Below are 57,671 nucleotides of genomic sequence, written 5' to 3'. Positions count from 1 at the left end.
AGCCGTGCGGTGAATGAGCTGGGTATTGCCAAGCCGCTGCATGTACACTGTAACAACCTGGGCGTGGCAGGTAACTTCCAGACCACGTTAGATACCATGGGCGCCAGTGATGGCTTGCCCATGCATTTGACGCATATCCAGTTTCATAGTTATGGGACGGAAGGCGACAAGAAGTTTTCTTCTGCCGCCGCCAATATTGCTGAAGCGATCAATAAAAATAAACACATCACTGCCGATGTTGGCCAGATCCTGTTCGGTCAGACCGTAACGGCTTCCGGCGACAACATGATGCAGCACCTGAATGCCAAAGTTGCCAACCCGAAAAAATCGGTGATTATGGATATCGAGTGCGATGCCGGTTGTGGCGTGGTGCCGTTTAAATACCGCGACGAAAACTATGTCAATGCCTTGCAATGGGCGATTGGCCTGGAAGTGTTCCTGAGTGTTGATGATCCATGGCGCGTATTCCTGACCACTGACCATCCTAACGGTGCGCCATTCACCACTTATCCGCACCTGATCCGCTTGCTGATGGATAAATCTTTCCGCAACGATGCCTTCGACAAGCTGAACCTGGATGCGCAGGCGATGAGTAACCTGAAGTCACTGGACCGCGAATACAGCTTGTATGAAATCGCCACCATGACGCGCTCGGCGCCCGCCAAGCTGATAGGCCTGCAAGACCGTGGCCATTTGGGGGTAGGCGCTGCTGCAGATATTACGGTGTACACCGAGCAGCCGGATAAGGAAGCCATGTTTGCCAAACCGGACCTGGTATTCAAAGACGGTGAACTGGTGGTCAAGGAAGGGAAAGTAGTCAAAGTGGTGTGGGGCGCAACCCATACTGCCAAGCCTGCATTTGATATAGGCGTGGAAAAAGACATCAAGCAGTATTTTGACCGCTACCACACCATGCAGATGCAACACTTCAAAATCAGTAATGACCATATTGCGGAAGATGGCCGCAATCATGTCATCAACCATGTGCAGGGGGCATGATGGTTATCAATGGCGTAGAAATAGACGACACCTTTGCCGAAGCATTCAACATGCGTGGCACCCGGGTGCTGATTACCGCGCAGAATTTGCGCTGGGCATATAACGCAGCCAATGCCATGACCGGCTTTGCCACCAGCGTGATTGGCTGTGGCGTGGAAGCCGGCATTGAACGCGAACTCACTGAAGACGAAACACCGGATGGCCGTCCTGGCGTCAGCGTCTTGCTGTTTGCCATGGGTAGTAAGGTACTGATGCAGCAACTGGAAACGCGTATGGGGCAATGTATCCTGACCTGCCCGACAGCAGCAGCGTTTGCCGGGATTGAGTCAGAAGACATGATCAGCCTGGGCAAGCATTTGCGTTTCTTTGGCGACGGTTACCAGGTTTCCAAACAAATTCCGGATGCACAAGGCCGGCTCAAACGCTACTGGCGTATCCCGGTCATGGATGGTGAATTCCTGACCGAAGAAACGACCGGCATGGTGCGCGCCATTGGTGGCGGTAACTTCCTGGTGCTGGGTACCAGCCAGGCGCAAGTGTTGACTGCCTGTGAGGCGGCGATTGATGCCATGCGTCAGTTTCCCAATGTAGTGATGCCGTTCCCTGGGGGCGTCGTGCGTTCAGGTTCCAAGGTGGGTAGCAAATATCCAAAAATGTTCGCCAGTACCAATGATGCGTTCTGCCCGACACTCAAAGGTGTGGTCAAGAGTGAGCTGGATCCGCGCGTGGAAAGCGTGATGGAAATTGTTGTTAACGGCTTGACCTTTAGTGACATTGCCGTGTCCATGAAAGCCGGTATTGAAGCAGCCTGTGGCCTGGGTAAAGATAATGGCATTTTGCGTATTTCTGCCGGTAACTATGGTGGCAAGCTGGGACAGCATCACTTCAAGCTACGTCCGATTTTAAGTGGGGAGGTCGCATGAGCCATATCACACTAACTGCCAAGCCGGTTTCGCGTCAGATTGATTGCCGTGCCTTGTCCCCACAGGCTTTACAGGGTAAAACTGCTGCTGAAATTTCTGCGATTAAACTGACCAAAACCCTGGCAGTGGCTGAGGTATTTGAAGTTGCTGTGGATGGCAGCGACGCAGCCACTAAGGTGACCTTTAAAAATACCAATGCACAGCATGCTTATATGGGTTTCGGCATGACGGCCGGCCAAGTCATCGTTGAAGGTGATGCCGGGGATTTCTTAGGCGCACAGATGCAAAACGGTGTGCTGATCTGCAAGGGAAATGCTGGCGCGCGTGCAGGTGACCGTATGCGGCGAGGTATGTTGCTGATTGAAGGCAATGCCGGTGATTATTGTGCTTCCGATATGATGGCAGGCACACTGGGCGTGCTGGGTAATACAGGCGCACAGTTAGGCTATGGCATGAAACGAGGTACCCTGTTACTGGCAAAAGCGCCTGCGTTGCAAGCGACATGGATTGATTGCGGGATGCATAAATTACCTTTCCTGAATATCCTGTATAAGTCATTCAAATTGCTGGATAGCAGGTTTGCCGGGATCTCCAGTTTGCGTGTACGGCGCTGGATGGGTGATATGGGCGGCCTGGGTAAAGCGGAAATTTTGCTTATTCAATAATCTTTTGATTTGGATCAACATTTATGAAACGGGCTTTGTGCCCGTTTTGTTTTTGCATATTTCTCTTTTTCATTCAGCGGCTTAGGATGGTAAAATGCGCATCTTTGAATTGAAGCTATTTTCTAAATGAGTCAATACCTCACCGCCGCACTTTATAAATTCGTTACGCTGGATAATTACAAAGAATTGCAACAGTCGATACTGGAACAATGCCTGATGCTGCGCATCAAGGGCACATTATTGCTGGCCAATGAAGGTATTAACGGCACGATTGCCGGTGCGCCGGAAGATATCCGCGCTATCCTGGCTTATCTGCGCCAGGATCCGCGCTTGGCAGACCTTGAGCATAAAGAATCCTGGGCTGATAGCCATCCGTTTTACCGCATGAAGGTCAAACTGAAAAAGGAAATCGTGACTATGGGGGTGCAAGGTGTAGACCCGAATGATGTGGTCGGCACTTATGTGAAGCCAGAAGACTGGAATGCACTGATTTCAGACCCGGATGTGATCTTGCTGGATACGCGTAACGATTACGAAGTCCATATTGGCACTTTCAAAAATGCGATTGACCCGAAAACCACGACTTTCCGTGAGTTTCCCCAATATGTCGCCGATAACCTGGACAAAAACAGGCACAAGAAAGTGGCGATGTTTTGTACCGGTGGCATCCGTTGCGAAAAAGCTTCTTCCTTTATGAAGCAGCAGGGCTTCGAAGAGGTCTATCATTTGCAGGGTGGCATTCTCAAATACCTGGAAACGGTGCCGAAAGAACAAAGCTTATGGGAAGGGGACTGCTTTGTGTTTGATCAGCGCGTCGCCGTTAAACATGGCTTGGAAGTTGGCGATCATGACCAGTGTTATGCCTGCCGCATGCCATTGACCCGGGAAGAAATGCAAAGCGAACAATACGAGGCGGGTATCTCTTGCCCCTATTGTTTCGAGAAATTATCCGCAGAGAAGAAAGACTCGCTGCGTGAACGTCAAAAACAGGTCCAACTCGCCAGAATGCGCGGTCAAAGTCATATCGGCGATAAGCAAAAGTAGGCTCAGCTTCCCATTGATCACCAGACGGGTGCCAGTAACAGGAAAATGTGTAAAAATATGTCATAAAGCCTGATGACTTGTTATTGATAACAGCTCATTAATCCAAGCTCTGAATCAGGAGACTGCGATGAAGTGCCCTGCAATTTTGGCGAGTGAACAAGAGCGGCTAGCCGCTTTATACGAGCATGGTCTGGATGATGAGGCGCTGATTCCCAGCCTGGACCCCATTGTGCAGATGGCTGCGCGCATGTTTGATATGCCAGTGGCGGCGGTGAACATGATAGGCAGTGATCATGTATTTTTCGCGGCAAGTGTCGGGATTGGCGAGACCGATATGCGGCGGGATGTGTCATTTTGTGGCCATGCCATTAATCAAACGCATATCATGGTTGTGCCCGATGCCACGCAGGACGAGCGGTTTCATGATAATCCGCTGGTGACCGGGGCTGCCAATGTGCGATTTTATGCCGGTGTGCCGTTACGCTCACCAGGCGGGCTTGCACTGGGTGCCTTGTGTGTACTGGATAGCAAACCGCATTTAAACTTTTCCGAAGAAGATCAAAGAAGGTTAATGGAACTGGCGCGTATTGTGTCAGATCGCCTGGAGCTCAGGCGTATAGAAACTTCCAGCAACCGTCATCGCCCAACCTTTGATCAATATGCCGGCAACTCAGCGACACCTGTCGTGTGGTTTGGCGCGGATATGCAAATCATTGCCTGGAATGCGGCGGCGGCACTTTCCCACGGTTATAGCATCGCAGAAGGTGTGGGGCGTTCAATGGACATGCTGCTACCTGAACGTGATCGTCCCATCCTGCATCAAATCATTGCCAGGGCCATTGCCGCAGAGACCGTGGGGCATCTGGATAGCTTTTCCGAGATTTCCGGCTTGCGTAAGGATGGCAGCTGTTTTCTGCTTGGCTTCTCCCTGTTTGCCTGGAAGGAGTCCGGCAAGATGCGGTTCGAGGCCATTCTTAAAGATATTACCGCACAACGCAGGGAAGAGGCTGAACTGCGTCAACGCGCGAATATTGATTTGCTGACCGGCCTGACTAACCGGGCACACTTTTACCGTGTGGTTGAAGATACCCTGGCCATTCCCACCCCTGCAGCAGTCTTTATGATTGACTTGGACGGCTTCAAGGATGTAAACGATACACTTGGACATGCGTTGGGAGATGCCGTACTCAAGCATGTGGCTGCACGAATAGCCGATCTGGTACAGTCCCCTGATATGGTTGCCCGTATCGGTGGGGATGAGTTTGCTATCGTGGCACTTGATCTCACCAGTGTTGAGAGTGCCATGCAACTGGCTGAAGAAGTTATTCAACAGATAGCATTGCCCATTCAGGTTGAAGGCCATGACGTGCATGTGACTGCCAGCTGCGGGGTGGCACTGGCTCCCTTGCATGCACAGGAAGCGCTGGAGTTGGTCAGTGATGCTGACCTTGCCCTGTTCAAGGCAAAATTATCCAGGCATGGCAGGGCATTTCTGTTTACACCATCGTTACGCATGCAGGCGGTCGCACGGCGCCTGTATGCCATGGAGTTGCACCGGGCGGTCGACCAAGGCGAATTTCTGTTGTATTACCAGCCGCAGGTGAATTTGAATACCGGTGCGCTTGTCGGCGCCGAGGCATTGTTGCGCTGGCATCATCCTGCGCGTGGTGTCTTGACGCCCATTTCCTTTATAGCAGCTCTGGAAAGTGGCCCCCTGGCGGCCGTTGTCGGCTCCTGGGTCCTGGATGAAGCCTGTGCCCAGGCAGCCTATTGGCGACGGCATGGTGCAACTGGGTTTCGCATAGGGGTTAACTTGTTTGAAGCGCAATTCAGTGTCGGGGACCTGGTGCAGGAAGTCATGGAGGTGCTTGCCCGACATGGGTTGCCCGCAGAGGCGTTGGAACTGGAGATTACAGAGAACATTGCCCTGGACAATGATGAAATCGTGCTGGAAACCCTGCGCAAACTGAAAGACAATGGCGTAGGTATTGCATTTGATGATTTTGGTACCGGCTATGCCTCGTTAAGCCTGCTTAAAACCTACCCAATTACACGCATCAAGGTTGACCGTTCATTTGTACAGGGCATGCTGGACCACAAACAGGATGATTCTGTCGTCAGTGCTACACTGGATATTGCGCATGGTTTTGACCTGCATACCATTGCAGAAGGTATCGAAAATAAAGGTCAGTGTCGTTACCTGAAACAAAAATGCTGTGAAGAGGGGCAGGGGTACTTATTTGGTAAGCCTATGCCAGCCAGCCAGTTTGCCAGCTTAATCGGGATGAAGATGGCTTCGGCAGCATAATTCCAGTGCTACCCTTCAACTGGTTGGCTGGTATCAGCTTTTGCCCTGGTGACCATGCATTTAAAAGATTGCCAGTATCAATCTTTTTTTATTATATTAAGGCCATTGGCACCCGGTCCTGCTGCTTGTCTGCCAGCGCTTTCCTGGCATGAAGTGTTCGGGCAATCATGTGGGCGGCCCATATTTAACAACAAAGCTTAACGATAAAAATAGGGAGGTTGTATGAATAAATACATCGCCGAATTCTTCGGCACATTCTGGCTGGTGCTGGGCGGTTGCGGCAGCGCGGTACTGGCAGCCGCATTTCCGGATGTTGGTATTGGCCTGCTGGGGGTTGCGCTCGCGTTCGGGCTGACCGTGGTGACAATGGCCTATGCCATTGGCCCGATTTCCGGCTGCCACCTGAACCCCGCCATATCTATCGGATTATATGTTGGCGGCAGGTTTCCGGGCAAAGAGCTGTTGCCGTACATTATTGCCCAGGTCATCGGTGCAATCGTTGCCGCGGCAGTCCTTTATGTCATTGCCAGTGGTGCGCCTGGTTTTGATGTCAGCAAAGGATTTGCTGCCAATGGATACGGTATCCATTCACCAGGAGGATATTCCCTGCTGTCGGCATTAGTCGCCGAAATCGTGATGACCATGTTTTTCCTGCTGATTATTCTCGGTGCAACAGACAAGCGTGCGCCAGCAGGTTTTGCGCCATTGGCTATCGGTTTTACCTTAACCCTGATTCACCTGATTACCATCCCGGTGACCAATACGTCTGTTAATCCTGCCAGAAGCACGGGGGTTGCCCTGTTTGTTGGTGATTGGGCGGTTGCACAGCTTTGGCTGTTCTGGGTTGCCCCGGTCATCGGTGCCATCATCGGTGCTTTTGCCTACAAAACAATTGCGGCAAAAGATTGAGCCTGCCCGGTGAATGATGATGGGTGACTGGTTTTTCTGGGCTGTACTTTCGGCTTGCTTTGCTGCATTGACGGCCATTTTTGCAAAAATCGGAGTAAATGGTATTGATTCTGATTTTGCCACATTGATTCGTACCATACTGATTGCGTGCATACTGGCCCCTTTTATCTGGCTGACTGGCAAATGGAGCAATCCACTGGTCTTGCCTGTTCGCTCATTATCATTCCTTGGGTTGTCTGCCATGGCTACCGGGGCTTCATGGGTGTGCTATTTTCGTGCATTGCAACTGGGAGAAGCATCAAAAGTCGCACCGATAGATAAATTCAGCCTGGTACTGGTAGCGCTGTTTGCCTGCTTTTTTCTGGGTGAGCGGCTTTCCCTGCGCGAATGGGCGGGGATTGCGCTCGTGGCCACAGGCGTGCTGGTACTGGCCATCAAGCGTTAAAAAAAGCATTGAACCTGGAAAAGTGATCTTAGCCGCCATTGAAAATAAATATTAGTTTCTCCTTCAGCCAGATCATCTTTCATCAATACGGCTTGATTAGCAACCATGCTGGTCAAGCATGCTTTCTGGATATACAAAGTATGTTGCGTGCGTTAATTTATGGGCTTGCCATTTTGCATTTGGGTCCCGGTTTTGCTTTTGTAGTCGTTGCGTTTGGTTGTGATAGCATGAATCCCATGTTTGATCCAATTTGCCAGCAAGACACATTTGCAGCCTTTATTAAACTGACCCTTATGGCATGGGGCATAATGATTGTCGGGCTTCTGCTCAAAATTTATATTACAAAATGGATTAATAAAGGGTAATAACTTATTTATTTTAAATATAAAGTTATTATTTTACTGAGCGCGCCTGTAAACTTTTCCGGTTAGAGGCGACTCGAATGAAAATATAAGAACGGAGAAACCTGTTTTGCTTTATTTGAATTTCCTATCCCCCCTTAAACTGTTTTCCAAATATGCCTTTCTGGCCCTGTTCTGGTTGTTATTGTGCTGGCATATGCTGGTGCCTGAAGTACATGCGGGTGATGAGGAAACGACGCCCAGGCTGCTACTTTCAGGAGAGGAAGCCGAACAGGGCAAGAAAGCCCCTGAGCCACCAAGAATCAGCTCGGTTTTCGGTACACAAACTCTCAAGGTTTATCCTTTACCATTTGAAGACCAGTATCCCAGCGGGCCATTTGAACGGCTGGATAAACACTTGTTCCTGTTTATCAGCAAATGTGGCGATGTCTATTTTGTGCGCCAGAATGAGGCAATGGAGCTGGTTAAGCCCGGCAAACCATTGACCAAGTTTATTCCTGGCGGAGAGACTTCTGATGACGAGAGCAGCAGCAAGCAACTGGTATATTGCAAGGAACTGTCTGGCGTTAAAGACTCTTTGCTGATCGGGAAAACACTTTATGTTGCTTATACCGCATGGGATGACGTGTCCAACGGCGTACGCCTGGCGGTCAGTGAATTTGAGGTGGACATTGAAAATAGTGAGGTCAGTTTTGACCGGGAAATTTACATCAGCCGCCCGGCGATCAAAGAGCCCATCCTTGGCCACCAGGTCGGCGGCAAATTGGCGTTAGGGGAGAACGATCGCACTTTATACTTGAGCATAGGGGATTTTTCCAAGCCTGAACGTGTACAGGATAAGACGACCTCCTTGGGCAAAGTGATTCGCATCAGCCTGCAGCAATTAAGTGCCGAAGTCTATGCAAGTGGTTTCCGCTCGCCTTCCGGCGGCCTGTTTTACGATAAGGAAAGCAACGAATTATGGTTGACCGACCATGGGCCGCGCGGCGGCGATGAGATCAACCTGGTCAAGCGCGGGAAGAATTATGGTTGGCCGATTGTCAGTTATGGCACGATTTATGAACGTGATGGGATGAGTGGCTATTACGGCAATAAGTTTAATAGCCATGAAGGTTATGAAAAACCCGCCATGACGTTTGTGCCGTCCATTGGCGTTGGTCCACTGGCCAAGTACCCGGCCACTGGGCGCAATGATTTCTGGGATAACGATTTGTTTGTGGCCGGCATGGGCAACACAACCTTGTACCGTGTGCGCAAAGAGGGCGTTAACCTGGTATATGCTGAGCCGGTGTTGAGCGATTACCGTATCCGTGCCATCCAGATCGACCAGAATGGTACGTTCTACCTGAAAACAGACCACAACCAGTTGCTGATTTCAGAGCAGGAATAAAGCTGTTTTGACATTTTCTGGAACAAGTGTCGTTCAACCGTCGCTGATCTATCATCACCAGGAGTGACCTTTGTTTAAAACGCTGTTTATATTCGGGCTGACCGCAGTGGCTGAAATCGTGGGCTGTTACCTGCCTTACCTGTGGTTGAAGGAAGGCAAAAGTGCTTGGTTGCTGCTTCCGGCCGTAATAAGCCTGGCGCTATTTGCCTGGCTACTGACATTGCACCCAACGGCCGCAGGACGCACCTATGCTGCCTATGGCGGTGTATATATTGGCGTGGCCATTTTCTGGCTATGGCTGGTGGAAGGTATCCGCCCAACAGGCTGGGATTTGCTCGGCGCGGCAGTCGCCATGCTGGGAATGGCGATTATTATGTTTGCTCCCAGGCATGCATGACTATTTTTTCAGTTAGTTAAGGCGCTGGTAATTGAAGCATTGATATTATGCGCCTCCTGATTTTTCTATGGGCATTGCCAACGACTTTAATCGGCGTGGCCGTTGGGCTCATTTGGCTGTTGTCCGGTGCAAAACTCCGTATTGCCAATGGTGTGCTTGAGATACATGGCGGATGGGTTGGGTACTGGCTGATGCGACAGAGCGGATTTGCAGCGATGGCGTTGGGGCATGTGGTTCTAGGCTGCTCATCGGGTGTGCTCGAGCAATTACGCCCGCATGAGTATATTCATGTCAGGCAGGCTGAACGCTGGGGTATCCTGTTTGTGCCGGCTTATCTGCTGGCAGGGCTATGGCAAGCAATGAAAGGCCGGCATATATACTATGACAATCCTTTCGAGCGGGAAGCATTCGCTGCGGAGGGCATCGCGAAAGAAATGGCAAGAGGTGTCGATTCATGAGGCAACTTTCTTACAAATAAAAAAGCGCCAGTCCAGCGGCGCTTTTTTATTTGTAAGAGGATATGGCGCTTATTGATACAGGCTTTCCCAGAACTTCCACCAGCTTTTTTCTTCCTCATTGATTTTGCCGGTAACCATGGGATTTTCAGGGTAGTTGGTTTTGAGGATGCGCAGGGTATCTGCCTTGAGGTCGTCCAGATTCATTTCATCGTATGCGCTGATCATGGTCACCAAGGCATCTTCCACCGCGTTGGAGTTCGGATAGGTTTCCAGTACATATCTGGCGCGATTCAACGCTGCCACATAGGCTTTGCGTTGCATGTAATAGCGTGCCACGTGCATTTCATGCATGGCCAGCGTATTGACCAAGTACACCATGCGCTGCGTTGAATCTTTGACATAGCGGCTAGTCGGGAAGCGCTCTACCAGTTCTTTAAAGGCATTGAATGACACGCGCAGGGTTTTCGGGTCACGGTCATTGATTTCCTGTTTGGTATATTTTTCAAGGATGCCGCGCTCGTTAAAGGTCGCCAGGCCTTTCAGGTAATAAGCATAGTCCAGGTTAGGATGGTTGGGGTGCAGCTTGATAAAGCGGTCAACCGCGGACATGCACAATACAGGCTCGGATTTTTTATAGTAGGCATAAGCTACTTCCAGCTGGGATTGGGTCGAGTATATGCCATTGGGGTAACGTGCTTCCAATTTCTGGAAATATTCGATCGCCTTGTCGAAATTCTTGTCCATCATTTTTTCCTGGCCGGCGGCATATAGGCGTTGTTCAGGCCAGCCTTTGGTTTCATCAGGCGGATTCGGGTCGCCAAAAATGGCACAGGCACTGATGGAGAGCGCGGCAACGAAAATAAAAGCACGCGTGAACAGGGCGTTAAGCGGTAAAATGCGAAGCATGTTGTTTTATGTCGTTATATATAAGGAAACTCGGGGCATTATAACTGATGCCGTTTGAAAATATGAAAGAAAGCACTTCCTTAACGCTGATTGTGCCAGCCAGCCTTGGCGGGCAGCGATTGGACCTGGTGTTGCAGCAAATGTTGCCAGATCATTCCCGCAGCCGCCTGCAAGGCTGGATCAAAGAAGGCCTGGTTTTGCTGGATGGCAAGGCACCTACCGCCAAAACCAAGGTGTGGGGCGGGGAACAGGTCGTGGTCACGCCGCCTAGAAATGCGCAGGAACATGCATTTGAGCCTGAGGATATTCCGCTGGATGTGGTGTATGAAGATGATGCACTTATCATTATTAACAAGCCTGCCGGCCTGGTGGTGCACCCGGCTGCCGGCAACTGGAGCGGGACCTTGCTCAATGCATTACTGTTCCAGTGGCCACAACTCAAAGAGGTGCCACGCGCAGGCATTGTGCACAGACTGGATAAAGATACCAGCGGCTTGCTGGTGGTGGCGAAAACGCTGGAAGCGCAAACCAGTCTGGTGCGGCAGTTGCAGGCACGCACCGTCAAGCGTGAATACCGCGCCATTGTCTGGGGGCAGCTGTGGCGTAACGGTAAAGTGGACCAGCCGATTGGCCGCCATCCGCATCAACGCGTCAAAATGGCGGTGGTGCGTAAGGGGAAATCCGCCGTTACCCATTATGAGATTCTGGAGCGTTTTGGTACCAATACCTACTTGCGCTGCAACCTGGAAACCGGGCGCACGCACCAGATCCGTGTGCATTTGCAGCATCTGAAAGCACCTATGGTGGGTGATCCGTTGTATGGCATCGGCAATATTATTCCGCACAAGATGATGACACCAGTGTTGCGCGAGGTGATCGGTAGCTTTAAACGCCAGGCCTTGCATGCAATCAAACTGGGTTTGATCCATCCGGCGACCAATGAACCGATGGAATGGCAGATTGAACTGGCGGACGATATGCGTGAACTGCTGGAAGCCATGCGTGTGACCGAAATGGTTGAGGAACTGCCACCGATTGAGTTCAATGTGGATGAAAACGGTCTTTTCATGGGCGACGATGATGAAGACTGGGGTGACGATGATTTTGATGATGAAGCGCTGGATGACGCAGATTGGGAAGATGAGGAATAGGGCATGCCCCAGTTGCCATTGATGATTCCAGACTGGCCGGCACCGGCAAATGTCAAAGCTTTACAGACGACACGCCAGGGCGGGATTAGCCAGGGCGTGTATGCCAGCCTGAACCTGGGTGATCACGTCAGGGATCACCCGCAGCATGTTGCGCATAATCGACAATTGTTAAGTGATTATCTTCCGAGTGAGCCGGTATGGTTGAACCAGGTACATGGCGTACGTGTGATTGACGCCGCTGTGGCCAGTTGTGTTGAGAGTGCTGATGCCAGCTTTACCACGAGAAAACAGGTGGTATGTGTAACGATGACGGCAGATTGCTTGCCTGTGCTTCTTTGCGATCAGGCCGGAACAGCAGTCGCGGCCATTCATGCCGGCTGGCGCAGTTTGTGTGATGGCGTGATCGAAGCCACCATCAACGCCATGCCGGCCGCTGGCAATCAACTGATGGCCTGGCTGGGTCCCGCCATTGGGCCTGAAGCATTTGAAGTGGGGATAGAGGTGAAGGCGCAATTTATTGCACAAGATGCGCATGCGGAATCCGCCTTTAAACCGCATGGTGAGAAATGGCTGGGGGATTTATACACGATAGCTAGGGAGCGCCTGCAAGCGTCAGGCATTACGCAGATATATGGTGGGAACCATTGTACGTTTAGTGAGCCGGAAACCTTTTTCAGCTTCCGTCGCGATGGCGATACCGGTCGCATGGCAAGCATGATCTGGCTGGAGTAACCTGGTTTAAGCCTATGAAGAAGCACCTGATTTTTGACCTGGATGGGACACTGATTGACTCTGCACCCAGTATTTTGAGTTGTTTTGACCTGGCATTTACTTCGACTGGGACGCCACTCAAGTCACCATTGGATAGCAATGTGATTGGTCCACCCCTGATGGAAACCTTGCGCAAACTCTCCGGGAGTGAAAATGCATCGCTATTGAATACTTTGGCGACTGCATTCAAGGAACATTACGATACGTCCGGCTATCTGCAGTCGGTAGTTTTCGATGGCATACCAGCCATGCTGCAACAGCTGAAAGCAGCGGGATATCACCTTTACATTGCGACCAACAAACGCTTTTACCCAAGCGGGAAGATCATTGCACATCTGCAATGGGACGCTTATTTCGATGGCGTCTATGCGCTGGATTACTTTAATCCTCCCCTCGGAAAGAAAGCGGAGATGATTGGCGCTATTGTTGATGCGCAGAATTTAAAACGAGAGGATTGCCTGTATATCGGCGACCGCCTGGAAGATGGATTATCTGCAGAGGCCAACCGGATGGATTTTGTGCTGGTGACATGGGGTTATGCGGAAGAGGCCAGCCAGGTAAAACCGGACTGGCAACGATGCGAGCGGGTTGAGCAGCTTGCGGCGATAGTGGCAGCATACTGACAGGTGAATGGTCCGCAAGAATTCTTGCCGGTTAACTATTTGTTTATACTTTGTTTTTGCCAGAAGTCACGTATAATGCCCGCCTCATTTCCACAAAGTATGCATGATTAATCTCACCACATCCCTGGCCATGATTTCACCGCTGACTGGTATGGTCATTGCCTGCCTGGCGGGCGGCGTACTCAGTGTGTCAGTGGCTGCCATATTTGCCCTCAATGCCAGAAAACACTGGGTTCCGTTGCTGGTGAGCTATGCGATTGGCGCTTTGTTGGCAGCGGTATTCCTTGAGATTCTGCCGCATGCGATTGAAACCAGCCCCAATGTGGAAGCCATGACCGCCACCATGTTATTTGGTATTTTGCTGTTTTTCGCATTGGAAAAGCTGGTACTTTGGCGGCATTGCCATGGTGAACACTGTGAAATGCATGCCATGCATGACGAGGCACATTGCCCAGAATTGCATCCAGGACAGCCTGCTGAACAGAAAGCAGTCAAGGCACCACAGGGCGCGATTAAATTCCGCCTGGCGCCTGCTGAAGCAACACAAGTATTCAGTCATCACCATCATCATGACCACGATGGTGGCCGTAGCGGCATGATGATCATGATAGGTGATACTTTCCATAATTTTGTCGATGGGGTGCTGATTTGCGCCGCTTTTATGGTGGATATGCAGGTTGGCCTGGTAACAGCGCTGGCCATTATCGCCCATGAAATTCCACAGGAAGTCGGCGACTTCCTGATTCTGCTGCATTCCGGTTACAGCAAGCGCAAGGCATTCCTGTTCAATATTGCTTCCAGCCTGGCGACACTGGCTGGTGGTTTGCTGGCTTACCTGGGGCTGAACCTGGTACAGCACTGGGTGCCTTATATCCTGAGCCTGGCTGCGGCCAGCATGCTGTATGTGGCGGTTGCGGATCTGATTCCCGGTTTACACAAGCGGACTGCCTTGCGCGATACGCTATTGCAATTGTTATTAATCACCCTGGGGGTTGCTTCTGTAGCAATAACCAAGCTTCTGGTAGAGGGTTAGAAGATTTTTTATGCAAAATACGCCTAAAGTCGGTTTTGTTTCACTGGGTTGCCCCAAGGCCGGGTCTGATTCCGAGCGTATCCTGACGCAGTTGCGCGCAGAAGGATATGAAATCAGCAACAGTTATGAGCGCTCCGACCTGGTGGTGGTGAATACCTGCGGCTTTATTGATTCTGCCGTGCAGGAATCTTTGGATGCTATTGGTGAAGCGCTGAATAAAAACGGCAAAGTGATCGTGACCGGCTGTTTGGGTGCGAAACGGGATGTGGTAACAGAAGCGCATCCAAGCGTATTGGCCGTGACCGGCCCGCATGCGCTGGAAGAAGTGATGGGACATGTGCATACGCATTTACCCAAACCGCATGATCCATACACAGATCTGGTGCCTCCACAAGGCATCCGTTTAACGCCTAAACATTACGCCTACCTCAAAATTTCAGAAGGCTGTAATCATCGTTGCAGCTTTTGTATTATCCCCAGCATGCGGGGTGACCTGGTCAGCCGCCCGATTGGTGATGTACTGAATGAGGCGGAAAGCCTGGTCAATGCCGGCGTGTCTGAGATCCTGGTGATTTCGCAAGATACGTCAGCTTATGGCGTGGATATGAAATTCCGCAAAGGCTTCTGGAATGGCCGCCCGGTTAAAACGCATATGACTGAACTCAGCAAGGCGCTGGGTGAGTTGGGCGTGTGGGTGCGGTTGCATTATGTTTACCCTTATCCGCATGTCGATGACGTGATTCCATTGATGGCAGAAGGTGCGATCCTGCCTTACCTGGATGTGCCTTTGCAGCACGCCAGCCCGCGCATCCTCAAATCCATGAAGCGCCCGGCCAGCAGTGAAAACAACCTGGCACGTATTAAAGCCTGGCGTGAAACCTGTCCTGAAATTGCTATCCGTAGTACTTTTATTGTCGGTTTCCCTGGCGAAACTGAAGATGACTTCAAGATGCTGCTCGACTTTATGGAAGAGGCACAATTGGACCGCGTCGGCTGTTTCGCTTATTCTGCTGTTGATGGTGCAACTGCCAATGCCTTGCCAGACCAGGTGCCGGAGGAGATCAAAAAAGAACGCTTGAGCCGTTTTATGGAAGTCCAGGAGCGCATAAGCGCCGCCAAGGTTGCTGCTAAAGTGGGTAGCCTGCAAACGGTGCTGGTGGATGAACTGACCGAAGATGACGATGGCAATGTGCTGGCAATTGCGCGTACCAAAGCCGATGCGCCAGAAATTGATGGTATTGTCTATTTGCAGGATGCCGAAGGCTTGAATCCTGGTGATTTCGTTGATGTGCAGATTGTTGATTCACAAGGTCATGACTTGATCGGCGCACCTCCTGAGTTTTAATGGGCTAGGGATGATAAAAAATGCCGCAATTGCGGCATTTTTTATTGCTTGTTTATCTTTCGTTACACCACAATGGTAACGCTGGCGCCGCCAATCCGTGCGAACTGTTCCAACTGCGAAGAGGTGTAATTGCCGGCATGTACCCTGATATGGCCTTCGCGGCTTTTGACAATCCTGATAATCTGCTCTACTTGGGAAGATAAATAATTGCTTTCGGGGCTGAGTTCAAGATTCGCCCCGATTCTGGCTATTTGCTGTACCTGTGATGATAAAAATGTCATTGTCTAATCCTTCTTTCCGCACAATTGCTTGAATAAACACAACTTGTTTTTTGACGCTGCGTAAGGTTAGAGCGTCAAATGGAAAAATTATTCAATGTTGTCATTAGATTTCTCGGCTACTGGCTGATTTGTGGTCGCTCACAATCAGCCCGCTCGGCAAAGCAATCCAGTGTATAAGGGCAGCGTTTGAGTTTGGAAACGCTGTTTTTGCGTTTACTGTTGTGTGACAGATTGACATAAGGCGTTTGGCTGAGCCGGATATAACCAGATTGCAGCAGCTTGCTGGCGGTGGTTTCAAACTGGCTTAACGGGTTATCCATATTCTGCAAGGTGATGCCTTGTTTGTGCAGGGCAACCACATGATAAATGGTCTGGGTTTGCCCGGCGGCATCCGGTTTACCGTAAAGCTCGCCGACATGGACGTCAGTGCTGGAAAGGGAAGGCTGCATCATGCGCGCATCATAGCGCGTTTATATCCGCGCTTCAATCTGGCGCTGTAATACCAGGCGGTACGGCATGACCACGTGGGCCATGTTAAAATAATGCGCTTAAGAATTCAGAGAGTCATCATGCAATCAGCTGTTAAAACCCGTTTTGCACCCAGCCCCACCGGTTACCTACACATTGGCGGCGCGCGCACCGCATTATTTTCCTGGGCCTATGCCAAACGTCATGGTGGCCAGTTTATCCTGCGGATTGAAGATACTGATGTGGCGCGCTCTACGCCGGAAGCGGTGCAGGCGATTTTGGACGGCATGGCTTGGTTGCAACTGGATCATGACGAAGGCCCGTTTTACCAGATGCAGCGTATGGATATTTACAAAGCCACGATCCGGAAAATGCTGGAGGCGGGGCAGGCTTATTACTGCTATTGCAGTAAGGAAGAGCTGGATGCGCTACGGGAAAGCCAGATGCAGCAAGGGTTGAAACCACGCTATGACGGTCGCTGGCGCCCGGAAGAGGGCAAGGTCTTGCCTGAACCGCCAAAAGACGTGCCGCCAGTCGTGCGTTTTAAAAACCCGCAAGATGGCGTTGTAGCGTGGGACGATATGGTCAAAGGTCGTATCGAGATTGCCAATGCTGAACTGGATGACCTGATTATTGCGCGTGCAGATGGTACGCCAACCTATAATTTCTGTGTTGTCGTCGATGACTGGGAAATGGGCGTGACGCAGGTGATTCGTGGCGATGACCACGTCAACAATACGCCACGCCAGATCAATATGTTAAAAGCGCTGGGCGCACAAGTTCCACAGTATGCGCATTTATCCATGATTCTGGGCGATGACGGGCAGAAGCTGTCCAAGCGCCACGGTGCTGTCAGCGTGATGCAGTATCACGAGGATGGATACCTGCGTGAAGCCGTGCTAAATTACCTGGCACGCCTGGGCTGGTCACATGGCGACGATGAAGTATTCAGCATGGAACAGTTCTGTAAATGGTTTGATCTTGACCATATCACGCCGTCTGCCGCGCAGTTCAATACTGAAAAACTCAACTGGTTGAATGCGCACTATATCAAAACCTTGCCGCTGGAACGGATTGCAGCAGAAGTGAAGCCACGCCTGGCAAAACTGGGCATCAATGAAATCCAAACGCCAGACTTGCTGGCGGTACTGAATTTATACCGCGAGCGGGCCAACAATTTGAATCAGCTGGCGCAGGAGATTGCATTCTTCTACCAGATGCCAGCCATCAATGAGGCAGATGCCACCAAACATATCCAGCCGGAAACCGCTGCGTATATCGAAAGTTTTCTGGAAAAGACTCAAGATTCTGACTGGACTGCCGATAAATTGCACGATGTCCTGAATCAGGTCGTGACTGAGCAACAGATCAAATTCCCCAAACTGGCTATGCCGTTACGGGTGGCTTTGATCGGCATTGCGCAGTCGCCAAGCATCGATCAAGTGATGTCGATTTTAGGTAAAGAACACTGTTTACAGCGCATTCGTGCTTTATTTCCAAAAAAATAATGCACAGGCATTGAAATTGGAACAAATTAGTACAATCATAGTCACTGTAAGGGATTGGTGTTCAAGATAATAAAACTCCAATATATGATTAAAACAAACAAGGAGCAATTTTAGATGAATAATAAAGGCCAAATGCTGCAAGATCCTTTTCTTAACGCCCTGAGAAAAGAGCATGTACAAGTGTCTATTTATCTCGTAAACGGTATTAAATTGCAAGGCCAGGTAGATTCCTTCGATCAGTATGTCATTCTGTTGAAAAACACTGTGACCCAAATGGTTTACAAACACGCTATTTCCACCATTGTTCCAGCCCGTCCAGTCAGCCTGGGATCACACGAACCCGCACAAGAATCTTAATGCATGTTTGATAGACCTAGCGGCGGAGATGCTGTCGTCCTGGTCAGTGTCAATTTTGGTGATGCTGATTACGAAGAAAGTTTGCAAGAACTCCGCCATCTTGCCGGTACTGCCGGACTAAATATTTCAGCCACGCTTGAAGGTAAACGCCATTCACCTGATCCCAAATATTTTATTGGCTCCGGTAAGGCAGATGAACTGAAAGCACTCATGGCCGCACATGAAAGCAAAGTGGCGGCGTTTAATCACGACTTGAGCCCTTCGCAGCAGCGTAACCTCGAAAAGTTGCTTGAGGCGCGCGTGGTGGACCGTACCGGCCTTATCCTGGATATTTTTGCCCAGCGCGCGCAATCCCATGAAGGTAAATTGCAAGTGGAGCTGGCGCAACTGGAGCACTTGTCTACGCGGCTGGACCCACCTTGAACGCCAAAAAGGCGGTATCGGTGTGCGCGGTGGCCCGGGTGAAACACAGCTGGAACTCGACCGGCGTATGTTGCGTATACGCGTGAAGCAATTGCGTGAAAAACTGGACAAGCTGAAACAGCAACGTGGCATGCAGCGTCGTGCACGTAAACGTTCCAATTTGATGACGGTATCGTTGGTAGGGTATACCAACGCCGGTAAATCCACTTTGTTTAACCGGTTAACGCATTCTGGCGTGTACGCAGCGGATCAGCTATTTGCAACGCTGGATACGACTTCACGCAAAATGCATTTACCGGAAGGTTACCCGGTAGTCTTGTCCGATACGGTAGGCTTTATCAAGCATTTGCCGACTACCCTGATTGAAGCCTTTGGCGCTACCCTGGAAGAAGCTGCGCAGGCCGACTTACTGTTGCATGTGGTCGACGTGGCCAGTCCCAACCGCGACAACCAGATTGAGCAGGTGAATATTGTGCTTAATGAAATTGGTGCCGCGAACGTTCCGCAGATCCTGGTATTGAACCAGATTGACCGCCTGGACATGGCGCCGGGGGTGGACAGGAATGAATATGGTAATATCCGGACTGTTCGTGTCTCAGCCAGAGAGGGTACAGGCATCGAAGATTTGCGTCAGGCGCTGTTAGAGCATCAACAATATCTGAAAAAACTGAGTACGGAAGAGCGTGCCTACGTTTAACAGGAAATATCAAGCGGAGTATATGAATGAGAAAGTTTCCAGGCTTTTGGAATAAAAATAATGAAGGCCCGCCCGATCTGGACGAGGTGTTCAAGGACTTGAATCAAAAGCTCAATCGTATGTTTGGTGGCAAAGGCGGGCAGGGTGGCCCTCGTGGTGGTGCACCGGCACCACAATCTTTGCCGGTTGCGCCTATCCTGGGCCTGGTTGCCCTGATCTGGCTGGGCTCCGGTTTTTATATCGTGGACCAGGGATCTCGCGGTGTCGTGTTGCGTTTTGGCAAGCATGTTGAAACCACCATGCCAGGCCCGCGCTGGCATTTGCCTTTCCCGATTGAGACGGTTGAAAACGTTAACCTTGAACAGGTGCGGACTATTGAGTTGGGCTATCGTTCTTTTGAGGGCGAGTCTGGTCGCAACAAGGAGTTGCGCGAATCGCTCATGCTGACCGATGATGAAAATATCATTGACTTGCAAGTGGCCGTACAGTACAACCTCAAATCGGTCGAAGATTACCAGTTTAACAACCGCTCAACAGAGGAGAGCGTGCGCGGTATTGCCGAGACGGCGATCCGTGAAATTGCCGGTAAGAGCAAAATGGATTTCGTGCTGTATGAGGGCCGTGATGAAGTAGCTGCAAAAGCAAAAAAACTGATGCAGGAAATGCTGGATAGATACCAGTCCGGTGTTCATATCGTCAATGTCACCATGCAGAATGCGCAGCCACCTGAGCAGGTGCAGGCCGCGTTTGATGATGCGGTGAAAGCCAAGCAGGATCTGGAACGCCAGAAAAATGAAGGTCAGGCTTATGCCAATGACGTGATTCCAAAAGCACGCGGTACCGCAGCGCGCCTGGCGGAAGAAGCCTCCGGTTACAAATTACGGGTGGAAAACGAAGCCAGGGGTAATGCTGACCGTTTTGAGCAGATTCTGACGCAATACAACAAGGCACCGGAAGTGACTCGCCAGCGCTTGTATCTGGATACACAGGAACAGATACTGTCCAACACCAGCAAAGTGCTGGTGGATCAAAAAGGTGGCAATAGCTTGCTTTATTTGCCATTGGACAAACTGATGAGTATGAGTGGTGCCGGTAATGGAACGACATCCGCGCCTGCTGCAGAAAAGTCTGCCCAGGAACCGTCTCGCAGTGATAGCACTGGCCTGGATCGCACTCGTGACTCCATGAGAAGCCGTGATCGCGAATATCGCTAGTTGCCCCTGAAGGAAAAAGAACATGAGAAATATTGGAAGCCTGTTAATCGGGGTATTTATATTACTGGTGGTGATTACTTCCTCGGCGTATACCGTGGACCAGCGGGAATATGCGCTGGTATTCCGCCTGGGTGAAATTGTCTCTGTCAAAAAAGAACCTGGTATTTATTTCAAAATGCCTATGGTCGAGAATATCCGCTATTACGACAAACGTATCCTGACTTTGAACTGGGAAGAACCTGACCGTTTTATTACCAGCGAGAAAAAGAACGTATTGGTTGATTCATTTATCAAGTGGCGCATTATTGACCCGGCCAGATATTATGTTTCTGTGCGGGGCGATGAAGTACAGGCTGAGCGTCGTATCTCGCAAATGGTCAATGATGGCCTGCGGGCAGAGTTTGGTAAACGTACCATTCATGATGTGGTTTCCGGCGAACGTGCAGAAATTATGGATATTCTGCGTGAGCGCGCTGACAAGGAAAGCCGCCAGATGGGTATCCAGATTCTGGATGTGCGTTTACGTCGGGTAGATCTGACCAAAGAGGTGAGTGAGTCGGTTTACCAGCGTATGGAGGCTGAGCGTAAATCTGTGGCCAATGAATTACGTTCGCAAGGTGCTGCTGCAGCTGAAAAAATCCGTGCCGATGCGGATAAACAGCGTGAAGTGATTATTGCGGAAGCGTACCGTGATGCACAAAAGGTAAAGGGTGAGGGCGATGCGAAAGCTGCAGAAGTATATGCGCAGGCTTATGGCAAAAATCCCGAATTCTACGCGTTCTACCGTAGCCAGGAAGCGTATAAAAACAGCTTCAAAAGCAAGTCTGACGTGATGGTGATTGACCAGAATTCAGATTTCTTTAAATACATGCGCAATACTGGTAAGAAATAATTCTGCTGGCAATGTATGAACTGGTGGTGGTTGCTTGGTGGGGTATTGCTGATTGAAGGATTGATGCCATTACTGTTTACCCAGTCCTGGCGCCAGACCTTTGAAAAACTGCTGCAATTACGTGACGGGCAGCTCCGGTTTATTGGTTTTATCTCCGTCCTGACCGGGTTGCTGGTGTTATGGTTTAACCGTTAGTAATTATATTTAACTGAAGGAAGGCACGCCGGATACGCGTGCCTTTTTTATTGCGTGCCCGGGCAGCCGTTATGGCTTGCGATTGCTAAAGCCGTGCTTTAGGCAGGGGTTTGCGGGTATAATGCGCGGATGCATAATTGGTTACTTCCAGAATATATTGAAGACGTATTGCCGGCCGATGCTGCGCGTCTTGAATCCTACCGCCGCCAGATCCTGGATTTATTTCGTGTGCATGGTTACCAGTACGTGATGCCTCCCATGATGGAGTATGTGGAGTCATTATTGACAGGCACCGGCCATGATCTGGATATTGCAACCTTTAAAGTAGTCGATCAGCTGACTGGCCGTTTAATGGGCTTGCGCGCAGATACGACACCGCAGGCCGCCCGTATTGATGCGCATATGCTGAATCATCAGGGCGTTTCACGCTTGTGTTATGCCGGGACTGTACTCCGGACCAAACCTGACGGGCTGGCGCGTACGCGCGAGCCGCTGCAACTAGGGGCTGAACTCTACGGTCATGCCGGCATTGAGAGTGATATCGAAGTGCAGCGACTGATGGTAAAAGCCCTGCAATTGCTAGGCATGCGCATTCTGTTTGTGGATCTCAGCCATGTGGCTATTTTTGCCAGCCTGTCGCATATCGCACAGTTGGGTACACAACAGGAGCGCGCATTGCAACTGGCTTTGCAAGCGAAAGATGCCGTACGCGTACAGGAACTGATTACCAATTTACCTGAGAAATCACGTAAGGCTTTTATTGCGCTGACCCAGTTGAACGGTGGTGTTGAGGTGCTGGAGCAAGCACGGGATACATTACCTGATACGCCAGAAATCGAGCAGGCACTACATGAAATGGTCACCGTGGCGGACGTATTGAGCAGTAACGAAGTCACTGTCACGATTGACTTGAGCGAGTTGCGTGGCTACCAGTATCACAGTGGGATGGTGTTTGCTGCCTATGCCCATGGCTACGCCGGTCCGATTGCGCTGGGTGGCCGTTATGACGAGGTGGGGGCAGCGTTTGGCCGCGCCCGGCCTGCGACTGGCTTTAGCCTGGACCTGCGTGGTGCCTTGCAAGCACTCGGTCCCGCCATCCTCAACAAAGGTATTCTTGCCCCGGTTTCTGACGATGCTGAGTTAATGGCAGTGATTGAAACACTGCGCGGGCAAGGGCAGGTAGTGGTCGAGGCGTTGCCCGATATGCTCCTGAATTATTCTGAATTGGCCTGTGACCGTACTTTGCAAAAAGTCGATGGTCGCTGGCAAGTGGTTGCGGTGTAACTTCAGCAGCCAGTTTTCGTTTTTGACAAGATAATTATTGAACATGACACAATCTAGGCAAGCAAAAAACGTCGTCGTTATCGGTACGCAATGGGGCGACGAAGGTAAAGGTAAAATTGTTGACTGGCTGACCGATCACGCGCAAGGGGTGGTTCGCTTCCAGGGTGGCCACAATGCAGGCCATACCCTGGTTGTTGGCCAGGGCGCTGCACAAAAAGTGTATAAGCTGAACCTGGTGCCATCTGGCATTGTGCGTCATGGCGTCAATTGCTACATCGGCAATGGCGTAGTGCTGGATACGACACATTTGCTGCATGAAATCAGCACCCTGGAGCAAGGCGGACTGGATGTTAAAAATCGCCTGAAGGTCAGTCCGGGTTGTCCACTCATTTTGTCACATCATGTAGCCGTTGACCTGGCGCGCGAAGCCAAGCGCAGTGTTGACAAGAAGATTGGTACGACCGGTAAGGGCATAGGCCCGGCTTATGAAGATAAAGTGGCCCGTCGTGCCCTGCGTGTGTATGACTTGTTCCATCCTGAGCGTTTTGCCGAAAAGCTGCGCGAAGTGATGGATTACCATAATTTCGTATTAACCAACTATCTGGGCGCGACTGCGGTCGATTTCCAGCAGCAATATGATGCCAGCATGCAACATGCTGCCGTACTCAAGCCGATGGTCGCTGATGTATCTGCGGCCTTATATGAAGCCAATGCGCGCGGCGAACACCTGTTATTTGAAGGAGCGCAAGGCACGTTGCTGGATGTGGATCACGGCACCTATCCGTATGTGACTTCCAGCAATTGTATTGCTGGCCAGGCTTCGGCAGGTACAGGTGTGGGTGCCAATATGCTGCATTATGTACTGGGCATCACCAAGGCATATACCACACGTGTCGGCGGAGGCCCGTTCCCCAGCGAGCTGGATATTGAAACAGAAGGCGACCCTGGCTACCAGATGTCCAACAAGGGACAGGAGATTGGTACCGTCACACGCCGCAAGCGCCGTTGCGGCTGGTTTGATGCAGCAGCACTGCGACGTTCGGCACGTATCAATGGCCTGACCGGCTTGTGTATTACCAAGCTGGATGTGCTGGATGGCATTGAATCGCTGGACATCTGTACCGGTTACAAACTGGATGGCAAAGTGGTCGATATGCTGCCGGTAGGGGCAGATGACGTGGCACGTTGCGAACCTATCTATGAAACCGTACCCGGCTGGAAAGAAACCACTTTTGGTGTCAAAACCTGGGACGCGTTGCCGAAAAACGCCCAGCATTACCTCAAACGCCTGGAAGCAGTATGTGGTGTGCCGATTGCCATCGTCTCAACTGGCCCTGAGCGTGACGAGACCATTGTCTTGCAGCACCCATTTGCCTGATTGAGAACTGGCAATGTGTGCACAGCGACTGGCTTGGGCAATTACTGGTTCCGGGCATTACCTGAGGGAGTCCCTGGCGATTTTGCAGACGCTGCAAGACGTGGATATCTACTTGAGTCGGGCTGCGGCCGAAATTATCCGGCAATATGGTTTTCAGGCACAACTGGATGCCACCGGACATAAAGTCTATCAGGACAAAACGGCCAGCAGTGTGCCCGTGGAACGTTTTTACGAGGGGGTATATCACACCCTGGTGATTTCCCCGGCAACCTCCAATACCATCGCAAAAATGGCGTACGGATTTTCGGATAGCCTGGTGACCAACCTGTTTGCGCAGGCGGGTAAAACCAGGGTAGATAGCATTGTATTTGCCTGTGATACAGCCCCGGAACTGGAGTCCGAAGCACCACGGGATCATATGGTAAAAGTATTTCCGCGCCAGATTGACCTGGAAAATGTGTCCAGGTTAAAGTTGTTTGCCGATACTGCCGTGGTAGAGAATATGACTGACTTGCAATCTGCCATTATGCAACGATTGGTCAGCCTGCATGATTTGTCCTTGCATGCGGGCGTACAGGTGACAAACCATTTGATAGACTAACGCTATGGCAAGACTGCTGTTTCTTACTGGAAAACTGGCAGAACATAGCCTGCACCAGGTATTGCAGGCTATTCAGGCAGATAGCAAGCAAACGCCGTTTGAGTATGAAGTCAAGCAAATCGGCGTTTCAGTTGCGGCATTAATGACCCCTCCCTTAATTGGTCGCCGTTTACCCAAAGTAGAGAAAGTTGACCAGGTCATTTTGCCTGGTTTATGTCAGGGGGACCTCGCGCCACTGGAGGCGCAGTGGGGGGTGCCGGTCGCGCGAGGACCTAAAGACTTGAAAGATCTTCCGCAATATTTCGGGCAACAGGGTAAGGCACCGGATCTGACGCAGCATAGTGTCACGATTTTTGCGGAAATTGTGGATGCTCCCGATCTTAGTGTCGAGCAAATTATCACCAAGGCAACACATTTCCAGGCCCAGGGCGCCGATGTAATTGACCTTGGTTGCCTGCCTGGCAAGTCATTTGAACATATGCCGGATGCGGTCAATGCATTGAAAGCCGAAGGTTTCCAGGTCAGTGTTGATTCCATGCGCGAGGAGGATCTGCTCGCCGCAGGCAAGGCTGGGGCAGATTATTTACTCAGCTTGCATGAGCATAGTTTGTGGATTGCCGATGAAGTGGCTGCCACGCCCATTCTGATTCCGGCCAAACCCAATAATCTTGCCAGTCTGACGCGTGCCATAGAACATTGCCTTCAGCGTGGAAAACCATTTATCGCCGACCCAATTCTGGATCCGATTCACTTTGGGCTAACGGACTCCATCGTACGCTACCAGAAATTGCGTAAACGCTATCCGGATATCCAGATCATGATGGGTGTCGGTAACCTGACAGAGCTGACCGATGCGGATACAACGGGGGTGAATGCGATTTTATTCGGCATTATCAGTGAACTAAATATTAATGCCGTACTGGCAACTTCGGTCAGCCCGCATGCTTGTGCAGCCATCGCTGAGGCGGATATCGCCCGGCGTGTCATGTACCGTGCCAGCCAGGATAGGCGTTTGCCACGCGGATATTCTGATGGTTTGCTGGGATTGCATGATAGAAAGCCATTTCCCTATTCGGCAGAGGAGATTATGGCACTGGCCGGTAAAATCAAAGATCCCAGTTTCCGCATTATGGTCAGCGAACAGGGTATACATGTATACAACCGGGACGGAATGCAGCAGGATACTGACCCTTTCCGCTTTTATGCCGGCCTCAATGTACAAAATGATGCTTCACATGCCTTTTACCTTGGCGTTGAGCTCGCCCGGGCGCAAATCGCATGGCAACTGAAAAAACGCTATGTGCAGGATGAAATGCTGGAGTGGGGTGTGGCTTCTGCTGAACAGAATAAACAGGCCAAAGTTACGCACCGGGAAGCATCCATTAAAGAGCGCCTGGAAAAAACACGCATTCAATCGGATTCGGCTTCGGCACCAGATACGGAATAACACCGCATGATTTACGAAACAATTGTCACTACAACTTCTGCACAGGGAGAGGTTCATATTGCGCCATTTGGTATTCAGTGGTGGGATGGCAAGGTCACTATTTCACCATACCGGCCATCGACTACCCTGCGAAATATTCTGGAAACAGGATATGCGGTTTTAAACCTGACTGATGATGTCCGTGTCTTTGCGGCGGCGATTGCCAAAAGAAAGGAACAGTTTGCGACAATGCCAGTATCCATCCCGCAAGCCGTACGGCTGCAAGATTGCCTTGCCCATCATGTCTTGCAGTTGGAGCAGATAGAAGAGGATGAGGTCAGGCCGCAATTGTCCATGACCGTACTGGACAGTGCCGTACATGGGGCATTTATGGGATTTAACCGTGCGCAGGCGGCTGTGATTGAATTGGCTGTGCTGGTTAGCCGGCTGCACAGGTTGCCAATGGAAAAAATCACGCAGGAAATGCAATATCTGCAGATCGCCATTGATAAAACTGCCGGTGAGCGGGAGCTTGAAGCCTGGCAATGGCTGGTAGACCGGGTCAATAATCATCTGGCCAGTCAAAGTGGCATCCAGCAGGCGTGAGGCACATGCAGGTATTGGTCAGTGTGAGCTCGGTGCAGGAAGCAGAACTGGCATTGTCAGCCGGTGTACGCTTGATTGACCTGAAAGAAACTTCCTATGGCGCGTTGGCGGCATTGGACCTTGACGTATCACAGTCTATTATTGATGCTGTCAATCGCTACAGGCAGCAGCATCCGGATAGCGCCATTACCGTTAGCGCGACCATTGGCGATGATTGTGCGTCAGTGCCTGCGTTCCTGCAATTAAGCGGGACCAGGTGCAATATGGGCGTGGATGTTATCAAATTACCGGAAACTATTTGGGGCCAGGAAAATTTTCAGACCGGAATCACCTTATTACTTTCCAGCCACTGCCGATTAATCGCCGTACTTTCTCCGCCCAGCCTTGCTGAAAAAGACCGGCTGCAAGGCATCTTGCACGACCTAGCCAGACGCGGGTACTGGGGTGTCATGGTTGATACCACGGAAAAATCGCAACCGCTGACGGCATTGCTTGCGCTGGATGCGCTCGTTTATTTTGTTGGCATGGCCAGATCGCTGAATTTATATGTGGGCATGGCGGGCGGGTTGCGCATGGCGCAGTTTGAGCAATTGGCTGCTATCGCGCCAGATTATCTGGGTTTTAGAAGTGGCTTATGTGCCAATCAGCGCAGAGAACAGCCTTTAATCCCGGAAAAAGTGCATCTGCTGGTAGAAAAACTGTCTCAAATTTGTTGAATAATGTGCTGCTAGGCCAATAAATACTTGCCTTGGGTGCGATTTAGAGTTGCGTCATGGCAGTCGTTTGCGTATAGTTCGAACTGTAAGTTCTTTTCAAGGATGTGGCTATTAAGCCAATAATAAAAGGAGTCGATGAATGAAGAAAAGTTTTTTAGGCTTGGCAGTTGCTTCCGCATTGGTATTTGTATCACAGGCCGTACAGGCTGAAGATATGTACCGTGGTGCCTGGTATGTTGTACCTGGTGCAACATACATGAATACAGACAATGACCTGGAAGCCGACAACGGTGGTGGTGGCTTTTTGTCTATCGGTAAAGAGCTGAGCGAACACTGGGATATTCAAGGCCGTCTGGGTTACAACCGTGCTGACGAAGATACACATATCGCTGGCGCAGGTGGTCATTACAAGCAAACTGCACTGGGTCTGGATGCATTGTACATGTTCAGTCGTGACAAATTCCGTCCTTTCCTGCTGGCAGGTATTGGTGCGGCGCGTAACAATGTTGACTATAGCAACGTTGGCTTGACTGATAAATCCAACACTTCCTGGATGGCAAACGTTGGTCTGGGTGCGCAATACCTGTTCAACGACAAATTCGGTATTCAGGCTGATGTACGTCAGCAGTGGAGCCGTGCTGACGCACGCAATGCAGCGCGCACAGTTGATGCTGATGGCACTATCAGTAACACATTGGTCAACCTGGGTGGTATCTTCCGTTTCGGTGCACCAGCGCCTGTCGTTGAAGAGCCAGCACCAGCGCCGGAACCAGTCGCTGTTGCAGAACCTGCACCAGAGCCAGCACCAGCTCCCGCTCCAGCACCAGTATGTAAGCCACAAAGTGAAGTGGTTACAGTAAGTGCTGAAAAACTGTTTGGCTTTGATAAAGCTAACCTGCGTGAAGAAGGCCGCCGTGTTCTGGAAGAAACTGCTGCCAAAATCAAGGCAAACCCAGAAATTTCTGCTGTCATCGTGACTGGTCATACTGACCGTATCGGTACCGATGCTTACAACCAGAAATTGTCGGAGCGCCGTGCTAAGCAAGTGGCTGATTACCTGATTGCTCAAGGTGTTGATAGCTCAATCATCACTACTGAAGGTAAAGGTAAATCTGAACCAGTAGTACAGTGCGAAGGTAAAAAAGTAACCAAGAGCCTGATTTCTTGCTTGCAGCCTAACCGCCGTGTTGAAATCCGTGCAGAAGGTACCAAACAGGTTGGTTGCCAATAACTAGCATCCTGTCTTGAAAAAAGCCACGCAATTGCGTGGCTTTTTTTATAGCTGGTGTTTGGTGGCCAGGACGGCCTATGCTAGGCTCGGTTATAATGCCGGGATGGGCACACCTCAATTTATTATCAAGCCACGCTGGGTTATTCCCATGGATGGGCATCAGGCTATTCTGGAGCATTATGCGGTATTGGTAGACACAGGCCGTATTCGAGCTATTGTGCCTAAAACAGAAATCCCCACGTGGGCGAGTGACTGGCCGGTCACTGACTGCCCGCAGCATGCCTTGCTGCCGGGGCTGATTAATTTACATGTGCATAGCAGTATGAATTTGCTTAAAGGCTATGCGGATGATCATGCACTAACGCCATGGCTCAATGAGCATATCTGGCCGGCAGAGCGCCAATGGGTATCACAATTTTTTGTGCGTGACGGCAGTTTACTGGCCTGTGCCGAAATGTTGAGTGGTGGTGTGACCACCTTCAACGACATGTATTTTTTCCCACAAGCAACCATAGAAGCCGTTAAGCGTTGTGGTATGCGCGCGCATATCGGCCTGGTGGTGATGGAGTTCCCCACGAATTATGCCGCCACGGCCAATGACTATATCCGCTTGGGTACTGAAGCGCGTGATCAGTATAAATCTGATGCACAAATCACTTTTTCATTTGCGCCGCATGCCCCTTATACGGTGAGTAATCAAACATTCGAGAAACTTGCTACGCTGGCCGAGCAATTGAACCTTGGCATACATACCCATTTGCATGAAACACGCACGGAAATCCAGCAAAGTATGGATCGATTCGGGCAGCGCCCGCTGGCGCGTTTACACGCACTGGGGGTGATTGGCCCACAGACCGTGCTGGCGCATGGGGTACATCTTGAAACTCATGAATTAGAGAGGCTGGCAACCTTGGGCGCCCATGTCGCACATTGCCCGTGCTCCAATTTAAAACTGGCCAGTGGTATTGCGCCGGTTGCGGCTGCATTGCGTGCAGGTATCAATATTGGCCTGGGCACGGATGGTGCTGCCAGCAATAACCGGCTGGATCTGTGGCAGGAAATGCGTACAGCCGCTTTGCTGGCGAAAGTTGCTGATGACCAGGCTACCTCTGTGCCTGCCTATACGGCGCTAGAAATGGCCACGATTAATGGCGCTCGCGCGCTGGGTCTGCAAGACCAGATCGGTAGCATAGAAACCGGCAAGCAGGCGGATTTGATCGCCGTGAAACTGGATGACCTGAATAGTTTGCCTTGTTTCGATCCCGTTTCCCACCTGGTGTATGTCGCCGGGCGCGAGCAAGTAACGCATACCTGGGTACAGGGCCATTTACGCTACCAGCGTACAGAAACGGGTCAATCTGTATTTGAAAATATGGACGCGGAAGAGTTAAAGTCAATTGCCTTGCAATGGCAATTGAAAATACAGTCATCTCACTCTTAAGGATGCAAAGGAATCATCATGGCGAATGTAGAAGCCGCGGAAGTCAATAAATTTGCCGAATTGGCACATCAGTGGTGGGATCCGCAAGGGGTATTTAAACCCTTGCATCAATTGAATCCTTTGCGGCTGGATTACATTGATAGTCGTGCCAGCCTGCATGGCAAGCAAGTGCTGGATGTGGGATGTGGTGGCGGTATTTTAAGCGAGTCCATGGCACGCCGTGGTGCACAGGTGACAGGCATCGATATGGCGGAGAAATCGCTGCAAGTGGCACAGTTACATGCGCTGGAAGCCAATTTACAGGTGGAATACCGCTGTATTGCCATTGAGGCACTGGCTGAAGAAAAACCGCAAGCGTTTGATGTCGTTACTTGTATGGAAATGCTGGAGCACGTTCCAGACCCTGCCAGTATCGTAAGCGCTTGTGCTGCCCTGGTTAAGCCAGGCGGCCATGTGTTCTTTTCAACCCTCAATCGTAATGCCAAGGCTTATTTAATGGCAGTGGTGGGGGCAGAATACCTGTTGAACCTGTTGCCCAAAGGCACGCATGATTACAGCAAATTTATCAAACCTTCCGAGTTAGCTGCATGGTTACGCCACTCCGGGCTGGAGCTGCAACATCAAACCGGCCTGACTTATCATCCACTCAGCAAGCAATACCACCTGACCGCAGATACCAGTGTGAATTACATGTTACACGCCGTAAAGGATGTTTAATGCAGGCAGTTCTGTTTGACCTGGATGGTACCCTGGTGGATACCGCACCAGATTTGGGATATGCATTGAATCTGCAGCGTGCGCGTCATGGGTTGCCATTTTTGCCGGAGGAGACCATCCGCCCCTATGCTTCACATGGTTCGCGCGGGCTGCTGGCGATCGGCTTTGGCTTGCAGCCGGCAGACAGTGAATTTGAGGCCATGCGTGAGGAGTACCTGGCTTTATATGCAGAAGTGATGACCCGCCAGCCGCGATTGTTTGATGGCATGGAGGAGACACTTGCAGCCATCGAGGCGCGTGGCTTGCGCTGGGGCATTGTCACGAACAAGCCGCGTCGCTTTACCTTGCCCATTGTCGAAGCATTGAAGTTATCAGGGCGCGCTGCGGCAGTCATCAGTGGAGATGATGCGCCACAACCCAAACCTTCGCCGGCCACCTTGCTGCTGGCATGCGAGCGCATGCAACTGGCAGCGGGGCAGGCCATCTATCTTGGTGACGCTGAGCGTGATGTGCAGGCCGGCCATGCCGCCGGGATGACGACTTTGGTGGCTTTGTTTGGCTACCTGTCAGATGAAGACCAGCCATTGCAATGGGGGGCAAATGCTTGTATCACCCATCCGCAGGCGTTATTACATCACCTATGATACCAGCCGTGATGATTGTCTCTTTCAAGCCTTTGCCCGTTTTGGGAAATTCCTACAGTCGAATCAGTATTGACCTATAAAAGCGTTCATAGATAACTCTAATAATGGCTTATCTTCTCATGAGAAGGTAATTGATTAGAGATCCAAGCCTGAAGGAGAGCGGTATGAATGAAGATACGGCAGAAAGTGATTGGAAGCAGATGGCAGGTAGAATCAAGGCCAAATGGGGCAAGCTTACCGATGATGAAATCCAGGAAGCTGAAGGCAATAGCGAATATCTGATTGGAAAACTGCAAGAGCGTTACGGTTTAGCTAAAGAGCAGGTAGAAGAAAACCTGAAAGATATCGGCTATTACCACTGATGATATTTCATCACCAAACACCCCGCTACACTAAATGAGTGAGCGGGGTTTTCATTAGTGGTTCTGTAGCATCACTCATCTGACGTTAGGGTTGGTACCAGGTGAGCAATCGGTGGTCGTTGATGGTTGACCATCTACGGTATAACAGTTGTTTGCAGGGGGAGGTGGCGCTACCGTGTTCGTATTGTTTCTGGTACTCCCGTTGTTAGCCGGCTGATTCATATCTCGGTGATTGGCCGGTTGATTCAATTGTTTATTCTTCAAATTACCTACTGGTGCAGGATTGGTGGTGGTGGGAGGGGATGTGGCGCCATTGGTTGTAGCAGGGTTTCCATTGTTCGTTGTCGTGCCTGCGCCATCATTCGTGGTTGCACCGGCATTGACGCCAGCCGCGAGTATGTTTTGGGTGGGTAATAAGCTGATGATCAGCAAACCGGCCATCGCTAAAGAGGATGTAGTTAATTTCATGATCGCTCCTTACTGAAAGTGAGTAGGTCTTCGCGTGAAGATGACTTCCAATATAAGGTGTGACGGGTGTTAGTTTTATAGGTCACCACTGAATGTGATGTAGGAATTTACCGAAACCAAGGGTACGAAGGGTTTTGTTTAGGTGACAGCTTTGCGTTCAAGCAAGGCAGTAGAAAGCGTTCCGCTATCCACGTATTCAATTTCGCCCCCCATGGGCAGGCCGCGTGCGATACGGCTGACCTTGATGCCACGGGATTTCAGCATTTGGCCGATATAGTGGGCGGTAGCCTCACCTTCAGAAGTGAAATTGGTGGCCAGGATCACTTCTTCAATCAGGGAATCCTGGGCACGTTTAAGCAGTTTATCCAAGTGGATATCCTTGGGGCCAATGCCGTCCATGGGCGACAGTTTTCCCATCAACACGAAATATTGCCCCTGATAGCTGCGGGTATTTTCCAGTGTCATCAAATCTGTTGGCATTTCAATGACGCACAGCGTGGATTTTTCCCGCTGGTTATCCTGGCACAGGCTGCATACTGGGTGTTCACTGAAGTTATTGCAATAGTCACAATGCGCCAGTTTATCCAGCGCCTGTTGCAGGCTGGCTGCTAGTCGCTGAGCCCCTTCACGATCCCGTTGCAGCAGGTGATAGGCCATGCGGGTGGAAGATTTAGGCCCGACGCCGGGCAGGCAGCGCAGGGCATTCACCAATTGTTCGAGGACAGCCGGGGAGTTCAAACGAGGGGTCCCGCTTAAAACGGTAATTTGAAGCCTGGTGGCATCAGGTTGCCCATCTTGGCAGAAGAAGTGGCTTCTGCTTTGGCTCTGGCATCTTTCAGCGCAATCAGGACCAGGTCTTCCAGGGTTTCCTTATCATCCATGGCAGCATCATCAATCTGAACCCGTTTCACTTCGTTGCTACAGGTCATGATGATTTTGACCATGCCATTACTGGCAGTGCCTTCCACTTCGGTTATCGCCAGTTCAGCCTGTGCTTTTTGCATATTGGCCTGCATCATCTGGGCTTGCTTCATCATGTTGCCCATGCCACCTTTCATCATTGTATGCTCCTCTGAGTTGATGGGTTAATGTAAGGGTTTAATTGAGTTGGGTACAATGGTTGCGCCCATTTCTTGCATCAGGCCCTGCACAAAATGGTCGCTGAGTATGGCGTCCCTGGCCTGGTCCTGCAATTCGGCTTTTTCTACTGCCAGCTGCCTGGCGGGTGTGTTAGCTTCCTGGTCGATTTGAATCGTGAGCTTAATGCGGCGGCTAAAATGGTTGTTCAAGGCACTATTCAGCTTGTCCAGGTAATTGGCACTGGCCAGGTGCTTATGAGCCTCGCCAATACGTAATGTCATTTGATCAGCATCATAAGAGACCAGCTCACAGTTCTGTGCCAGTGCCCGCACCAGACCTAATTTACTTAAATGATTTTCCACCAGCAACCGCCAGTTACCATCCCAGCTGAAGGAGGCGGGCTCCTCCGTTACAGGTGGGGGCTCTGAAGATGCTTCTGGCAACACTGCTTGTGGGGCTATCGGATTCACCGTGAGTGATTGAGCTATCGTTGTTGCAGTCTGGACTGGTGTCGGCGCTGGTTGCATCACGGGTGCAGGCGGTGCGACTTGTGGGACGGCAGGCTCAGGGCTGGCAACAGCAGCCTGGCGGGTTTGTGCCAAGGCTGCACGAGCACCACCACTACTGAGAGGTGTACGGGAGTTGCCGGATTCATTGTCACCGCTATGACTGGTTGGAGGGGGAGAGGAAGGCGTCATGGCATCGGTCTTGAATGCCAGCATGCGCAGCAAGGTCATGGTAAAGCCGGCATAAGGGTCGGGCGCCAGGCCGATATCACGATGACCGAGAATGCAAATCTGGTAATACAGTTGCAGCATTTCAGCGGTCAGCTGTGAGCAAAGCGCCAGCAATGTCTGGCGTTCGGGATGGTCTTCAGCGATTACTTGCGGGCTGTACTGGGCCACTGCCAGTAAATGCAGTAGCGCTGCCAGGTCATTCAGTGCGCTTTCGAAGCCGATGCTGCGGGCGTCCATTTGCTGCGCAATTTGCAGCAGGGCGGTCGCATCGCTGGCAACCAAGGCACGTACCAGGTCATATAAATAGCTCTGGTCAATAGCACCCAGCATGCTGCGTACATCAGTTTCCCGGACCGATTGATTACCATAGGCGATTGCCTGGTCTGTCAGTGACAGGGCATCCCGCATACTGCCATTGGCCGCACGTGCAATTAACTGTAGCGCCGGGGCTTCAAAAATGATTTGCTCCTGCCCCAGGATATCCTGTAAATGGGCAGTGATCGTACTGCTGGCCATCTGGCGCAAATTAAACTGCAGGCAGCGTGAAAGGATGGTGACTGGTACTTTTTGCGGGTCGGTGGTCGCCAGGATGAATTTGACGTGCGCGGGCGGTTCTTCCAGCGTTTTCAGCATGGCATTGAATGCCTCCTTGGTCAGCATGTGCACTTCATCAATCATGTAGACTTTGAAACGGCCGGAGGAGGGGGCGTAAATGGCTTGTTCCAGCAGGCTGACCATATCGGCAATACCACGGTTGGAGGCAGCATCCATTTCGACATAATCGACATAGCGGCCAATATCAATCGCTTTACAGGCTTCGCATTCGCCACAAGGATTGGCGGTAATGCCGGTAGCACAGTTCAGCGATTTGGCAAGAATGCGTGACAGCGTGGTTTTACCAACACCGCGTGTACCGGTAAACAAATAGGCATGATGCAGCCGTTGCTGGGTTAGCGCGTTGCTTAGCGCCTGCACCACATGGTCTTGGCCGACCAGGCTGCCAAAGGATTTTGGGCGCCACTTGCGCGCCAGCACTTGGTAAGACATCGTGTACTCTATTGATTAAATGTCATAAGGCAAACCAATACTTTAGCCTAAATTACCGATTCATGCGCACATCAAGGCAACTAAAAATAAGGTTGACAGATGCACGGGAATTAACGAAATCTGGATATGGAAGAGGGCGAGCCCAACCCCCGGCACTTGCTTGATAGTTGTGGCTGCTTGCTTCCGCACCTGACCAGGTTGGCTACCTTACAATGCGGGGAGGCCCGCGGTTGCTATTGTAGCGCAAAATCCCCTGTTTTGCCGAGGGATTGTTACAGGCAATCATTAACGATTCAAAATAACAGGCAATTTACCCTCTTATGGCCGCATGGGAGCGATGACTCTGGTTGCACAATTCTCTTTATCTATCAGTATACCTAGCGGATATCATGGCAACGAACGGAATACCCACTACTGCATCGGAAATTGCACGAGAAACTATCAAGCAGATGGCAGTCAGGCGCGTTGAGCCTACGCCGGATAATTACACCCGCATTTATTCTGAAATTGCCGGCAAACCGGTCAAAGAGGATGCCGCAGCGGCTTTACGCAAAGCCCTGAAGCAATTACCACATGACTCCCTGGAACAGACTAACTGGATCAATCGCTGGGAAAAAGCCCTGAAGCAGGATAACTGGCAAGGCCTGGGTGATTTGCTGAAAGAGTCCATGCTGCAACAACTCAGCCATTCAACCAAATGGCCGCGGGCGATCCGTACGCTCTTGCAAGGCTGGGAGGATAAGCGTGGCGACATAGACCCGGCCCAAAAGCGTGAAATGCTGGAGCGGGTGCTGATTAATTTTGGCAGCGATAGTACCTTGCCGGATAAGTTGCTGGGCATGGCGAATAACTGGTTGCCGGCCGATGCGAGAGTTGAGGGAGTACCAGCCTATGAGGGGAGCGAAGTGGGTAACACGCCGGTGCCGCCAGCTTCTGTTGCTGCCGCAATCACGCCATTGACGAAAGAAGAGCTACCTGCGGAAGTGCAACAGTTTCATGGCGCCTTCACTATTTTACAAACTTTGTTAAAGCAAACCTTGCACCTGGGGCTGGTTCCACGCCTGGAAGGTTATCCTGACCTGCAATCAGAAGCGATTGCATTGCAAGCAAGTGCCGAACGTGCGAAAAAGCTGAAAGAGTGGGAGGCGCTGGCCAAATCGCTCAAAGCCTTGCTGCTGCGCGTGGAAATGATAGGGGTGCAGGAAGATGATGTGCGTGGCGATATCATTGATTTACTGCATTTACTGTTATCCAACATTGGCGAACTGGTGGCTGAAGATGGCTGGCTGAGCGGCCAGGTCTATGCAGTGCAATCCATTATCAGCGGCCCGCTGGACCGGGCCAAGCTTAAACAGGCAGAAAAAAGCCTGAAAGAAGTGGTCTATAAACAAGGGCTGGTTAAATATAGCCTGATTGAAGCCAGAAACTCCTTCAAATCCCTGATTGGATCATTTATTGATAAACTCAAGTATATGGGGGAGGCCAGCGAGCAGTATGGCGGCAAGATTGAACATTACGCCAAAGAGCTTTCGCAAACCGACGACCTGATTAAAATCAACGAACTGGTGAATCACCTGATGCGTGATACTTCTGTCATGCAAACGGATATTATGCGTTCACACGATGATTTACTGCAGCAACAACGCATTGCCAGTGAGACACAGGTGCGTATGCAGAAACTGCAAGACGAGTTGAGCCAGTTAAGCGAAGTGGTGCGTATCGACCAGCTCACCGGCGTACTCAACCGCCGTGGCATGGAGGAGGCGTTCAACACGGAAATTGCGCGTTATCGCCGCAGCGGAGAATCACTCAGTGTGGCGTTACTGGATATTGATAACTTCAAGTACCTGAATGACCAGCATGGTCACGCTGCAGGTGATTCTGCCCTGAAACATCTGGCAGCGGTAGTGAAACGTACGGTGCGCCCCACCGATATTGTTACCCGTATGGGCGGGGAAGAGTTCGTGGTGATTTTGCCTAACACCAGCCTTGACGAAGCCGTAACGACGATGAGCCGCTTGCAGCGCTCGCTCACCAAGGAATATTTTCTGGGTAACAACCAGAAATTGCTGGTCACTTTCAGTGCCGGCGTCGCCTTGTTCAAGCAGGAAGACGATGTCACTTCGATTCTGCTACGTGCCGACCAGGCCATGTACCTGGCGAAAAAGAGCGGTAAAAACCGTGTGATGACTGAAGTTGACTTACAACAAAGTTAAGCAATCTGCATTCAGTTTTAGGGTGCCCACCCGCTGAACTGTAAAGCAATACCCAAGTCTGGGTGGAGCATGATATGCTAGCTGGCATCAAACAAGAGGTGCCATGTGACCAGCCCTGCAACTGACTCCCCTGTCAATCGCGTGAAAGATGCCTTGCATGAAAGCGAGCGCAGATTTTCCGCCATCGTTTCCAGTATTCCCGGTTTAGTCTTCCAGATGCATATGACGGCGGATATGCAGATCGTCTTCACCTACCTGAGCGAAGGGTGCGAAGCATTGCTGGGCATTCCTGCCGCAGCATTGTTGAAAGATGCGCAAGCCCTGTTCAATGCCATGGAAGAAAAGTCTGCCCATCAGTTTAAACAAAAACTGCAGCAGTCTGCCAGGCAGCATAGCCGGCTCGATTGGGAGGGAAGGATCTGGATTGCCGACTGGCAGGATATGAAATGGGTCAATATCCGCGCGACAATACAGGCACTGGGACAAGGTGCGGTGCAATGGGATGGCATTATGCTCAATATCAGCCAGAGCAAGCAGGAAAAGCAGGAAATCGAACAGGCCAGGAAAGATTTGCAGGCCCTGACGGCACATTTGAACCAGGCGAAAGAGCAAGAGCGTGTGAGCATTGCCCGTGAAATACACGATGACCTGGGCGGCAATATGACGGCGATGAAGCTGGGGCTTTCCACCATTATCCAGCAAATCGAAAGTGGTTCCCCCGTCGATATTGAACAAGCCACCATGTTACAGAATATTATCAACCAGACTTTTGATGCCGTGCATAGAATTTCTGGTAATTTACGGCCGAATATCCTTGATCTGGGCCTGGTGGATGCGCTGGAGTGGCAGGTCAACCAGTTCAGGAAGCAATTAGGGCTGGCTGCCAGGTTTGTAACCAATTGCCGTGATCTGGCGTGTGATGATGACAAGTCTATGGCCTTGTTCCGCATTTGTCAGGAAGCGTTATCCAATATTGCCAAATATGCCCGGGCTGATGAAGTGCATGTCGAACTGTTGCTACGCGAGCAAATGTTGCTGATGGCAATTACCGACAATGGGATCGGGATTGCGCCGGCAGATAAAATAAAACCGAATTCCTTCGGTTTGCGTGGCATGCAGGAGCGTGCAGCCGCCTTGGGTGGTGAATGCTTTGTAGACTCTCCCGCCGATAGCGCACGCGGCACCTTAATTCGTGTGCAGGTGCCTGTGTGACATTCTCCCTCGTGACAGAAAGTGATATCCGTTTTACAATGATTTGGCAGTGCTGATGGGGGCGGTCATGAAAATGTCAGTATTGCAAATCTGAGGAAACAGCGTGGATATCAAAAAAATTAAAGTCATCATCGTCGATGACCATGCCATCCTTCGTTCAGGCATCAAGCAAATTTTAACAGCCAGTGGCGAGATTGAAGTGATCGGAGAGGCAGAGAATGCGGCACAGGCCATTAAATGTGCGCGGGAGATGCACGCGGATGTGATGTTGCTGGACATTTCCCTGCCTGACAAAACCGGCATTGAAGCACTCAAGCTGATCAAGCGTGAAAATGCAGCATTAAATATCCTGATGCTATCCATGTATATGGAAGATCAGTATGCAGTGCGTTCCATCCGTTCAGGGGCATCCGGCTATCTTTGCAAGCATACGGCTTCTGAAGAGCTGTTGACGGCAATTCATACCTTGGCCAAGGGCAAGAAATATATTACGCCCAGTGTCGCCGAGATCCTGGCGGAACAGGTGGGGACTGATCATAGTATTGCCCCGCATGAAACACTTTCTGATCGTGAATTCCAGGTGATGCGCATGATTGCTTCGGGATTAACGGTGAGTGAAATTGCCGACAAATTGGCATTGTCAGTAAAAACGGTGAGCATGTACCGTACACGCTTGCTGGAAAAAATGCGTTTGAAACACAATGCAGATATTACGCATTACGCGATTAAGAACCAACTGGTGTAGCAGGAAAAATTGTAATAAAAAAGGCCTTATTGAAAGGCCTTTTTTATTTTATATCAATCGACTATGAGTTTTTCTTAGCGTAATTGATTAATCCGTTGGTGGAGCTGTCAAAGCAGGTGACGGCATCAGCATTATTCAATAATGGCAGAATCTGGCTGGCAATCTGTTTACCGTATTCCACGCCCCATTGATCATAGCTGTTGATGTCCCAGATAATGCCTTGTACGAAAATCTTGTGTTCGTACAAGGCAATCAGCTTACCTAAAGTATAAGGGGTCAATTGTTTAAACATGATGGAGGTGGTGGGGCGGTTACCTTCAAAGATTTTGTGCGGTAACAGATCTTCCAGCGCCTGCCCGGACAAGCCCTGGTTCACCAGTTCTGCACGCGCTTCTTCGCGGGTTTTGCCCAGCATGAGCGCCTGGGTTTGTGCCAGGAAGTTTGCCTGCAGAATTTTGTGATGCTGGTCGTCAGGCTGTCCGACTTTGTAATGACTGTTCACGGGCATCAGGAAGTCAGCAGGAACCATTTGTGTGCCCTGGTGAATCAACTGATAAAAGGCATGCTGTCCATTGGTACCTGCTTCACCCCAGATCACCGGCCCGGTTTTATAGCTGACGCGGCTACCGTCACGGCAGATGAATTTACCGTTACTTTCCATATCCGCCTGTTGCAGGTAGGCGGCGAAGCGTGACATGCCTTGATCGTAAGGCAGGATGGCATGCGTATCGACATGGAAGAAATTGTTATACCAGATGCCGAGCAGGGCCATGATGACCGGCATGTTCTGTTCCAGTGGTGCCGTCAGGAAGTGTTGGTCCATGGCATGCCCGCCCGCCAGCATTTGTTCGAAGTTATCCATGCCGACATACAGCGCAATTGACAGGCCAATGGCAGACCACAGTGAATAACGGCCACCCACCCAGTCCCAGAACGCGAACATATTGTTGGTATCGATACCAAAAGCTTCTACGGCTTTGGCATTGGTCGAGAGGGCCACAAAATGTTTGGCTACGTGTTGTTCATCTTTGGCACTCTCCAGGAACCAGCGGCGTGCAGAGTGCGCGTTGGTCATGGTTTCTTGAGTCGTGAATGTTTTGGAGGCTACGATAAACAGTGTGGTTTCCGGATTGCATTGTTCCAGCGCGCGCATCAGGTGCGCACCGTCAATATTGGAAACAAAATGTGCCTTTAAATCCGGGCTGGCATAGGGTTTGAGTGCATCGCACGCCATGACAGGGCCCAGGTCAGAGCCGCCGATACCGATGTTCACGATATCCGTGATGCGTTTGCCGCTGTAACCCGTCCATTGGCCATTGCGTACCTGCTCGGTGAATGTGCGCATTTGCGCTAATACTGCGTTTACTTCCGGCATGACGTCTTTGCCGTCAACATATACTGGCGTATTACTGCGGTTGCGCAGGGCAGTATGCAGGACAGCACGATGTTCGGTGATATTGATTTTCTCACCAGAGAACATGCGCTGGCGCCACTCTTCAATACGTGAGTCACGTGCCAGCTGGAACAACAGGGAGAGCGTGTCTTTGGTCACGCGGTGCTTGGAGTAGTCCAGCAGGATATCATCTACTGTTAAGCTGAATTCTTCGAACCGGTTGGCGTTCTGTTTAAACAGGTCGCGCATTTGAATATTGTGTATGTCACTTTGATGCTGGGTAAGCGCGTGCCAGCTAGGATGAGTGGTTAGTTTTGCCATGTTATGTTGTTGCTTAGTTTTTCAAGTCAGTTTAATTTCAATTTCAATAGGGCTTGCAATCACGGTTTTGGGCCGCGCTTGCAAGCGCCAGGTAATGCGTTCAGTCTAATCAGTTATTGTAACTGAAGTATGACACCGGCCAGTGGCGGCAAGTTTATGCTAATAGAGACAGGATGTTCCATCCATGGCATGGCATCGGTTTGACAGCCTGACCCGTTGCCGAAGTCGCTACCACCATAACAAGCGGCATCACTGTTAAATATTTCTCTGTAGTAACCCGATTGTGGTACGCCCAAACGGTATTGCTGGCGCGGTACCGGTGTGAAATTCAGCACTATTATAACAAAACTATGGCCGTTGCCGCGCCTGATGTAACTGAGCGTGGATTGCGCGGCGTCCTGGCAGTCTATCCATTGGAACCCGTGAACATCAAAGTCGCTGGCATGCAGGGCAGGAGACTGGCGATAAAGTGTATTCAACTGGCGCACCAGTGCCTGGACCCCCCTGTGCATTTTATGTTCCGGATTACTTTCTTCCAACAGGTGCCAGTCCAGGCTTTGATTGACGTTCCATTCGCGCTCCTGTGCAAATTCGTTGCCCATGAAATTGAGTTTTTTGCCTGGCATGGTCATTTGCATGGTCAGCAGCAGGCGCAGGTTGGCAAATTTCTGCCAGGAGTCGCCAGGCATTTTCTCCAGCAGTGATTTTTTGCCATGCACGACTTCATCATGCGAGAAGGGCAGGACGAAATTTTCCGAATAGGCGTACATCTGACCGAAAGTCAGGCGGTTATGGTGGTACTGGCGGTAGAGCGGATCAAGCTGCATGTAGGTCAGGATATCGTTCATCCAGCCCATGTTCCATTTCATGCTGAACCCAAGCCCGCCAGCATATACCGGGCGTGAAACTGCCGGCCAGGCGGTAGATTCTTCGGCAATGACCAGCGCGCCCGCAAAACGCTCGCCTATCATGATATTGAGCTGCTTGAGGAATTCGACCACGTCAAGATTTTCACGCCCGCCATATTGATTGGGCAGCCATTCACCTTCATTACGCGAGTAATCCAGGTATAACATGGAAGCAACCGCATCCACCCGCAAGCCGTCAATATGGAATTCTTGCAGCCAGTAATAGGCATTGCTCAACAGGAAGCTGCGGACTTCATTGCGGCCATAGTTGAAAATATAGGTGCCCCAGTCCATGTGCTCACCGAGCCGGGGGTCGGCGTGTTCATACAGGGCTGTGCCATCAAAGCGGGCCAGTGCCCAGTCATCTTTGGGGAAATGCCCAGGCACCCAGTCCAGGATCACGCCGATATTAGCGGCATGGCAGCGGTCAATAAAATATTTCAAGTCATCCGGGCTGCCATAGCGCTGTGTTGGCGCAAAGTAGCCGGTCACCTGGTAGCCCCATGATTCATTCAGGGGGTGCTCGGCAATCGGCAGCAGTTCGATATGGGTATATCCCATGTCAGTCAGATGTGGAATCAGCGTGTCAGCCAGGCTGCGGTAGCTGAGAAAATGACCCTGTTCATCGCGCTGCCAGCTGCCGAGATGCACCTCATAGCAGTTGAACGGGGCGTGTAACCAGTCGTATTGTTGTCTTTGCTGCAGCCATTGCGCATCCTGCCAGTGGTAATGGCTCTCACAGATACGATTGGCGGTTCCCGGTCTTGCTTCGAATGCCTTGCCGTAGGGATCTGCCTTGAGCATGACCTGGCCATGCTCACGATTTCGAATTTCAAACTTGTATAAATCATGCGTGGTCAGGTGTGGGATGAATAACTCCCATACGCCACTATCACCCAAGGCACGCATGGCATGGATGCGACCATCCCATTGGTTAAAGTTGCCTACGACGCTGACACGTTCGGCATTGGGCGCCCAAACCGCAAACCTTACGCCTGCCACGCCCAGAATTGTCATCGGGATGGCACCAAGGGTATTGTAAGCTTCGAGCAACTTGCCTTCCGCGAACAGATATAGCGCTTCATCTGATAGCGTACTGTCGAATCCGTAAGGATCCACTGTCTCGTAAAGGCTTGCCTGCCCTTGTGGTTGTATGCGTAAGGATGCCGGCCGCGGCAGGGGAGCAGAAGAGGTATATACAAACAAGCCTTGCCGGTGTGCCAGTTCCATCGGTTGCCAGGCACCCTCAAGATTGATCCATACTTTTTCTGCGTGTGGCTGGAATATACGGATTTTCCAGCAACCGGCATCCGGCTGATGCGTCCCCAGGAACTGGAAAGGATCATGGTGGGTCGCATCCAGTATGCGTTGCAAATGCAGTGTATCGATGTGATGCGTAATGGGTAGTTTGGCTGTCATGCTGGCAAGGTCCGTTTGACTTAAACCAAATCCTATCAAAAAAAGTAAGCGTTGATGCCGTTTCCAGCAGAAATTCCGTTGTCTTTGCCTGCGTTATGATGCAGACTGTAAGCGTCAGGGCTGTGGTTAACAAGGACAGTTACATGCGTTGGCCAGGCTGCTTGCAGATTTAATTTCAGTATTGGAAGTGCAGGGAAAGCATCATGTCTCAATCCATGGAATTTGAAGAACGCCGAAAAGATCATCGGGGGCAGGAGCGCCACTCAGACCGGTTTATCAGTACTCTGACCAAACACACTGTGGCCATCATCCTGGCGGGAGGACGCGGTAGCCGGTTGAAGAACTTGACCGACTGGCGTGCCAAGCCCGCGGTGCAATTTGGGGGAAAATTCCGCATCATTGATTTTCCGCTCTCCAATTGCATTAATTCCGGTATCCGCCGCATTAATGTGGCGACACAATACAAGGCGCAGAGCCTGATCCAGCATATCCAGCGGGGCTGGGGCTTCTTGCGCGGCGAATTTAACGAATATGTGAATATTATCCCGGCGCAGCAGCGGTTGGGCGAGGAGTGGTACAAGGGCACTGCAGATGCAGTGTACCAGAATATTGACCTGCTACGTGAAAATGGCGGCGATTATATTCTGGTACTGGCCGGCGACCATATCTACAAAATGGACTATGGCCAGATGCTGGCCACCCATGCACGCAGCAATGCCGATATGACGATTGCCTGCATTGATGTGCCGCTTGAAGATGCCAAAGGATTCGGAGTGCTGGAAGTGGATGCCACTGACCGCGTGGTGGCATTTGATGAGAAGCCAGCCCAGCCGAAATCCATTCCGGATGATCCGACCAAAGCATTTGCGAGTATGGGCATCTATATTTTCAACGCCAAATTCCTGTATGAGCAATTGATTCGTGATGCCTATGCACCTCACTCACATCACGATTTTGGCCAGGATATTATTCCTTACATCATTAACAGGTATCACGTGCAGGCACACCGGTTCACAGAGAGTTGTGTCGGAGCGCAAAGTGGCAATTACTACTGGCGCGATGTTGGCACCATAGATGCCTATTGGGAAGCCAATATGGAACTGACCAAAGTGATTCCCGAACTGAACTTATATGACAGTGAATGGCCCATCTGGACATACCAGGAGCAACTCCCGCCCGCCAAGTTTGTCTTTAAGGATGAAGGACGTACCGGCAAGGCGACAGATTCGCTGGTTTCCGGTGGTTGCCTGATCAGTGGCTCCTGCGTATCTAATTCGGTCTTGTTTTCTGGTGTTCACGTCGCTGATTACTGTGACCTGGATGGTGCCGTGGTGTTGCCTAAAGTGAAGATCAACGAAGGCGTGGTGGTGAAGAATGCCGTGATTGACCGCGGTTGTGATATTCCGGCAGGTATGCATATCGGGATTGACCTGGCGCGTGACAGTAAACGCTTTCATGTGTCGGAAAAAGGCATTGTATTAGTAACGCCCGATATGCTTGGGCAGGATTTGTATCGTGTGAAATAAACCTACAGGTAACGGAAAGAGGTGTAAGAGATGTCCGGTCAGAAATTACTGCTGAATTTATATTGGCACATGCATCAACCGGATTACCGTGACCTGACCAGTGGTGAATATATCCTGCCATGGACTTATTTGCATGCGCTCAAGGACTATAGCGATATGGCCTACCATCTTGAGTTGAATCCTGCGGCCAGGGTGAGTTTCAACTTCGTGCCTATCCTGGTCGAGCAATTGCAGGATTATGCCGGGCAAGCCCGTCACGGCGACTGGCGGGATCCATTGTTGCGGTTGCTGTCCAAGCCGGATCTGGAGCGTATTACTGATGCGGAATGCCAGCTGATTGTCGATAGCTGCTTTAAGGCGCACCACGAAAAAATGCTGAGTCCTTTTCCGCATTACCAGCGCTTGCTGCATCTTTATGAGTTGATCGAACCGCTGATGCAAAGCGGGCAGTTTCATTATTTGTCCGCACAGTACAAGGCAGACTTACTTGTCTGGTATCACCTGGCCTGGACGGGTGAAAGCTTACGCCGCAAAAACAAGGTGATTCAGGACCTGATGCAGAAAGGCCTGTTTTTCACGCTGGAAGACAGGCAGGCGTTGTTGGATGTTATCAGCGAAACCTTACAGGGAATTTTGCCACGTTATAAAGCATTGCTGGAAAAAGGCCAGATTGAGTTGTCGACCACGCCTTATTACCATCCGATCCTGCCCCTGCTGATTGACCTGCAAAGCGCGCATGACGCAATGCCAGATGCGCCTCTACCCCAGTCAGCCACTTATCCGGATGGCCATACGCGGGCCATTGCACACGTAGAAGCAGCCAAAACGTTTCATGAAAAAGTGTTCGGGCAGGCTGCCACCGGCATGTGGCCGGCAGAAGGGGCTGTTTCACATGCCGCATTGTCGTTGCTGGCCGAACAGAATGTCGCCTGGGCCGCTACGGGGCAGGCCGTACTGGCCAATAGCCTCAGCAAACTCGGGCTGGCACACGAGCATCCACAACAATATCTTTACCAGCCATACCGCGTAACCAATGGCCAGCAGGATATCGTTTGTTTTTTTCGCGATGACCAGCTGTCGGACAAAATCGGCTTCGAGTATGCCAGGCAATATGCCAGTGAGGCCGTACATGATTTTATTCAATCACTGGAAGCCATCCTAGCCAGCAGTGGCGATGAAACGCCAGTGGTCAGTGTGATTCTTGATGGGGAAAACGCCTGGGAATATTACCCTTATAACGGCTATTACTTTTTGCAGGAGCTCTATCAGGCACTGGCGCAGCATCCTTCAATCGAGATGACTACCTTCAGTGATATTCTGGGCATGCAACAGGCACAAACCTTGCCGCAGCCGGCTCTGCTGAACGATATCTGCGCAGGGAGTTGGGTATACGGCACATTCAGCACCTGGATAGGCGAAACAGCCAAAAATCGCGCCTGGGATTTGTTGTGTGCAGCCAAACAGCAATATGACCAATATATCCATCAATTGCCGGCTGCGGCGAAAGATAAGTGCCAGCAGCAATTATCCATCTGCGAAGGTTCGGACTGGTTCTGGTGGTTCGGGGATTACAACGACACTTTCACCGTACAAAGTTTTGACCAGCTCTATCGCCGTAACCTGAGCAATCTTTACCAGCTGCTTGGCTTGGTGCCGCCGGAAAGCCTGTCCAGGCCTGTCAGCACAGGGGGTGGCCAGGCCGAAAATGCCGGTACCATGCGCCGGGGGCAATCCTGATTCATTCTCTCCACTTGAAATAATAACAATGACGCAAGCCAGACAAGCCGGTGTACTTATGCACATCACTTCCTTACCTGAAGGCAAGGTGGGGCCGGATGCCTATCGCTTTATTGATACGCTGGTGGAAATGGGCGTCGCCATCTGGCAAACCTTGCCTGTGAATATGCCACATGATGACCAGTCGCCTTACCAAAGCGTATCTGCCCATGCTGGCCATCCCGGCATGATTAGCACACAACAACTACTCAAAGAGGGCTGGTGCCTGCCTAATGAGGTGGATTTGCCTCTGCCTGCCGTGATTGCCAGAGTGATGCCGCGTGTACAGTCCAATGGTGTTTCAACGGTAGATAATCACGGCTTAAGCTGGTCAGGGTTTGCCAGGTTTTGCCAGGCCCAGCGATACTGGCTGGAAGATTTTTCCTTGTTCCTGAGCCTGCGCGAACAGCACCAGCATCAAGGCTGGCATCAGTGGCCAGAGACATATCGTCTGCATGACGACCAGGTGTTGCAGACTTATGCTGCCATACATCAGGAAACATTGACCCTGATTAAATTTACCCAGTACCTGTTTTTCCAGCAATGGGCGCAGCTAAAGCGCTATGCCAATCAGCACGGGGTCAAATTGTTTGGGGATATCCCCATTTTTGTTGCTTATGACAGCGCCGATGTATGGGCACACCCCGAATGGTTCAAACTGGATGAGTCACTGGATATGACAGTGGTTGCCGGGGTGCCGCCAGATTACTTCTCGGAAACTGGGCAGCGCTGGGGTAACCCGCATTACAACTGGGCACGGATGCAGGCCTATGGTTTTTCCTGGTGGCTGGGCCGTGTGGATACCTTGTCAACGTTATTTGATATTGTCCGTATCGACCATTTCCGTGGGCTGCAAGCCGCGTGGGAGATTCCTGCCAGCGAACCGACAGCGATCCATGGCTGCTGGCAGGAGGCGCCTGGTGATGCCTTATTGCAGGCAATTACCCGTACTTTCCCGCAAGTCAGCCTGGTAGCGGAAGACCTGGGGATTATTACGGCAGAAGTGGATGCCCTGCGCCATATCTATGGTTTGCCCGGCATGAAAATTCTGCAATTTGCTTTCGGTGGTGGCGAAGATAATCCATACTTGCCGGAGAATATCGAGGAAAATAGCGTCGCCTATACCGGCACGCACGATAACGATACGACATTGGGCTGGTATCTGGCGGCGCCTGAACATATACGGGCCCATGTGCAGCATTATCTGCAGCAGGTATCGCCAGAGATGCCGCAAGCATTGATACAACTTGCATTGCAAAGTGCTGCCTGCCTGGCGGTGGTGCCCATGCAGGATATTCTGGGGCTGGATAGTCGAGCCCGCATGAATACGCCGGGCACAACCCAGGGCAACTGGGCGTGGCGTATGGAGTGGTCACAATTAACGGATGAGAAACAACAAGTGTTTAAACAAATGATTAAAGAAAGTGGCCGGGTATATGTCTGATGGGGGGGCCGAGTTACGTTTGGGACTGGATGTCGGTGGAACGAATTTAAGGCTGGGGGTATTTTCTGACCTGACCTTGCTGGAAGAAACCCGTTTCCAGGCCAATTACTCTGCGATTTGCAAGCAATACCCGCCAGAGCAGGCCTGGCAGAAAATACTACAGGAAACTGCCCAGGCGATTAAACCGTTACTGCAGAAATACCCCGGTATTCAGGCAATTGGTATTGGCTTTCCTGGATTTATTGACCCGCAAACCGGCGTGCTGGCGCAATCTCCCAATTTACCTGGTTTACTGAATGTGAACCTGGGGGCGGATTTAACACAACTGCTGGGTTTTAATGTGCGCGTGGAAAATGACGCTAACGCAGCTGCCTATGGCGAATATTGCCGATTGGGGCAACCCGCAGGCGGCATGCTGTATTTAGGCTTGGGCACAGGTGTTGGTGCTGGACTAGTGACCAACGGTCAGGTATGGGTCGGGCAACACGGCTATGCGTTTGAGGCCGGGCATATCATTGTGGAACCGGGAGGCCGTTTATGTGGTTGTGGCAATCGCGGCTGCGTGGAACAATATGCCTCTGCCACCAGCATTAGCAATGCATACGCAGAGCAGGCCGGCCAGAGATTGACTGCACGAGAGATTGCCGTGCTAGCCGAGCAAGGCGATGCGATAGCCCGTGCGATATACGTTTTTGCAGGTGAAAAACTGGCGCAAGCGCTGGCCACCCTGTTGAAAATTGTCGATGTGGAGCATGTGGTCATCGGTGGTGGTGTGGTTGCGGCCTGGCCATTACTGCAGGCGGCATTTACGCAGCGGCTGGAGCATGACCTGATTCCGGTATTGCGTGGCAAAACTCAAGTACACTTGTCGTGCGCCAGCGACCAGGCTGGTATCCTGGGTGCTGCCTTACTGGCAGGATAGCGGATTAGCTGGCGATGCCATGCCGGGCTAATGCCCATTGCACATGCTCTCTGAGCAATTCGTTTTCATCCTGTTGCCGTGATCGCAATGCACTGACGACGGCGGGGGAGGTAGGCGCATTCCCCAAGCCTACTGCGACATTGCGCAGCCATTGCAGATAACCGATGCGATAAATGGCGCTGCCGGCCATGCGTTGCTGGAACTCTGCTTCTGTCCAGGTAAAACATGTCACCAGGTCTGCGCTATCCAGGCCATTGCGCACAGAGAAATCGCTTTCCTCAGTGGAAACCGAAAACTTGTTCCAGGGACAAATCAGTTGGCAATCATCACAACCATATACCCGGTTGCCAATTAGCGGCCGCAACTCCGGCGGAATACTGCCTTTATGTTCAATGGTTAAATACGAAATACAGCGGCGCGCATCCAGCTCATAAGGCGCGACAATCGCTTGGGTGGGGCAAATATCAATGCATGCGCTGCAACTGCCACAATGCGAACTGGTAGGCGGGTCTATTGGCAAGGGCAGGTTGGTGTAGATTTCCCCGAGGAAAAACCACGAGCCCTGCTGGCGGTTCAGCAGCAAAGTATGCTTGCCACGCCAGCCTACGCCGGCCTTGGTCGCGAGTGCGACTTCCAGCACCGGTGCGCTATCGGCAAACACCCGGTATTCAAAATTACCGAAATGTTCGGTAATGCGGGAGCATAACTGTTGCAGTTTCTGCCGCATCACCTTGTGGTAATCGCGCCCCATGGCATAACGGGCAATATAGGCTTTGTCCGGGTTTTCCAGCACTTGCCAGCTATTTTCGGCATGTTCTGGCATATAGTCCAGGCTGACTGATATCACACGCAATGTCCCCGGTACCAATTCTGCCGGGCGGCTTCGCTTAGTGCCGTGTTTTGCCATATAATCCATGTCGCCATGGTAGTGTTTGTCCAGCCAGCTTAATAAGCCTGGTTCTGCGGCAGATAAATCGGTATCAGTAATGCCGAGGTTGCCAAACCCCAATTCGCGCGCCCAGCCCTTGATTGTCGCTGCCATATTGCCGGCGGCCTGATGGTCAGGCAAATGAATAGGGATGGGATGTGAACAGTGTGACATGACAGAAACGTATTCTACACAGATTTTAAAAGACGAAGCAGCCACCATCCATGCCGCAGGGGTGTTAGCCAGGCAATTGCAGCCAGGACAGGTGATTTACCTGCATGGCGACCTGGGTGCCGGCAAGACTACGCTGGTGCGCGGTATCCTGCATGCCTTGGGCCATACCGGCAAAGTCAAGAGCCCGACCTATACCATTGTCGAACCTTATAATTTAGCGGTGGGATCATGTTACCATTTTGACCTGTACCGCTTTCAGGATCCGGAAGAGTGGGAAGCCGCCGGCTTCCGGGATTACTTCAATGCCACCAGTATCTGCCTGGTCGAATGGCCGGAAAAAGCCGGTCATTTGTTACCCGATGCCGATATTGAGATTCAATTTGATATTTTGCCGCATGGACGTATATTGCATATCACCAGCCGGCAAGCGCTGTCATTGGAAGGTCTATGCCAGTAAGCCGCATTAATCGTCACCAGTCCTGGATACTGGCAATGCTGTTATTCATTTCCAGTGCCATGACGCACGCTACTGAAGTTATCCTGGCAAATTTGCAGCAGCAGGGGAGCCAGGCACACCTTGAGCTATTGCTTGATCAACCGATCAAATACCGGGTTTTCACGCTGGATAACCCTTTCCGCGTAGTGATCGACATGGATGATGTCGCCATCAGTCCCACACTTAAAGCGCTGCCGCCGCAACTGGATGCCCAGCATCCCTACCTTGCCAAACTGCGTATCGCGCCCTTTACAGAAACAACTACCCGCCTGGTGTTTGATATTAAATCCGATATCAAACCGCTGGTGACGGATATGAATGCAGGCAGTTCGCAACAACGCCTGGCGATCAGTATTGCCCCCGCCACCAGCACGGAGCCACCCATGGGTTCACCGGCACTGACATATTCGAAACAGTTGCAGAACGCACAGGCTAACCAGCCGGAGGAAAAGCCTGCTGAGGCCAGCGAGCCGAAGGCTGAGCCTCCGGCAGTTAATGCCAGCGCGGAGAAGCCTGCTGATAAACCCGCAGAAAAATCCATAGATAAACCAATCGAGCAGCCAGCAAAACAAGCCAAACCAGGCCAAAAACTGATTACCATTGCGGTGGATGCCGGCCATGGCGGCGAGGATCCTGGTGCCAGGGGCTCCAAAGGCAGCCATGAGAAAAATATCACCCTGGCTATTGCACGCAAACTCAAGCAGCAGATTGATGCTGAAGACAATATGCAAGCCATCCTGATCCGTGATGGCGACTATTTTGTGCCACTGGGAGATCGCGTTAAAAAAGCGCGTGCGGCCAAGGCTGACCTGTTTATTTCCATTCACGCCGACTCATTTGTGAATAGTACGGCACGAGGCTCTTCGGTATTTGCCTTGTCCGAGCGTGGCGCAACCAGTGCCGGTGCACGCTACCTGGCGAAAAAGGAAAACGCGGTAGACTTGATTGGCGGCGTTGCCATTGATACCAAGGATATGGACCTGGCGCGCACCTTGCTGGATTTATCACAAACAGCCACCATTCATGACAGTATCCGCATGGGTAAGGCTGTGTTGGGACGCATCGCCAAAATCAATACCCTGCATTCCAAATATGTGGAACAGGCGGCGTTTGCGGTACTGAAATCGCCGGATATCCCTTCTATTCTGGTAGAGACGGCGTTTATCAGCAACCCGGAGGAAGAGGCGAAACTGAATGATGACGGTTACCAGGATAAGCTGGTAAATGCGATTTTGTCAGGGGTAAAGTCGTATGTGGCGACGAATCCTTCGTTCTCGAAGAAATAAACATCATTCCGTCGTAGGGTGTAGCAGGGGTTTCGCAGGGCATACTCGGTGCCTGCGGAACGGCAGGCTTATGCAGGAGTCAACTCTCCATGCCGTCATTCCGGCGTAGACCGGAATCCAGGCGAGGTTGATGCTTAGCTTGGGTACAATCGAAGAGGGAGTGCCGCACTTGCTGTAAGTCCTAAATAGGTATTTCTTGGATATTCACCATTTTATTTCGCCTTTAGGCGAGTGACTTTCCTTTGCTTGCCCAAAGTAAAGTAACCAAAGCAAAGGGCACCCTAGCTTCCGCTTGTTCCCTGCGTTGCTCGTCAAAATAAGCGGTCACGAAACTCAACCTGGTAGCTCACACAAGACGTGAGCTACTGCGGGATTCGGACAGTCGCTCCCTTTTCCCTTATTTTGCCTGCGCTACTCGGCGCGTCAGATAGGGGTCGTTTAAACCCACCACGATGAGATATTGGTTGTACATAATCGGTGGCGGGCGCTAAGTGAGTTCTAAACTTCTAAACCACTTCAAGAAAACATATTTCCGTTATTGTTTCCACGATGTTTGAGCGTGATGCAATGAAAAGAGATACACCTAGGTAAATGCGTGTGTTTTTCATGGGTCCCTATCTGACACGCCGAGTAGCACAGGCAGCGTGGGAGCCTTCGGCCAGCGTCTGTTTGAGTTCCGCGGTGGCTTGCGTTTTGTGCAAGCCGCTAGGGCGAGTTTCGTTGGCCGCCCACGGTGATGAGCAACGGAGGGAACAAGTGGAAGCTAGGGTGTCTTGTTCTTTGCCTTCTTTCTTATGGACAAGCATAAGAAAGAAGGTCGCCGAGAGGCAAAAAGCAATCTAACCATTTGCTTACTTTCTTGTGAGTTTAGAATTACCTTCTTATCGCCGTTGCGCTAACTCCGTCTCTCTTTGTGTCTTCCCATATCCCGCCTGTACTTTCAGCGCCCGGCTGATATAAACATTGAGCATTTTCCTTGCCTCATTTACCAATTCTCCATCTGGAAAAATCTGCGGATACTGATATCCCAGCCAGCTATATAAACTCAAATGCTGGCAAATCAACTCAGCCTGTTCCAGGTATTGTGCCTGTTGGCCTTTCAGCCATTCCGGCAGCATTGGCAAAGGGCGTAGTTGGTGGTGATAAATGGCTTGTATGCACTGCACAAAGTAATCCCGTGCAATCGGCACTTGTATCGCCAGCGGCGCGCACATCAACCGGTATTTGTCACGCATGGCCATTTGTGGCGCTGTTTCATCAATCAGCAGTGCCTGCTGATGTTGCAAAGGCGTGATTTGCCACTGTAATGCTTGTGTCCCTAATTGCCGTTGATACTGTGTGTGTAAATATTCCATACACTCTGCCAGTCGCCAAGTCGGAATGCGCTGACTAAGTGCTTCAATATCATCACCATTCCCCGCGATAGGCAAGGCAAAGGGCGCTACTGTGTCATCGCAATTCAGCATTTCATTCAAATGCCACTGTTCGTCATCTTCCAGCACGGTGACAAAGCCTGTTTCATATAAACCATGCCGTCCGGCGCGTCCGGCAATTTGCCGCATTTCGGTGGCATTCAGGGGCCGCGGTGCCACGCCGTCAAATTTATGGATATTGGCAAAAATCACCCGACGGATGGGCAAGTTCAATCCCATGCCAATTGCATCCGTGGCGACTAGTATTTGTGCTTCGCCACTGGCAAAGCGCGAGGATTCACCTCGGCGTACCTCAGGTGATAAAGCGCCGTAGATAGTCGCTATCTGAAATCCCCATTGTCGGATACGCGCTGTCAGCGTGAGCACATCCTTGCGGCTAAACGCAATAATCGCATCACCTGCCTGTAATTGTTTCTGTAATTTGGCTGCATGGTAACGTTCGCCACAAATACTGGCATCTTCAATCACCAGCGGCGTCATGCGCTGCAAATAAGTGAGGGTATAAGGTTCATTCAGTGCGTCCAGTACGCGGGTACAACTTTCGGTCACGCTATTGGCACCACAGATAAATACCTGTTTGGCGGGTACGCCAACCAGCGCGGCTGTCCACGCGCTGCCACGGTCCGGGTCCATCAGCATCTGGATTTCATCAATCACGGCAACGTCTACCGCCAGGTCAGGCCTCAGCATTTCAATCGTAGAGGCGGTATGTTTTGCACCAGCTACCATCACGCGCTCTTCGCCTGTGACCAGGTTACACGGCACGCCCGCCTGCATTAACCGGTCACGTACTTCCATTGCCAGCAAGCGTAATGGCGCAAGATAAACACCAGATGCGGCTTTGCGTAGTGTTTCCAGTGCCTGGTAAGTTTTACCGGAATTGGTCGGGCCGACATAAAAATGATGCTGACGGTTAAGCTGGCGGGCAAGGGTGAAGCGGCACAAGTAGCTGTCGAAAGCGGAAAGAGGCATATCAGGCATTCTAGCAAAACAGATAAGGAAGCTCGAAATAACCGAACGAGCGGGGTAAAGTGCAGGGCGGACAGAATGCAGAAATTTGTCCGCATAGCCATTTATTTCCGAGTTTCCTTTAGAATGATGGGATGCAAATTAAACTTTTATCCGATCAACTGATCTCCCAAATTGCCGCCGGTGAAGTGGTGGAACGCCCGGCGTCTGCACTTAAGGAATTACTGGAAAACAGTGTCGATGCCGGCAGTACACAGATTCAGGTAGCGCTACAGCAAGGCGGCACCAAGTTATTGAAAGTCACCGATAACGGCCATGGTATTGCCAAAGACGAACTGGCACTGGCGCTGACCCGTCATGCCACCAGCAAGATCCAAAGCCTGGAAGACCTGGAACAGGTCGGTAGTCTGGGTTTTCGTGGCGAGGCATTGGCGAGTATCGCCTCCATTTCCCGTACCGTAATTACCAGTCGCCAGCAAGCCGCCAGCCATGCCTGGCAAATTTCTGCGGAGGGCGCACATGGTCAACCGGTCAGTCCGGCGGCGCTGGATGCCGGGACCATCGTCGAAGTGCATGATTTGTACTTCAATACCCCGGCGCGGCGCAAATTCCTCAAAACTGAGAATACCGAGTTCGGTCATTGTGAAGATGCCTTTACGCGCATTGCACTGTCACGATCTAACATTGGCTTTTTATTGCAGCATAACGGCAAAGCGGTGATGCGACTGGCGGCAAATACGCCACAGCAACGCATCACCGATGTACTGGGCAATGAGTTTGCCTCACAAAGCGTCTGGCTGGATGAAGAAAGTGCCGGTTTGCGTTTGTGGGGCATGACCGCATCACCCACCTATCAGCGCCATAGCCGCGATACGCAATACGTGTTTGTGAATGGCCGTTTTGTGCGCGACAAACTGATTGCGCATGCCATCAAACAAGCCTACCAGGATGTCTTACATGGCGATAAACATCCGGCATTTGTATTGTTTCTGGAACTTGATCCATCACTGGTTGACGTCAATGTACATCCGGCCAAAACCGAAGTGCGTTTCCGCGAATCTCAAGCGGTGCATCGTTTTATTTTCCATAGCCTGCATAAAGCCCTGGGCAAGACTTCTGCCGAAATTCAGGCCAGCCAGCCCGTACAGGCACCATTCAACCCGTTTACGCCCAGCTTTACCATGCCTCGTGAGCAGGTCGAAATGCCTTTGCAAAATCGCTCGGTATTCGACAACGGCTACCAGACCAACCAGATCAGCAATGGTACGGCGCTGGCACAGCAGTTTTATGGACAGCTGTATGGAGGCTTACAGCCTGCCGACACAGCCGCAAATATTGCAGGGGATTATATTGCCGAAAATTATTTAAATCCGTCCTCGATTTCTGAAGCGGTGCTGGCGCCTGAGCAGGCACCATTGCCACAAGAATATCCACTGGGTTTTGCATTAGGGCAGTTGCACGGTATTTACATCCTCGCCCAGAATGCACAAGGCATGGTCGTGGTCGATATGCACGCTGCGCATGAGCGCATCATGTATGAGCGCCTGAAAAATGCTTTAAGCGAACGAGCTATTGCTACACAACCTCTGCTGATCCCGATCAGCTTTCATGCCGAAAAAATTGAGGTTGCCACGCTGCAAAGCCTGAACGGCAGCGATACCCTGCAACAACTCGGTTTCGACCTGGCCACGTTATCCCCAACCACCATTGCCATTCGTGCCATCCCGACCATGCTGCAAGATGCAGATGCCGTCGCCTTGGCGCGCGCGGTACTGCGCGATTTAAATGAATACGGCGCCAGCCGCGTATTGCTTGAACGGCAAAATGAAATATTAGGCACCATGGCTTGCCATGCGGCAGTAAGAGCCAATCGGCAACTCACCATTACTGAAATGAATGCCTTACTGCGGGATATGGAAATCACCGAAAGAAGCGGGCAGTGCAACCACGGCAGACCAACCTGGTTTCAGGTGAGTTTGAATGATCTGGATAAGATGTTTATGCGGGGGCAATAAATTTAGCCTGTATAAAAACTAAATAAAAATAATAGATTATGGCTTATCCAATCGATAAAAAATTAGTGATTAGTGTTGCTTCCAGCGCCTTATTTGATTTAACAGAATCACATGAGGTTTATAAGACGCAAGGCGTAGAGGAATACCGGAGACATCAAGAAGAAAATCTTGATGTTCCATTTCCCAAAGGCGTGGCATTTCCCTTTATCCGCAGATTTCTGGCAATTAACGAGGCATTTCCTGAAGAGTTGCCAGTAGAAGTTGTGCTGCTATCCAGAAACTCACCAGAAACCGGGCTTAGAGTTTTCAGATCAATCAGGCATTACGGGCTGGACATCACCCGCGCCAGTTTTATGACCGGCAGGTCTCCGCATGAATATATTCCAGCGTTCAATACATCACTATTCTTGAGCGCTAATGAAGAAGATGTACAAAGTGCGATTGATTTAGATTATCCAGCAGGCGTGGTTCTGCCATCAAAAGTCTATGATGATGAAGCTGACACTGAGTTGAGAATAGCGTTTGACTTTGATGGTGTGATTGCCGATGACGAAGCTGAAACTGTATTCAAAAAGAATAATGACCTAGGCGAGCTTGAAGCGCATGAGGTCGAGAAGCAAGCTATCCCGCACCAAGCCGGGCCTTTGGCTGACCTGTTTAAAAAACTATCTTATATGCAACAGCTGGAAGATAAACTGCTGCAAGAAAATCCCGATTATAAAAAAATACTCCGCATCGCCATTGTTACAGCCCGCAATGCGCCATCACATGAACGAGTCGTCACGACGCTAAAAGAGTGGGGCGTTTCCGCCGATGAGTCATTTTTCCTGGGAGGGATGGAAAAAGCCAGAATTCTCTCGGTGTTAAAGCCGCATATGTTTTTTGATGATCAGCGTAGCCATTTGAAATCTTCTGCTGGAGATATTCCAATGGTACATATTCCATTTGGCGTTGCGAATAAGCAAATTAAGTAATACTAAGTGCTT

54 protein-coding genes, 1 other RNA gene and 1 pseudogene (1 of these 56 only partly in view) are annotated in these 57,671 nt (G+C 51.0%); 44 read left to right on the top strand and 12 right to left on the bottom strand.

The window, feature by feature from the left end:
• The 11 genes from BLP53_RS04620 to BLP53_RS04570 form a co-directional block, all read left to right on the top strand.
• Positions 1 to 999 carry the 3' portion of a formylmethanofuran dehydrogenase subunit A gene (locus BLP53_RS04620; RefSeq protein WP_091470819.1) on the top strand. It extends 669 nt beyond the left edge of the window, so the window shows 999 of its 1,668 coding nt (coding positions 670–1,668); its start codon lies beyond the left edge, outside the window; its stop codon occupies positions 997 to 999.
• A complete protein-coding gene (gene fhcD / locus BLP53_RS04615) occupies positions 999 to 1,922 on the top strand; it encodes a formylmethanofuran--tetrahydromethanopterin N-formyltransferase (protein ID WP_091471385.1) in 924 nt (307 codons plus the stop codon). Before BLP53_RS04620 ends, fhcD begins: the two co-directional genes overlap by 1 nt.
• Positions 1,919 to 2,587, top strand: coding sequence for a GltB/FmdC/FwdC-like GXGXG domain-containing protein (locus tag BLP53_RS04610; protein WP_091470817.1), 669 nt, complete (start codon positions 1,919 to 1,921; stop codon positions 2,585 to 2,587). The genes fhcD and BLP53_RS04610 overlap by 4 nt, the downstream gene beginning before the upstream one ends.
• 126 nt (positions 2,588 to 2,713) lie before the next feature.
• Entirely contained in the window at positions 2,714 to 3,631 is a 918-nt protein-coding gene (gene trhO, locus BLP53_RS04605) for an oxygen-dependent tRNA uridine(34) hydroxylase TrhO (RefSeq protein WP_091470814.1), read from the top strand.
• Positions 3,632 to 3,758: 127 nt separating this feature from the next.
• Positions 3,759 to 5,939, top strand: coding sequence for a putative bifunctional diguanylate cyclase/phosphodiesterase (locus BLP53_RS04600; RefSeq protein WP_091470811.1), 2,181 nt, complete (start codon positions 3,759 to 3,761; stop codon positions 5,937 to 5,939).
• 222 nt (positions 5,940 to 6,161) lie between these two features.
• A complete protein-coding gene (gene aqpZ, locus BLP53_RS04595; protein WP_091470809.1) occupies positions 6,162 to 6,848 on the top strand; it encodes an aquaporin Z in 687 nt (228 codons plus the stop codon).
• A gap of 13 nt (positions 6,849 to 6,861) precedes the next feature.
• The gene (locus tag BLP53_RS04590; RefSeq protein ID WP_425412893.1) at positions 6,862 to 7,293 is read left to right on the top strand and encodes an EamA family transporter; all 432 of its coding nucleotides are present in this window, start codon (positions 6,862 to 6,864) and stop codon (positions 7,291 to 7,293) included.
• A 140-nt stretch (positions 7,294 to 7,433) separates the two neighbouring features.
• Positions 7,434 to 7,658, top strand: a complete 225-nt coding sequence (locus BLP53_RS04585; RefSeq protein WP_176755216.1) for a hypothetical protein — start codon at positions 7,434 to 7,436, stop codon at positions 7,656 to 7,658.
• 106 nt (positions 7,659 to 7,764) lie between these two features.
• Positions 7,765 to 9,045 (top strand): PQQ-dependent sugar dehydrogenase, encoded by a 1,281-nt coding sequence (locus tag BLP53_RS04580; protein WP_245652628.1) that lies wholly within the window; start codon positions 7,765 to 7,767, stop codon positions 9,043 to 9,045.
• A 70-nt stretch (positions 9,046 to 9,115) separates the two neighbouring features.
• Complete coding sequence (locus BLP53_RS04575; protein WP_091470806.1) at positions 9,116 to 9,442, top strand: YnfA family protein; 327 nt, start codon at positions 9,116 to 9,118, stop codon at positions 9,440 to 9,442.
• A 47-nt stretch (positions 9,443 to 9,489) separates the two neighbouring features.
• Entirely contained in the window at positions 9,490 to 9,900 is a 411-nt protein-coding gene (locus BLP53_RS04570; protein WP_245652626.1) for a hypothetical protein, read from the top strand.
• 69 nt (positions 9,901 to 9,969) lie between these two features.
• Here BLP53_RS04570 and BLP53_RS04565 read toward each other — a convergent pair whose 3' ends face one another.
• Positions 9,970 to 10,806, bottom strand: a complete 837-nt coding sequence (locus BLP53_RS04565) for an outer membrane protein assembly factor BamD (RefSeq protein ID WP_091470804.1) — start codon at positions 10,804 to 10,806, stop codon at positions 9,970 to 9,972.
• Positions 10,807 to 10,853: 47 nt separating this feature from the next.
• Here BLP53_RS04565 and rluD point away from each other — a divergent pair, with 47 nt between their 5' ends.
• The 5 genes from rluD to rimO all read left to right on the top strand — a co-directional run bounded on the left by rluD (position 10,854) and on the right by rimO (position 15,729).
• Positions 10,854 to 11,957, top strand: a complete 1,104-nt coding sequence (gene rluD, locus BLP53_RS04560) for a 23S rRNA pseudouridine(1911/1915/1917) synthase RluD (protein WP_091470801.1) — start codon at positions 10,854 to 10,856, stop codon at positions 11,955 to 11,957.
• 3 nt (positions 11,958 to 11,960) lie between these two features.
• Entirely contained in the window at positions 11,961 to 12,689 is a 729-nt protein-coding gene (gene pgeF / locus BLP53_RS04555; RefSeq protein ID WP_091470799.1) for a peptidoglycan editing factor PgeF, read from the top strand.
• A gap of 14 nt (positions 12,690 to 12,703) precedes the next feature.
• Complete coding sequence (locus BLP53_RS04550; RefSeq protein ID WP_091470797.1) at positions 12,704 to 13,351, top strand: HAD family hydrolase; 648 nt, start codon at positions 12,704 to 12,706, stop codon at positions 13,349 to 13,351.
• 103 nt (positions 13,352 to 13,454) lie between these two features.
• A complete protein-coding gene (locus BLP53_RS04545; protein ID WP_091470794.1) occupies positions 13,455 to 14,384 on the top strand; it encodes a ZIP family metal transporter in 930 nt (309 codons plus the stop codon).
• Positions 14,385 to 14,394: 10 nt separating this feature from the next.
• A complete protein-coding gene (gene rimO, locus BLP53_RS04540) occupies positions 14,395 to 15,729 on the top strand; it encodes a 30S ribosomal protein S12 methylthiotransferase RimO (RefSeq protein WP_091470792.1) in 1,335 nt (444 codons plus the stop codon).
• A gap of 62 nt (positions 15,730 to 15,791) precedes the next feature.
• On the opposite strand, the gene BLP53_RS04535 is transcribed toward rimO, so the two are convergent.
• The gene (locus BLP53_RS04535) at positions 15,792 to 16,010 is read right to left on the bottom strand and encodes a hypothetical protein (protein ID WP_091470789.1); all 219 of its coding nucleotides are present in this window, start codon (positions 16,008 to 16,010) and stop codon (positions 15,792 to 15,794) included.
• Positions 16,011 to 16,126: 116 nt separating this feature from the next.
• Positions 16,127 to 16,462 (bottom strand): hypothetical protein, encoded by a 336-nt coding sequence (locus BLP53_RS04530; RefSeq protein WP_091470787.1) that lies wholly within the window; start codon positions 16,460 to 16,462, stop codon positions 16,127 to 16,129.
• A gap of 117 nt (positions 16,463 to 16,579) precedes the next feature.
• Between BLP53_RS04530 and gltX the strand changes: the two genes are divergently transcribed.
• From gltX to BLP53_RS04445, 17 genes and pseudogenes are all read left to right on the top strand, one after another.
• Positions 16,580 to 17,986, top strand: a complete 1,407-nt coding sequence (gene gltX, locus BLP53_RS04525; protein ID WP_091470784.1) for a glutamate--tRNA ligase — start codon at positions 16,580 to 16,582, stop codon at positions 17,984 to 17,986.
• A 114-nt stretch (positions 17,987 to 18,100) separates the two neighbouring features.
• Positions 18,101 to 18,343, top strand: coding sequence for an RNA chaperone Hfq (gene hfq / locus BLP53_RS04520; RefSeq protein ID WP_055825305.1), 243 nt, complete (start codon positions 18,101 to 18,103; stop codon positions 18,341 to 18,343).
• A 3-nt stretch (positions 18,344 to 18,346) separates the two neighbouring features.
• Positions 18,347 to 19,460, top strand: a pseudogene (locus tag BLP53_RS04515) (HflX-like GTP-binding protein); the annotation flags it as partial.
• A gap of 29 nt (positions 19,461 to 19,489) precedes the next feature.
• Positions 19,490 to 20,677: an FtsH protease activity modulator HflK gene (gene hflK, locus BLP53_RS04510; RefSeq protein ID WP_091470781.1), complete on the top strand. Its 1,188-nt coding sequence runs from the start codon at positions 19,490 to 19,492 to the stop codon at positions 20,675 to 20,677.
• 22 nt (positions 20,678 to 20,699) lie between these two features.
• Positions 20,700 to 21,569, top strand: a complete 870-nt coding sequence (gene hflC / locus BLP53_RS04505; protein WP_091470779.1) for a protease modulator HflC — start codon at positions 20,700 to 20,702, stop codon at positions 21,567 to 21,569.
• 15 nt (positions 21,570 to 21,584) lie between these two features.
• Positions 21,585 to 21,764, top strand: a complete 180-nt coding sequence (locus BLP53_RS04500) for a DUF2065 domain-containing protein (RefSeq protein ID WP_091470773.1) — start codon at positions 21,585 to 21,587, stop codon at positions 21,762 to 21,764.
• 129 nt (positions 21,765 to 21,893) lie between these two features.
• Entirely contained in the window at positions 21,894 to 23,048 is a 1,155-nt protein-coding gene (locus BLP53_RS04495; RefSeq protein WP_091470770.1) for an ATP phosphoribosyltransferase regulatory subunit, read from the top strand.
• 43 nt (positions 23,049 to 23,091) lie between these two features.
• Complete coding sequence (locus BLP53_RS04490; protein ID WP_091470767.1) at positions 23,092 to 24,426, top strand: adenylosuccinate synthase; 1,335 nt, start codon at positions 23,092 to 23,094, stop codon at positions 24,424 to 24,426.
• Positions 24,427 to 24,439: 13 nt separating this feature from the next.
• Positions 24,440 to 25,027 carry a flavoprotein gene (locus tag BLP53_RS04485; protein ID WP_091470765.1) on the top strand — a complete coding sequence of 196 codons (588 nt, stop codon included), beginning with the start codon at positions 24,440 to 24,442 and terminating at the stop codon, positions 25,025 to 25,027.
• A 4-nt stretch (positions 25,028 to 25,031) separates the two neighbouring features.
• Positions 25,032 to 26,474 carry a DUF6513 domain-containing protein gene (locus tag BLP53_RS04480; protein ID WP_091470762.1) on the top strand — a complete coding sequence of 481 codons (1,443 nt, stop codon included), beginning with the start codon at positions 25,032 to 25,034 and terminating at the stop codon, positions 26,472 to 26,474.
• 6 nt (positions 26,475 to 26,480) lie between these two features.
• Positions 26,481 to 27,059, top strand: coding sequence for a DUF447 domain-containing protein (locus tag BLP53_RS04475; RefSeq protein WP_091470759.1), 579 nt, complete (start codon positions 26,481 to 26,483; stop codon positions 27,057 to 27,059).
• Positions 27,060 to 27,064: 5 nt separating this feature from the next.
• Positions 27,065 to 27,775: a (5-formylfuran-3-yl)methyl phosphate synthase gene (locus tag BLP53_RS04470; RefSeq protein ID WP_091470756.1), complete on the top strand. Its 711-nt coding sequence runs from the start codon at positions 27,065 to 27,067 to the stop codon at positions 27,773 to 27,775.
• 139 nt (positions 27,776 to 27,914) lie between these two features.
• Positions 27,915 to 29,006 carry an OmpA family protein gene (locus tag BLP53_RS04465; protein WP_091470753.1) on the top strand — a complete coding sequence of 364 codons (1,092 nt, stop codon included), beginning with the start codon at positions 27,915 to 27,917 and terminating at the stop codon, positions 29,004 to 29,006.
• Between the two features lie 103 nt (positions 29,007 to 29,109).
• On the top strand, positions 29,110 to 30,447 hold the full coding sequence (locus tag BLP53_RS04460) for a TRZ/ATZ family hydrolase (protein WP_091471380.1): 1,338 nt from the start codon (positions 29,110 to 29,112) through the stop codon (positions 30,445 to 30,447).
• A gap of 18 nt (positions 30,448 to 30,465) precedes the next feature.
• The gene (ubiG, locus tag BLP53_RS04455; protein WP_091470750.1) at positions 30,466 to 31,164 is read left to right on the top strand and encodes a bifunctional 2-polyprenyl-6-hydroxyphenol methylase/3-demethylubiquinol 3-O-methyltransferase UbiG; all 699 of its coding nucleotides are present in this window, start codon (positions 30,466 to 30,468) and stop codon (positions 31,162 to 31,164) included.
• Complete coding sequence (locus BLP53_RS04450; protein ID WP_091470748.1) at positions 31,164 to 31,808, top strand: HAD family hydrolase; 645 nt, start codon at positions 31,164 to 31,166, stop codon at positions 31,806 to 31,808. Before ubiG ends, BLP53_RS04450 begins: the two co-directional genes overlap by 1 nt.
• A gap of 164 nt (positions 31,809 to 31,972) precedes the next feature.
• Positions 31,973 to 32,170 (top strand): CsbD family protein, encoded by a 198-nt coding sequence (locus BLP53_RS04445; protein WP_091470745.1) that lies wholly within the window; start codon positions 31,973 to 31,975, stop codon positions 32,168 to 32,170.
• A gap of 75 nt (positions 32,171 to 32,245) precedes the next feature.
• On the opposite strand, the gene BLP53_RS13490 is transcribed toward BLP53_RS04445, so the two are convergent.
• From BLP53_RS13490 to ffs, 5 genes are all read right to left on the bottom strand, one after another.
• Positions 32,246 to 32,638, bottom strand: a complete 393-nt coding sequence (locus BLP53_RS13490) for a hypothetical protein (protein WP_143001349.1) — start codon at positions 32,636 to 32,638, stop codon at positions 32,246 to 32,248.
• Between the two features lie 138 nt (positions 32,639 to 32,776).
• Positions 32,777 to 33,376, bottom strand: a complete 600-nt coding sequence (gene recR / locus BLP53_RS04435; protein WP_091470740.1) for a recombination mediator RecR — start codon at positions 33,374 to 33,376, stop codon at positions 32,777 to 32,779.
• A gap of 14 nt (positions 33,377 to 33,390) precedes the next feature.
• Positions 33,391 to 33,699, bottom strand: coding sequence for a YbaB/EbfC family nucleoid-associated protein (locus tag BLP53_RS04430; protein ID WP_091470739.1), 309 nt, complete (start codon positions 33,697 to 33,699; stop codon positions 33,391 to 33,393).
• 24 nt (positions 33,700 to 33,723) lie between these two features.
• Entirely contained in the window at positions 33,724 to 35,502 is a 1,779-nt protein-coding gene (gene dnaX / locus BLP53_RS04425) for a DNA polymerase III subunit gamma/tau (protein ID WP_091470736.1), read from the bottom strand.
• Between the two features lie 132 nt (positions 35,503 to 35,634).
• Positions 35,635 to 35,731, bottom strand: an RNA gene (ffs, locus tag BLP53_RS04420) — signal recognition particle sRNA small type.
• Positions 35,732 to 35,891: 160 nt separating this feature from the next.
• Here ffs and BLP53_RS04415 point away from each other — a divergent pair.
• From BLP53_RS04415 to BLP53_RS04405, 3 genes are all read left to right on the top strand, one after another.
• The gene (locus tag BLP53_RS04415; protein WP_091470734.1) at positions 35,892 to 37,718 is read left to right on the top strand and encodes a GGDEF domain-containing protein; all 1,827 of its coding nucleotides are present in this window, start codon (positions 35,892 to 35,894) and stop codon (positions 37,716 to 37,718) included.
• A 105-nt stretch (positions 37,719 to 37,823) separates the two neighbouring features.
• Positions 37,824 to 38,930, top strand: coding sequence for a PAS domain-containing sensor histidine kinase (locus BLP53_RS04410; RefSeq protein WP_245652624.1), 1,107 nt, complete (start codon positions 37,824 to 37,826; stop codon positions 38,928 to 38,930).
• 103 nt (positions 38,931 to 39,033) lie between these two features.
• On the top strand, positions 39,034 to 39,675 hold the full coding sequence (locus BLP53_RS04405) for a response regulator (protein ID WP_091470729.1): 642 nt from the start codon (positions 39,034 to 39,036) through the stop codon (positions 39,673 to 39,675).
• Between the two features lie 61 nt (positions 39,676 to 39,736).
• Here the strand turns inward: BLP53_RS04405 and pgi are convergent, their stop codons facing one another.
• Both pgi and glgB read right to left on the bottom strand, forming a co-directional pair.
• Entirely contained in the window at positions 39,737 to 41,389 is a 1,653-nt protein-coding gene (gene pgi / locus BLP53_RS04400; RefSeq protein ID WP_091470722.1) for a glucose-6-phosphate isomerase, read from the bottom strand.
• A 113-nt stretch (positions 41,390 to 41,502) separates the two neighbouring features.
• Positions 41,503 to 43,716, bottom strand: coding sequence for a 1,4-alpha-glucan branching protein GlgB (glgB, locus tag BLP53_RS04395; RefSeq protein WP_091470719.1), 2,214 nt, complete (start codon positions 43,714 to 43,716; stop codon positions 41,503 to 41,505).
• A gap of 203 nt (positions 43,717 to 43,919) precedes the next feature.
• On the opposite strand from glgB, the gene glgC reads away from it, so the two are divergent.
• Genes glgC through BLP53_RS04375 form a run of 4 tightly spaced genes read left to right on the top strand, consistent with a single transcriptional unit; the run spans position 43,920 to position 49,384 of the window.
• On the top strand, positions 43,920 to 45,242 hold the full coding sequence (glgC, locus tag BLP53_RS04390) for a glucose-1-phosphate adenylyltransferase (RefSeq protein WP_091470716.1): 1,323 nt from the start codon (positions 43,920 to 43,922) through the stop codon (positions 45,240 to 45,242).
• Between the two features lie 30 nt (positions 45,243 to 45,272).
• The gene (locus BLP53_RS04385; RefSeq protein WP_091470713.1) at positions 45,273 to 46,979 is read left to right on the top strand and encodes a glycoside hydrolase family 57 protein; all 1,707 of its coding nucleotides are present in this window, start codon (positions 45,273 to 45,275) and stop codon (positions 46,977 to 46,979) included.
• 28 nt (positions 46,980 to 47,007) lie between these two features.
• The gene (gene malQ, locus BLP53_RS04380; RefSeq protein WP_091470711.1) at positions 47,008 to 48,462 is read left to right on the top strand and encodes a 4-alpha-glucanotransferase; all 1,455 of its coding nucleotides are present in this window, start codon (positions 47,008 to 47,010) and stop codon (positions 48,460 to 48,462) included.
• Entirely contained in the window at positions 48,455 to 49,384 is a 930-nt protein-coding gene (locus BLP53_RS04375) for an ROK family protein (protein WP_091470709.1), read from the top strand. The genes malQ and BLP53_RS04375 overlap by 8 nt, the downstream gene beginning before the upstream one ends.
• Positions 49,385 to 49,388: 4 nt before the next feature.
• Here the strand turns inward: BLP53_RS04375 and queG are convergent, their stop codons facing one another.
• A complete protein-coding gene (queG, locus tag BLP53_RS04370; RefSeq protein WP_091470706.1) occupies positions 49,389 to 50,486 on the bottom strand; it encodes a tRNA epoxyqueuosine(34) reductase QueG in 1,098 nt (365 codons plus the stop codon).
• On the opposite strand from queG, the gene tsaE reads away from it, so the two are divergent.
• Together tsaE and BLP53_RS04360 are read left to right on the top strand one after the other, a co-directional pair.
• Positions 50,485 to 50,943, top strand: coding sequence for a tRNA (adenosine(37)-N6)-threonylcarbamoyltransferase complex ATPase subunit type 1 TsaE (tsaE, locus tag BLP53_RS04365; protein WP_091470703.1), 459 nt, complete (start codon positions 50,485 to 50,487; stop codon positions 50,941 to 50,943). The two genes, queG and tsaE, sit on opposite strands and share 2 nt — an antisense overlap.
• The gene (locus BLP53_RS04360; RefSeq protein WP_176755215.1) at positions 50,934 to 52,268 is read left to right on the top strand and encodes an N-acetylmuramoyl-L-alanine amidase; all 1,335 of its coding nucleotides are present in this window, start codon (positions 50,934 to 50,936) and stop codon (positions 52,266 to 52,268) included. The genes tsaE and BLP53_RS04360 overlap by 10 nt, the downstream gene beginning before the upstream one ends.
• Positions 52,269 to 53,149: 881 nt before the next feature.
• Here the strand turns inward: BLP53_RS04360 and BLP53_RS04355 are convergent.
• The gene (locus BLP53_RS04355) at positions 53,150 to 54,673 is read right to left on the bottom strand and encodes a helicase-related protein (protein WP_091470698.1); all 1,524 of its coding nucleotides are present in this window, start codon (positions 54,671 to 54,673) and stop codon (positions 53,150 to 53,152) included.
• Positions 54,674 to 54,804: 131 nt separating this feature from the next.
• On the opposite strand from BLP53_RS04355, the gene mutL reads away from it, so the two are divergent.
• Entirely contained in the window at positions 54,805 to 56,685 is a 1,881-nt protein-coding gene (mutL, locus tag BLP53_RS04350) for a DNA mismatch repair endonuclease MutL (protein WP_091470695.1), read from the top strand.
• A 38-nt stretch (positions 56,686 to 56,723) separates the two neighbouring features.
• On the top strand, positions 56,724 to 57,659 hold the full coding sequence (locus BLP53_RS04345; protein WP_091470693.1) for a 5'-nucleotidase: 936 nt from the start codon (positions 56,724 to 56,726) through the stop codon (positions 57,657 to 57,659).
• Positions 57,660 to 57,671: the final 12 nt, after the last annotated feature.

Origin of the sequence: Methylophilus rhizosphaerae, assembly GCF_900100975.1 — a bacterium.
Lineage (GTDB): Bacteria > Pseudomonadota > Gammaproteobacteria > Burkholderiales > Methylophilaceae > Methylophilus > Methylophilus rhizosphaerae.
The sequence above is the reverse complement of the archived record's forward strand: the minus strand, read 5'-3'. Positions and strand labels throughout refer to the sequence as shown.

What these genes read in the sequence shown, in the direction of transcription:
- fhcD (WP_091471385.1), top strand. Translation starts at nt 999, where the DNA reads ATGGTTATCAATGGCGTAGAAATAGACGACACCTTTGCCGAAGCATTC.
- BLP53_RS04610 (WP_091470817.1), top strand. Translation starts at nt 1,919, where the DNA reads ATGAGCCATATCACACTAACTGCCAAGCCGGTTTCGCGTCAGATTGAT.
- trhO (WP_091470814.1), top strand. Translation starts at nt 2,714, where the DNA reads ATGAGTCAATACCTCACCGCCGCACTTTATAAATTCGTTACGCTGGAT.
- BLP53_RS04600 (WP_091470811.1), top strand. Translation starts at nt 3,759, where the DNA reads ATGAAGTGCCCTGCAATTTTGGCGAGTGAACAAGAGCGGCTAGCCGCT.
- aqpZ (WP_091470809.1), top strand. Translation starts at nt 6,162, where the DNA reads ATGAATAAATACATCGCCGAATTCTTCGGCACATTCTGGCTGGTGCTG.
- BLP53_RS04590 (WP_425412893.1), top strand. Translation starts at nt 6,862, where the DNA reads ATGATGATGGGTGACTGGTTTTTCTGGGCTGTACTTTCGGCTTGCTTT.
- BLP53_RS04585 (WP_176755216.1), top strand. Translation starts at nt 7,434, where the DNA reads ATGTTGCGTGCGTTAATTTATGGGCTTGCCATTTTGCATTTGGGTCCC.
- BLP53_RS04570 (WP_245652626.1), top strand. Translation starts at nt 9,490, where the DNA reads ATGCGCCTCCTGATTTTTCTATGGGCATTGCCAACGACTTTAATCGGC.
- BLP53_RS04565 (WP_091470804.1), bottom strand. Translation starts at nt 10,806, where the DNA reads ATGCTTCGCATTTTACCGCTTAACGCCCTGTTCACGCGTGCTTTTATT.
- rluD (WP_091470801.1), top strand. Translation starts at nt 10,854, where the DNA reads ATGCCGTTTGAAAATATGAAAGAAAGCACTTCCTTAACGCTGATTGTG.
- pgeF (WP_091470799.1), top strand. Translation starts at nt 11,961, where the DNA reads ATGCCCCAGTTGCCATTGATGATTCCAGACTGGCCGGCACCGGCAAAT.
- BLP53_RS04550 (WP_091470797.1), top strand. Translation starts at nt 12,704, where the DNA reads ATGAAGAAGCACCTGATTTTTGACCTGGATGGGACACTGATTGACTCT.
- BLP53_RS04545 (WP_091470794.1), top strand. Translation starts at nt 13,455, where the DNA reads ATGATTAATCTCACCACATCCCTGGCCATGATTTCACCGCTGACTGGT.
- rimO (WP_091470792.1), top strand. Translation starts at nt 14,395, where the DNA reads ATGCAAAATACGCCTAAAGTCGGTTTTGTTTCACTGGGTTGCCCCAAG.
- BLP53_RS04535 (WP_091470789.1), bottom strand. Translation starts at nt 16,010, where the DNA reads ATGACATTTTTATCATCACAGGTACAGCAAATAGCCAGAATCGGGGCG.
- BLP53_RS04530 (WP_091470787.1), bottom strand. Translation starts at nt 16,462, where the DNA reads ATGATGCAGCCTTCCCTTTCCAGCACTGACGTCCATGTCGGCGAGCTT.
- gltX (WP_091470784.1), top strand. Translation starts at nt 16,580, where the DNA reads ATGCAATCAGCTGTTAAAACCCGTTTTGCACCCAGCCCCACCGGTTAC.
- hfq (WP_055825305.1), top strand. Translation starts at nt 18,101, where the DNA reads ATGAATAATAAAGGCCAAATGCTGCAAGATCCTTTTCTTAACGCCCTG.
- hflK (WP_091470781.1), top strand. Translation starts at nt 19,490, where the DNA reads ATGAGAAAGTTTCCAGGCTTTTGGAATAAAAATAATGAAGGCCCGCCC.
- hflC (WP_091470779.1), top strand. Translation starts at nt 20,700, where the DNA reads ATGAGAAATATTGGAAGCCTGTTAATCGGGGTATTTATATTACTGGTG.
- BLP53_RS04500 (WP_091470773.1), top strand. Translation starts at nt 21,585, where the DNA reads ATGAACTGGTGGTGGTTGCTTGGTGGGGTATTGCTGATTGAAGGATTG.
- BLP53_RS04495 (WP_091470770.1), top strand. Translation starts at nt 21,894, where the DNA reads ATGCATAATTGGTTACTTCCAGAATATATTGAAGACGTATTGCCGGCC.
- BLP53_RS04490 (WP_091470767.1), top strand. Translation starts at nt 23,092, where the DNA reads ATGACACAATCTAGGCAAGCAAAAAACGTCGTCGTTATCGGTACGCAA.
- BLP53_RS04485 (WP_091470765.1), top strand. Translation starts at nt 24,440, where the DNA reads ATGTGTGCACAGCGACTGGCTTGGGCAATTACTGGTTCCGGGCATTAC.
- BLP53_RS04480 (WP_091470762.1), top strand. Translation starts at nt 25,032, where the DNA reads ATGGCAAGACTGCTGTTTCTTACTGGAAAACTGGCAGAACATAGCCTG.
- BLP53_RS04475 (WP_091470759.1), top strand. Translation starts at nt 26,481, where the DNA reads ATGATTTACGAAACAATTGTCACTACAACTTCTGCACAGGGAGAGGTT.
- BLP53_RS04470 (WP_091470756.1), top strand. Translation starts at nt 27,065, where the DNA reads ATGCAGGTATTGGTCAGTGTGAGCTCGGTGCAGGAAGCAGAACTGGCA.
- BLP53_RS04465 (WP_091470753.1), top strand. Translation starts at nt 27,915, where the DNA reads ATGAAGAAAAGTTTTTTAGGCTTGGCAGTTGCTTCCGCATTGGTATTT.
- BLP53_RS04460 (WP_091471380.1), top strand. Translation starts at nt 29,110, where the DNA reads ATGGGCACACCTCAATTTATTATCAAGCCACGCTGGGTTATTCCCATG.
- ubiG (WP_091470750.1), top strand. Translation starts at nt 30,466, where the DNA reads ATGGCGAATGTAGAAGCCGCGGAAGTCAATAAATTTGCCGAATTGGCA.
- BLP53_RS04450 (WP_091470748.1), top strand. Translation starts at nt 31,164, where the DNA reads ATGCAGGCAGTTCTGTTTGACCTGGATGGTACCCTGGTGGATACCGCA.
- BLP53_RS04445 (WP_091470745.1), top strand. Translation starts at nt 31,973, where the DNA reads ATGAATGAAGATACGGCAGAAAGTGATTGGAAGCAGATGGCAGGTAGA.
- BLP53_RS13490 (WP_143001349.1), bottom strand. Translation starts at nt 32,638, where the DNA reads ATGAAATTAACTACATCCTCTTTAGCGATGGCCGGTTTGCTGATCATC.
- BLP53_RS04430 (WP_091470739.1), bottom strand. Translation starts at nt 33,699, where the DNA reads ATGATGAAAGGTGGCATGGGCAACATGATGAAGCAAGCCCAGATGATG.
- dnaX (WP_091470736.1), bottom strand. Translation starts at nt 35,502, where the DNA reads ATGTCTTACCAAGTGCTGGCGCGCAAGTGGCGCCCAAAATCCTTTGGC.
- BLP53_RS04415 (WP_091470734.1), top strand. Translation starts at nt 35,892, where the DNA reads ATGGCAACGAACGGAATACCCACTACTGCATCGGAAATTGCACGAGAA.
- pgi (WP_091470722.1), bottom strand. Translation starts at nt 41,389, where the DNA reads ATGGCAAAACTAACCACTCATCCTAGCTGGCACGCGCTTACCCAGCAT.
- glgB (WP_091470719.1), bottom strand. Translation starts at nt 43,716, where the DNA reads ATGACAGCCAAACTACCCATTACGCATCACATCGATACACTGCATTTG.
- glgC (WP_091470716.1), top strand. Translation starts at nt 43,920, where the DNA reads ATGTCTCAATCCATGGAATTTGAAGAACGCCGAAAAGATCATCGGGGG.
- BLP53_RS04385 (WP_091470713.1), top strand. Translation starts at nt 45,273, where the DNA reads ATGTCCGGTCAGAAATTACTGCTGAATTTATATTGGCACATGCATCAA.
- malQ (WP_091470711.1), top strand. Translation starts at nt 47,008, where the DNA reads ATGACGCAAGCCAGACAAGCCGGTGTACTTATGCACATCACTTCCTTA.
- BLP53_RS04375 (WP_091470709.1), top strand. Translation starts at nt 48,455, where the DNA reads ATGTCTGATGGGGGGGCCGAGTTACGTTTGGGACTGGATGTCGGTGGA.
- tsaE (WP_091470703.1), top strand. Translation starts at nt 50,485, where the DNA reads ATGACAGAAACGTATTCTACACAGATTTTAAAAGACGAAGCAGCCACC.
- queG (WP_091470706.1), bottom strand. Translation starts at nt 50,486, where the DNA reads ATGTCACACTGTTCACATCCCATCCCTATTCATTTGCCTGACCATCAG.
- BLP53_RS04360 (WP_176755215.1), top strand. Translation starts at nt 50,934, where the DNA reads ATGCCAGTAAGCCGCATTAATCGTCACCAGTCCTGGATACTGGCAATG.
- BLP53_RS04355 (WP_091470698.1), bottom strand. Translation starts at nt 54,673, where the DNA reads ATGCCTCTTTCCGCTTTCGACAGCTACTTGTGCCGCTTCACCCTTGCC.
- mutL (WP_091470695.1), top strand. Translation starts at nt 54,805, where the DNA reads ATGCAAATTAAACTTTTATCCGATCAACTGATCTCCCAAATTGCCGCC.
- BLP53_RS04345 (WP_091470693.1), top strand. Translation starts at nt 56,724, where the DNA reads ATGGCTTATCCAATCGATAAAAAATTAGTGATTAGTGTTGCTTCCAGC.